The organism is Kribbella sp. NPDC051718 (genome assembly GCF_040681515.1).
Classification (GTDB): Bacteria; Actinomycetota; Actinomycetes; order Propionibacteriales; family Kribbellaceae; genus Kribbella.
Window position 1 is genome coordinate 1 of sequence record NZ_JBFAYZ010000013.1, and the last position, 56,592, is coordinate 56,592.

General features: G+C 67.6%; 53 protein-coding genes, 2 tRNA genes and 2 pseudogenes (1 of these 57 only partly in view). 32 read left to right on the top strand and 25 right to left on the bottom strand.

The window, feature by feature from the left end; all coding sequences use genetic code 11:
• The 4 genes from AB0M15_RS35955 to AB0M15_RS35970 all read left to right on the top strand — a co-directional run.
• Positions 1 to 326, top strand: a 326-nt coding sequence (locus AB0M15_RS35955; protein WP_363829149.1) for an FAD-dependent oxidoreductase, incomplete at its 5' end; no start/stop codon positions are given.
• A 53-nt stretch (positions 327 to 379) separates the two neighbouring features.
• Positions 380 to 709 (top strand): thioredoxin, encoded by a 330-nt coding sequence (gene trxA, locus AB0M15_RS35960; RefSeq protein WP_343967994.1) that lies wholly within the window; start codon positions 380 to 382, stop codon positions 707 to 709.
• A 59-nt stretch (positions 710 to 768) separates the two neighbouring features.
• Positions 769 to 1,896, top strand: a complete 1,128-nt coding sequence (locus tag AB0M15_RS35965) for an N-acetylmuramoyl-L-alanine amidase (RefSeq protein WP_363829154.1) — start codon at positions 769 to 771, stop codon at positions 1,894 to 1,896.
• Positions 1,897 to 1,963: 67 nt separating this feature from the next.
• A complete protein-coding gene (locus AB0M15_RS35970) occupies positions 1,964 to 2,833 on the top strand; it encodes a DUF6528 family protein (RefSeq protein ID WP_363829157.1) in 870 nt (289 codons plus the stop codon).
• On the opposite strand, the gene AB0M15_RS35975 is transcribed toward AB0M15_RS35970, so the two are convergent.
• Positions 2,824 to 4,959 (bottom strand): MMPL family transporter, encoded by a 2,136-nt coding sequence (locus AB0M15_RS35975; RefSeq protein ID WP_363829160.1) that lies wholly within the window; start codon positions 4,957 to 4,959, stop codon positions 2,824 to 2,826. The two genes, AB0M15_RS35970 and AB0M15_RS35975, sit on opposite strands and share 10 nt — an antisense overlap.
• 72 nt (positions 4,960 to 5,031) lie before the next feature.
• On the opposite strand from AB0M15_RS35975, the gene AB0M15_RS35980 reads away from it, so the two are divergent.
• Complete coding sequence (locus AB0M15_RS35980) at positions 5,032 to 5,370, top strand: helix-turn-helix transcriptional regulator (protein ID WP_343967985.1); 339 nt, start codon at positions 5,032 to 5,034, stop codon at positions 5,368 to 5,370.
• Here the strand turns inward: AB0M15_RS35980 and AB0M15_RS35985 are convergent.
• From AB0M15_RS35985 to AB0M15_RS36000, 4 genes are read right to left on the bottom strand one after another with little or no spacing between them, the layout of a single operon-like run.
• A complete protein-coding gene (locus AB0M15_RS35985; protein WP_363829164.1) occupies positions 5,356 to 6,021 on the bottom strand; it encodes a permease prefix domain 1-containing protein in 666 nt (221 codons plus the stop codon). The two genes, AB0M15_RS35980 and AB0M15_RS35985, sit on opposite strands and share 15 nt — an antisense overlap.
• 30 nt (positions 6,022 to 6,051) lie before the next feature.
• Positions 6,052 to 6,432, bottom strand: a complete 381-nt coding sequence (locus tag AB0M15_RS35990) for a DUF2784 domain-containing protein (protein WP_363829167.1) — start codon at positions 6,430 to 6,432, stop codon at positions 6,052 to 6,054.
• Positions 6,429 to 7,082 carry a GNAT family N-acetyltransferase gene (locus tag AB0M15_RS35995; protein ID WP_363829171.1) on the bottom strand — a complete coding sequence of 218 codons (654 nt, stop codon included), beginning with the start codon at positions 7,080 to 7,082 and terminating at the stop codon, positions 6,429 to 6,431. Before AB0M15_RS35995 ends, AB0M15_RS35990 begins: the two co-directional genes overlap by 4 nt.
• Positions 7,083 to 7,098: 16 nt before the next feature.
• Positions 7,099 to 7,275: a hypothetical protein gene (locus AB0M15_RS36000; protein WP_328331468.1), complete on the bottom strand. Its 177-nt coding sequence runs from the start codon at positions 7,273 to 7,275 to the stop codon at positions 7,099 to 7,101.
• A 215-nt stretch (positions 7,276 to 7,490) separates the two neighbouring features.
• On the opposite strand from AB0M15_RS36000, the gene AB0M15_RS36005 reads away from it, so the two are divergent.
• The 6 genes and pseudogenes from AB0M15_RS36005 to AB0M15_RS36030 all read left to right on the top strand — a co-directional run bounded on the left by AB0M15_RS36005 (position 7,491) and on the right by AB0M15_RS36030 (position 12,471).
• Positions 7,491 to 8,801, top strand: a complete 1,311-nt coding sequence (locus AB0M15_RS36005; RefSeq protein ID WP_363829175.1) for a PLP-dependent aminotransferase family protein — start codon at positions 7,491 to 7,493, stop codon at positions 8,799 to 8,801.
• A gap of 107 nt (positions 8,802 to 8,908) precedes the next feature.
• Positions 8,909 to 9,856 carry a D-alanine--D-alanine ligase gene (locus tag AB0M15_RS36010; RefSeq protein ID WP_363829178.1) on the top strand — a complete coding sequence of 316 codons (948 nt, stop codon included), beginning with the start codon at positions 8,909 to 8,911 and terminating at the stop codon, positions 9,854 to 9,856.
• Positions 9,857 to 9,908: 52 nt separating this feature from the next.
• Complete coding sequence (locus tag AB0M15_RS36015) at positions 9,909 to 10,736, top strand: SURF1 family protein (protein ID WP_363829181.1); 828 nt, start codon at positions 9,909 to 9,911, stop codon at positions 10,734 to 10,736.
• On the top strand, positions 10,733 to 11,074 hold the full coding sequence (locus AB0M15_RS36020) for a DUF3817 domain-containing protein (protein WP_363829184.1): 342 nt from the start codon (positions 10,733 to 10,735) through the stop codon (positions 11,072 to 11,074). The genes AB0M15_RS36015 and AB0M15_RS36020 overlap by 4 nt, the downstream gene beginning before the upstream one ends.
• Positions 11,075 to 11,174: 100 nt before the next feature.
• Positions 11,175 to 11,579, top strand: a pseudogene (locus tag AB0M15_RS36025) (class I SAM-dependent methyltransferase); the annotation flags it as partial.
• A gap of 469 nt (positions 11,580 to 12,048) precedes the next feature.
• On the top strand, positions 12,049 to 12,471 hold the full coding sequence (locus AB0M15_RS36030) for a nuclear transport factor 2 family protein (RefSeq protein WP_363829189.1): 423 nt from the start codon (positions 12,049 to 12,051) through the stop codon (positions 12,469 to 12,471).
• 313 nt (positions 12,472 to 12,784) lie between these two features.
• Here AB0M15_RS36030 and AB0M15_RS36035 read toward each other — a convergent pair whose 3' ends face one another.
• The 9 genes from AB0M15_RS36035 to rpmH form a co-directional block, all read right to left on the bottom strand.
• Positions 12,785 to 13,183: a hypothetical protein gene (locus AB0M15_RS36035; protein ID WP_363829194.1), complete on the bottom strand. Its 399-nt coding sequence runs from the start codon at positions 13,181 to 13,183 to the stop codon at positions 12,785 to 12,787.
• A 2,311-nt stretch (positions 13,184 to 15,494) separates the two neighbouring features.
• Positions 15,495 to 16,469, bottom strand: coding sequence for a ParB/RepB/Spo0J family partition protein (locus AB0M15_RS36040; RefSeq protein WP_363829201.1), 975 nt, complete (start codon positions 16,467 to 16,469; stop codon positions 15,495 to 15,497).
• A 273-nt stretch (positions 16,470 to 16,742) separates the two neighbouring features.
• Positions 16,743 to 17,681, bottom strand: a complete 939-nt coding sequence (locus tag AB0M15_RS36045; protein WP_343967958.1) for an AAA family ATPase — start codon at positions 17,679 to 17,681, stop codon at positions 16,743 to 16,745.
• Positions 17,682 to 18,745: 1,064 nt separating this feature from the next.
• Complete coding sequence (gene rsmG / locus AB0M15_RS36050) at positions 18,746 to 19,420, bottom strand: 16S rRNA (guanine(527)-N(7))-methyltransferase RsmG (protein WP_363829211.1); 675 nt, start codon at positions 19,418 to 19,420, stop codon at positions 18,746 to 18,748.
• Positions 19,421 to 19,472: 52 nt separating this feature from the next.
• Positions 19,473 to 19,985 (bottom strand): R3H domain-containing nucleic acid-binding protein, encoded by a 513-nt coding sequence (locus AB0M15_RS36055; RefSeq protein WP_363829909.1) that lies wholly within the window; start codon positions 19,983 to 19,985, stop codon positions 19,473 to 19,475.
• Between the two features lie 116 nt (positions 19,986 to 20,101).
• Positions 20,102 to 21,322: a membrane protein insertase YidC gene (yidC, locus tag AB0M15_RS36060; RefSeq protein WP_363829218.1), complete on the bottom strand. Its 1,221-nt coding sequence runs from the start codon at positions 21,320 to 21,322 to the stop codon at positions 20,102 to 20,104.
• The gene (gene yidD, locus AB0M15_RS36065) at positions 21,323 to 21,634 is read right to left on the bottom strand and encodes a membrane protein insertion efficiency factor YidD (RefSeq protein WP_328331490.1); all 312 of its coding nucleotides are present in this window, start codon (positions 21,632 to 21,634) and stop codon (positions 21,323 to 21,325) included.
• On the bottom strand, positions 21,631 to 21,972 hold the full coding sequence (gene rnpA, locus AB0M15_RS36070) for a ribonuclease P protein component (RefSeq protein ID WP_363829229.1): 342 nt from the start codon (positions 21,970 to 21,972) through the stop codon (positions 21,631 to 21,633). The genes yidD and rnpA overlap by 4 nt, the downstream gene beginning before the upstream one ends.
• A gap of 30 nt (positions 21,973 to 22,002) precedes the next feature.
• Complete coding sequence (gene rpmH / locus AB0M15_RS36075; protein ID WP_083933330.1) at positions 22,003 to 22,140, bottom strand: 50S ribosomal protein L34; 138 nt, start codon at positions 22,138 to 22,140, stop codon at positions 22,003 to 22,005.
• A gap of 698 nt (positions 22,141 to 22,838) precedes the next feature.
• Here rpmH and dnaA point away from each other — a divergent pair.
• The 6 genes and pseudogenes from dnaA to AB0M15_RS36105 form a co-directional block, all read left to right on the top strand.
• Positions 22,839 to 24,473 (top strand): annotated as a pseudogene (gene dnaA, locus AB0M15_RS36080) (chromosomal replication initiator protein DnaA); the annotation flags it as partial.
• Positions 24,474 to 24,984: 511 nt separating this feature from the next.
• Positions 24,985 to 26,130 (top strand): DNA polymerase III subunit beta, encoded by a 1,146-nt coding sequence (dnaN, locus tag AB0M15_RS36085; protein ID WP_328331498.1) that lies wholly within the window; start codon positions 24,985 to 24,987, stop codon positions 26,128 to 26,130.
• A gap of 34 nt (positions 26,131 to 26,164) precedes the next feature.
• Positions 26,165 to 27,085, top strand: a complete 921-nt coding sequence (gene gnd / locus AB0M15_RS36090) for a phosphogluconate dehydrogenase (NAD(+)-dependent, decarboxylating) (RefSeq protein WP_363829235.1) — start codon at positions 26,165 to 26,167, stop codon at positions 27,083 to 27,085.
• A 100-nt stretch (positions 27,086 to 27,185) separates the two neighbouring features.
• Positions 27,186 to 28,328 (top strand): DNA replication/repair protein RecF, encoded by a 1,143-nt coding sequence (gene recF, locus AB0M15_RS36095; protein WP_363829240.1) that lies wholly within the window; start codon positions 27,186 to 27,188, stop codon positions 28,326 to 28,328.
• A complete protein-coding gene (locus tag AB0M15_RS36100) occupies positions 28,321 to 28,875 on the top strand; it encodes a DciA family protein (RefSeq protein ID WP_363829244.1) in 555 nt (184 codons plus the stop codon). Before recF ends, AB0M15_RS36100 begins: the two co-directional genes overlap by 8 nt.
• Before the next feature lie 44 nt (positions 28,876 to 28,919).
• Positions 28,920 to 30,239, top strand: coding sequence for a hypothetical protein (locus AB0M15_RS36105; protein WP_363829247.1), 1,320 nt, complete (start codon positions 28,920 to 28,922; stop codon positions 30,237 to 30,239).
• An 11-nt stretch (positions 30,240 to 30,250) separates the two neighbouring features.
• On the opposite strand, the gene AB0M15_RS36110 is transcribed toward AB0M15_RS36105, so the two are convergent.
• Genes AB0M15_RS36110 through AB0M15_RS36120 form a run of 3 tightly spaced genes read right to left on the bottom strand, consistent with a single transcriptional unit; the run spans position 30,251 to position 32,021 of the window.
• Entirely contained in the window at positions 30,251 to 30,808 is a 558-nt protein-coding gene (locus tag AB0M15_RS36110; protein ID WP_363829250.1) for a hypothetical protein, read from the bottom strand.
• Positions 30,805 to 31,395 (bottom strand): hypothetical protein, encoded by a 591-nt coding sequence (locus AB0M15_RS36115; RefSeq protein ID WP_363829253.1) that lies wholly within the window; start codon positions 31,393 to 31,395, stop codon positions 30,805 to 30,807. Before AB0M15_RS36115 ends, AB0M15_RS36110 begins: the two co-directional genes overlap by 4 nt.
• Entirely contained in the window at positions 31,392 to 32,021 is a 630-nt protein-coding gene (locus AB0M15_RS36120; protein ID WP_363829256.1) for a hypothetical protein, read from the bottom strand. The genes AB0M15_RS36115 and AB0M15_RS36120 overlap by 4 nt, the downstream gene beginning before the upstream one ends.
• 320 nt (positions 32,022 to 32,341) lie before the next feature.
• Here AB0M15_RS36120 and gyrB point away from each other — a divergent pair, with 320 nt between their 5' ends.
• The 6 genes from gyrB to AB0M15_RS36150 all read left to right on the top strand — a co-directional run bounded on the left by gyrB (position 32,342) and on the right by AB0M15_RS36150 (position 38,595).
• On the top strand, positions 32,342 to 34,381 hold the full coding sequence (gyrB, locus tag AB0M15_RS36125; RefSeq protein WP_363829259.1) for a DNA topoisomerase (ATP-hydrolyzing) subunit B: 2,040 nt from the start codon (positions 32,342 to 32,344) through the stop codon (positions 34,379 to 34,381).
• A gap of 81 nt (positions 34,382 to 34,462) precedes the next feature.
• Positions 34,463 to 37,114 carry a DNA gyrase subunit A gene (gyrA, locus tag AB0M15_RS36130; RefSeq protein ID WP_363829262.1) on the top strand — a complete coding sequence of 884 codons (2,652 nt, stop codon included), beginning with the start codon at positions 34,463 to 34,465 and terminating at the stop codon, positions 37,112 to 37,114.
• The gene (locus tag AB0M15_RS36135; RefSeq protein WP_363829270.1) at positions 37,114 to 38,160 is read left to right on the top strand and encodes a DUF3566 domain-containing protein; all 1,047 of its coding nucleotides are present in this window, start codon (positions 37,114 to 37,116) and stop codon (positions 38,158 to 38,160) included. The genes gyrA and AB0M15_RS36135 overlap by 1 nt, the downstream gene beginning before the upstream one ends.
• A gap of 109 nt (positions 38,161 to 38,269) precedes the next feature.
• Positions 38,270 to 38,343: transfer RNA gene (locus AB0M15_RS36140), tRNA-Ile, on the top strand.
• 37 nt (positions 38,344 to 38,380) lie between these two features.
• Positions 38,381 to 38,509 (top strand): DLW-39 family protein, encoded by a 129-nt coding sequence (locus tag AB0M15_RS36145; protein ID WP_343968209.1) that lies wholly within the window; start codon positions 38,381 to 38,383, stop codon positions 38,507 to 38,509.
• 13 nt (positions 38,510 to 38,522) lie between these two features.
• Positions 38,523 to 38,595 (top strand) — tRNA-Ala (locus AB0M15_RS36150).
• A gap of 393 nt (positions 38,596 to 38,988) precedes the next feature.
• Here the strand turns inward: AB0M15_RS36150 and AB0M15_RS36155 are convergent.
• The 3 genes from AB0M15_RS36155 to AB0M15_RS36165 form a co-directional block, all read right to left on the bottom strand.
• On the bottom strand, positions 38,989 to 40,200 hold the full coding sequence (locus AB0M15_RS36155) for a sigma-70 family RNA polymerase sigma factor (RefSeq protein ID WP_363829273.1): 1,212 nt from the start codon (positions 40,198 to 40,200) through the stop codon (positions 38,989 to 38,991).
• The gene (locus tag AB0M15_RS36160) at positions 40,200 to 40,598 is read right to left on the bottom strand and encodes a YciI family protein (RefSeq protein ID WP_363829276.1); all 399 of its coding nucleotides are present in this window, start codon (positions 40,596 to 40,598) and stop codon (positions 40,200 to 40,202) included. The genes AB0M15_RS36155 and AB0M15_RS36160 overlap by 1 nt, the downstream gene beginning before the upstream one ends.
• A gap of 160 nt (positions 40,599 to 40,758) precedes the next feature.
• Positions 40,759 to 41,652 carry an AraC family transcriptional regulator gene (locus tag AB0M15_RS36165; RefSeq protein WP_363829282.1) on the bottom strand — a complete coding sequence of 298 codons (894 nt, stop codon included), beginning with the start codon at positions 41,650 to 41,652 and terminating at the stop codon, positions 40,759 to 40,761.
• 141 nt (positions 41,653 to 41,793) lie between these two features.
• Here AB0M15_RS36165 and AB0M15_RS36170 point away from each other — a divergent pair, with 141 nt between their 5' ends.
• Positions 41,794 to 42,876, top strand: a complete 1,083-nt coding sequence (locus tag AB0M15_RS36170; RefSeq protein ID WP_363829289.1) for an aldo/keto reductase — start codon at positions 41,794 to 41,796, stop codon at positions 42,874 to 42,876.
• On the opposite strand, the gene AB0M15_RS36175 is transcribed toward AB0M15_RS36170, so the two are convergent.
• Positions 42,870 to 43,337, bottom strand: coding sequence for a GNAT family N-acetyltransferase (locus AB0M15_RS36175; RefSeq protein WP_363829913.1), 468 nt, complete (start codon positions 43,335 to 43,337; stop codon positions 42,870 to 42,872). The genes AB0M15_RS36170 and AB0M15_RS36175 overlap by 7 nt on opposite strands.
• A 98-nt stretch (positions 43,338 to 43,435) precedes the next feature.
• Here AB0M15_RS36175 and AB0M15_RS36180 point away from each other — a divergent pair, with 98 nt between their 5' ends.
• Together AB0M15_RS36180 and AB0M15_RS36185 are read left to right on the top strand one after the other, a co-directional pair.
• Complete coding sequence (locus AB0M15_RS36180) at positions 43,436 to 44,158, top strand: G5 domain-containing protein (RefSeq protein ID WP_363829292.1); 723 nt, start codon at positions 43,436 to 43,438, stop codon at positions 44,156 to 44,158.
• Between the two features lie 264 nt (positions 44,159 to 44,422).
• On the top strand, positions 44,423 to 45,064 hold the full coding sequence (locus AB0M15_RS36185; RefSeq protein ID WP_363829295.1) for a VanZ family protein: 642 nt from the start codon (positions 44,423 to 44,425) through the stop codon (positions 45,062 to 45,064).
• Positions 45,065 to 45,218: 154 nt separating this feature from the next.
• Here AB0M15_RS36185 and AB0M15_RS36190 read toward each other — a convergent pair whose 3' ends face one another.
• On the bottom strand, positions 45,219 to 45,830 hold the full coding sequence (locus AB0M15_RS36190; RefSeq protein WP_363829298.1) for a pentapeptide repeat-containing protein: 612 nt from the start codon (positions 45,828 to 45,830) through the stop codon (positions 45,219 to 45,221).
• 75 nt (positions 45,831 to 45,905) lie between these two features.
• Here AB0M15_RS36190 and AB0M15_RS36195 point away from each other — a divergent pair, with 75 nt between their 5' ends.
• Both AB0M15_RS36195 and AB0M15_RS36200 read left to right on the top strand, forming a co-directional pair.
• Positions 45,906 to 46,817, top strand: coding sequence for an NAD-dependent epimerase/dehydratase family protein (locus AB0M15_RS36195; protein WP_363829301.1), 912 nt, complete (start codon positions 45,906 to 45,908; stop codon positions 46,815 to 46,817).
• Between the two features lie 4 nt (positions 46,818 to 46,821).
• Positions 46,822 to 47,580 carry a protein phosphatase 2C domain-containing protein gene (locus AB0M15_RS36200; protein ID WP_363829304.1) on the top strand — a complete coding sequence of 253 codons (759 nt, stop codon included), beginning with the start codon at positions 46,822 to 46,824 and terminating at the stop codon, positions 47,578 to 47,580.
• Here the strand turns inward: AB0M15_RS36200 and AB0M15_RS36205 are convergent.
• The 3 genes from AB0M15_RS36205 to AB0M15_RS36215 form a co-directional block, all read right to left on the bottom strand.
• Positions 47,563 to 48,486, bottom strand: a complete 924-nt coding sequence (locus AB0M15_RS36205; RefSeq protein ID WP_363829309.1) for a DUF4328 domain-containing protein — start codon at positions 48,484 to 48,486, stop codon at positions 47,563 to 47,565. The two genes, AB0M15_RS36200 and AB0M15_RS36205, sit on opposite strands and share 18 nt — an antisense overlap.
• A 79-nt stretch (positions 48,487 to 48,565) precedes the next feature.
• The gene (locus AB0M15_RS36210; RefSeq protein ID WP_363829315.1) at positions 48,566 to 50,107 is read right to left on the bottom strand and encodes a glycerol-3-phosphate dehydrogenase/oxidase; all 1,542 of its coding nucleotides are present in this window, start codon (positions 50,105 to 50,107) and stop codon (positions 48,566 to 48,568) included.
• Positions 50,104 to 50,736: a helix-turn-helix domain-containing protein gene (locus AB0M15_RS36215; protein ID WP_363829917.1), complete on the bottom strand. Its 633-nt coding sequence runs from the start codon at positions 50,734 to 50,736 to the stop codon at positions 50,104 to 50,106. Before AB0M15_RS36215 ends, AB0M15_RS36210 begins: the two co-directional genes overlap by 4 nt.
• A 95-nt stretch (positions 50,737 to 50,831) precedes the next feature.
• Here AB0M15_RS36215 and AB0M15_RS36220 point away from each other — a divergent pair, with 95 nt between their 5' ends.
• The 4 genes from AB0M15_RS36220 to AB0M15_RS36235 form a co-directional block, all read left to right on the top strand.
• On the top strand, positions 50,832 to 52,574 hold the full coding sequence (locus AB0M15_RS36220; RefSeq protein ID WP_363829318.1) for an FAD-binding oxidoreductase: 1,743 nt from the start codon (positions 50,832 to 50,834) through the stop codon (positions 52,572 to 52,574).
• Between the two features lie 98 nt (positions 52,575 to 52,672).
• Entirely contained in the window at positions 52,673 to 54,871 is a 2,199-nt protein-coding gene (locus tag AB0M15_RS36225) for a discoidin domain-containing protein (RefSeq protein ID WP_363829321.1), read from the top strand.
• Positions 54,872 to 54,912: 41 nt separating this feature from the next.
• Positions 54,913 to 55,632 carry an SDR family oxidoreductase gene (locus AB0M15_RS36230; protein WP_363829324.1) on the top strand — a complete coding sequence of 240 codons (720 nt, stop codon included), beginning with the start codon at positions 54,913 to 54,915 and terminating at the stop codon, positions 55,630 to 55,632.
• A protein-coding gene (locus AB0M15_RS36235; RefSeq protein ID WP_363829329.1) for an S-adenosylmethionine:tRNA ribosyltransferase-isomerase crosses the window boundary here: on the top strand, positions 55,629 to 56,592 show its 5' portion. It continues 68 nt past the right edge of the window; the window shows 964 of its 1,032 coding nt (coding positions 1-964); it begins with the start codon at positions 55,629 to 55,631; its stop codon lies off the right edge, out of view. Before AB0M15_RS36230 ends, AB0M15_RS36235 begins: the two co-directional genes overlap by 4 nt.

A 56,592-nucleotide genomic window follows, 5' to 3' on the forward strand; every position in this document is an offset into this window, starting at 1 on the left:
GCATCGTGCTGCGTGACACCGTCAACGGTGACACCCGCGAGCTGCCGGTGACCGGACTGTTCATCGCGATCGGCCACGACCCGCGCTCGGAACTGCTCAAGGGCCAGGTCCACCTGGACGAGGACGGCTACGTGCTGGTCCAGCCCGACAGCACCCGGACCAACCTGCCCGGCGTGTTCGCCGCCGGCGACCTGGTCGACCACACCTACCGCCAAGCCATCACCGCCGCCGGCACCGGCTGTTCCGCAGCCCTGGACGCCGAGCGCTTCCTGGCCACGCTGGAGTTCGAGGCGGCCGCGTCGGCCGCTGAGGCCGTCACCGTCTGACTCCGAACCACCCTCTCGCTACCTCGAGCAGCAAACCCCTTAAGGAGATCGCCATGGGCGACAAGATGAACGCAGTCACGGACGCCGAGTTCGACGCGACCGTACTGAAGAGCGACAAGCCGGTACTGGTGGACTTCTGGGCCGAGTGGTGCGGACCGTGTCGTCAGGTCTCGCCGATCCTGGAGGAGCTGGCCGGCGAGCACAGCGACAAGGTGACCTTCCTCAAGATGAACGTCGACGAGAACCCGGTCACCCCGAGTACTTACCGCGTCACCGGCATCCCTACCATCAATGTCTACGTGAACGGTGAACTGGCCAAGTCCATCGTGGGCGCGAAGCCGAAGGCTGCGCTGCTCCGGGAGCTTGCTGACTTCACCGGCTGAGACACTGCTTTAGGCGCCCCCGTGAGGGGACGTTTTCCGCCGCATGGCAAGGAGCATTGATGGCAGCCTCCCAAGGCATCTACCGAATCGGCGACAGTGGTGAAGCCGTCGCCGAGATCATCGGAAAGCTGCAGCGGCTGGGGCTGCTGCAGCCGGGCGACCACTACGTCTACGACGAAGCGACCGCTCATGCCGTGCGGGGGTTCCAGCAGCAACGTGGGCTGATGATCGACGGCATCGTCGGCCCGCAGACGTACCGTGCGATCGACGACGCCCGTTGGCGGCTGGGTGACCGGCTGCTGACGTACGTCGTCTCGCACCCGCTCACCGGCGACGACGTCCAGGCCCTGCAGGCGAAACTGCAGGAGCTGGGCTTCGCCGTCGCCCGGGTGGACGGCATCTTCGCCGCGGACACACAGCGCGCGGTGACCGAGTTCCAGCGCAACATGGGCCTGCCGGCCGACGGCACGTGCGGCCCCTCGACGTTCAAGGCGCTGCAGCGGATCCGCCCGATGGCGACCGGCGGCCGGCCTGACGCTCTGCGCGCATCGGAGGCCGTTCGCGCGGCCGGCCCGCGCTTGTCGGGCAAGACGGTCGTGATCGACCCGGGCCACGGTGGCTTCGACTACGGCTGGGAGGGCTTCGGGCTGCGCGAGTCCGACGTCGCGTACGACCTGGCTTCCCGGATCGAGGGCCGGCTGGGCGCTACCGGCGTACGGGCCTATCTTTCGCGGGGTCGCGATCAGGGGCCGGATGAGCTGGCCCGGGCTGCCTTCGCCAACGAGACGGACGCGAATCTGTGCGTCTCGCTGCACACCGACGGGTCGATGAACCCCGAGGCGCAAGGCATCGCGACGTACTACTACGGCAGCGACCTACACGGCGCCTCTTCCAGCGTTGGCGAGCAGTTCGCCGGCTTGGTGCAGCGCGAGATCGTGGCGCGGACCGATCTGCTGAACTGCCGGACGCACCAGAAGACCTGGGACCTGCTGCGCCGGACCAAGATGCCCGCTGTGCGACTCGAGATCGGGTACGTGACGAACCCGCACGACTCGTCACGGCTGGCGGACCCGGCCTTCCGGGACGTGATCGCCGAGGCGATCGTGGTCGCGATCCAGCGCGTCTACCTGCCGCCGGAGCAGGACGCGTCGACCGGCATGCTGCACTTCGGTCAACTCACCGTCTGATCCCGCAGGTTTCTGACGTCTCCACTACCGTTGTTGGTAGGAAACCAACCTGGGGTGGTGGAGAACTGTGGTCCGGATTCTCGGCGCGGTCGGCCTGCTGGCGGCTCTCTTGGTACCACTCCAACCGGCGGCGCAGGCTCAGGCCACCCGAGCCCCGACCGCTGAGGCCGGCCGCTTGGTCGCGGTGACCGACCAGCAGTCCGAGAACGGCCCGGATGCTCGGATCCGGTTGCTGGATCCGGCGGTCTACAACTGGAACACCGCCGCGGCTCTGAAGTGGTCCTGGTCGCCGACCACCTCCAACGGCTTCAGCGGACTTACCACCGCCTGGGGCCTCCCCTCAGACGTGAAACTGCGGATGGACCGCGCCGGCGCGTACGTAGCCGTCGTCTCCGACTCCCGAGGACTAGCGGGCCTGATCACCTATCCCGGCGGCCAACGCATCTGGGCCCTCAACGTCGGCTCCGCGAACAACCCGCACAGCGTCGAGCTCCTGCCCGACGCACATGGCGTGACCTGGGATCCGACTCAGCAGGTCCTGTGGGTGCTTGGCGGCAATCGCCTGGCAGCGTTGAAGATCAAGGGCACCGCCGCGGCTCCGGTACTGGAGGAGTCGAAGGTGGTGACGCTGCCGACAGGCGGCGGCCACGACCTGACCCCGGTACTGGAGAACCACGACCTGCTCTGGGTCTCGACCGGCTCGAAGGTCTACCAGGTCAGCAAGTCGGCCGGCGCGATCGTCTCCACCGAGAACGTCGGCGGCATCAAGAGCGCGAACAGCATGCCCAACGCCCAGCAGGTCCGCACCACTCCGAAGGCCGGCTGCTACACGTCCTGGTGCACGGACACGGTGCAGTTCGCAGTACCGGCCGCGACGCGGACCTTGACCGGTGCACAGATCTACAAGGCCCGCGTCTGGAGCTCCCGCTACGAGTGAACGAGCTCAGCCGGTACTACGTCCGCCGTCTCCTCCCGTTCAAGCGCGATCACCGGGAGCAGCCGGTCCAACCAGCGAGGCAGCCACCATGCGCGCGCCCCCATCAGGCGTAGTACCGCCGGAACGATCACGCACCGGATCAGCAACGCGTCGAGCAGCACGGCGACCGCCAGCCCGAGGCCGAACTGGTTCAGCATCCGATCCGGGCTGAGCAGGAACGCGCCGAAGACAACGATCATGATCGCCGCGGCCGCCGTGATCACACTGCCCGTGTTGGCAAGGCCCTCCCGCACCGCCTCCATGGCATCACCAGTCCGCCGCCACTCTTCGTGGATCCGCGAGACCAGGAACACCTCGTAGTCCATCGACAGCCCGAACACGATCGCGAAGATCATCACCGGCACGAACGCCTCGATCGGCCCTTGCTGCGCACCGAACCAGCCATGCTGGAAGACCAGCGTGATGACGCCCAGCGAAGCCCCGATGCTGAGCAGATTGAGCAGCGCCGCCTTGAGCGGGATCAGCAGCGAGCGGAAGACCGCCATCAGCAGCAGCGCGGACAAACCGACCACGACGAGTACGAAGATCGGCAGCCGCTTGCTCACCGCACTGGCGAAGTCGTCCGCGGCGGCCGTCGATCCACCGATCAGATAGGTCGCCTTCGTCTGGTCGGCGAGCGACGGCAGAGTCTTGTCGCGCAGTCGCTGGACGAGGTCGCTCGTCTCCTTGTCCTGCGGCCCCGAGGTGGGAAAGGCGAGCATCGTCGCGACCTTGCCGTCGGCCAGCAGTTGCGGCGGCGTGACCCCGGCGATGCCTGGATCCTTTGCCAGCAAGGTGTTGAGCTCCTTGGCCGCGTCCGGGGTGCCCTGCGACATGACGATCAGTGGACCGTTGAAGCCGGGGCCGAATCCGTCGGCCAGCAGGTCGTACGCCTTGCGGCTGGTCTTGGCCGGAGCGTCCGTACTCGCGTCCGCGAACCCGAGTCGCAGGTCGAGGGCCGGCAGGCAGAGTGCGACGAGCGCGACCGTCCCGAGCACAAGCGGTACCCACGGTCCGCGCTGGACCGCCGTCGCCAACTTGCGCCAGCCGTCGCCCGGGTGGCGGCGCGACTTGGCCGCGTGCTTGCGGATGCTGCGCTCGATCCGCTTGCCGAACAGGGTGAGCAACGCGGGCAGCAGGCTCACGGCCGCGAGCATCGTCATCAGCACGGTGACCGTGACGCCGAGTGCGAGCCCTTGCAGCGAGCCGAGTCCGAGCGCCAGCAGGCCGAGAAGGGCGATCACCACGGTGCAGCCGGCGAAGAGTACCGAGCGGCCGGCGGTGTCGAGCGCGATCCGCCCGGCCTTCGCCCGGTCGGCGCCCTTGAGCAGCTCACCGCGGTACCGGGAGAAGATCAGCAGCGCGTAGTCGATGCCGACGCCGAATCCGACCAGCATCATCACGGGCGCCGTGTAGCTGGGGATGGTGAACACGTGCGAGGCGATCACGAGGAGGCCGAGGGTGCCGCCGACCGCGAAGACGGCGGTCAGGAGCGGAAGGCTCGCGGCGAGCAGGGAGCCGAAGAGGAAGACCAGAATCACCAACGCAGCAAGGATTCCGGCGCCTTCAGAGGCTCCGCCCGCACTCTCCTCGGCGCTGCGGACCAGGTCACCACCGAGCTCGACCTGCAGGCCGTCGGAGGCGATTCCCTGCGCCTTGTGGATGATCGTCCGCACGTCCTCGGCCGGCATGTCCGCCGCCGCGACGTCGAGATCGACCGTCGCGTAGGCCGTCTTGCCGTCGGTCGACAGAGAGCCTTTCGCGGTGAAGGGATCGGCGACGGTCGCGACGTGCGGCAACTCGCCGACCTTGGCCAGCATCCCGGCGATCCGGGTCTTGGTCGACGAGGTGGCCAGGCCGCTTTCGTCGTACAGGACGATCTGGACCGAGTCGGTCGCGCCCTGCGGCTGGTGCTCGCGGAAGATGTCGATCACCCGCTGGGAGTCCGTCCCCGGTAGCGAGTTGGTGTTCTTGTACGCGCTCCCGATCAGCGTCGCCCCTGCCGTCACCACGATCAACGCGACCAGCCACAACGTCACGGCCAGCCCCGCCCGCCGCATCGCCCACCCCGCCAACCGCTGGATCATCGTTTCTCCCTACATGTAGCGCGTCTACTTATGTGGTCTCGACGGTAGCACCTCTATGAGTAGACTGCCTACATGAAGGCGGATGCGCTCCGAGGACATCTGGACCCGATGATCCTGGCCGTGGTCGAGTCAGAGCCCCTGCACGGCTACGCGATCATGGAAGCCCTGCTCGAGCGCAGCGGCGGCGAACTGGATCTGCCGACCGGGACGCTCTACCCGGCGCTCAGACGGCTGGAGCGGGCCGGCTACCTGGCCAGCGAGTGGAGCACGGTGGGCGGCCGCAAGCGGCGGACGTACCAGCTCACCTCGGCCGGTCAGAAGATGCTCGCCACCGGCAAGACCGAGTGGGAGACGTTCCGCGCCGTCGTCGAGGGCGTACTCCGGCCCAAGGGCGCGTCAGGCCAGGCGTAGACAGCGATGCGCCGCCCGGCTGACCAGCAGCAGCGGCGCGACCACGAACGCGAAGACGACCAGCAGTCCGGTCGCGTCGGTGCCGTTCGCGAGCGAGCTGGCCGTGCTGAGCAGGAGCGCGATGATGCTCACGGCGGCACAACTCGCCAACGCGAACCGGGCCGTGGCCTTGGTCGCGTGCTCACGGACCGCCGGGTAGCGCAGCCCGACGCCGGTCGCGATCAGGATGACGAAGCCGCCCGCGATCGACAGCCCACCGGCCAGCATCACCAGCTGGTTGAGGAACTGCACGACCGCGTTGTCCACGTCAGGGTGCTGGTTCCACGCCCAGAGGCCCTCCTGCCAGACGATCGGCTGGGCGATCATCACCAGCAGGAGCAGTACCGCCGTCCGCCGCCCTTGGGCGATCCCGAGCTCGGAGCGATATCCCGGCACCACCTCGGCCAGGTCCCCGAAGTCCGCCACGGCCTGCTGCGCAGCCTCCTGCGGGTCAAGTCCGTCGGCTTCGTAGGCCTCGGTGGCGTCGACGAGGCTGTCCCGCGCCTCCGCCATCAGGTCGGCCTTACGCCGGCGCGGCCCACGCAGCGCGCGACTCAGACCGGCCAGGTACGTCTCGACCGGGTCCTGGACGACGGTTCCGTGACTGGACACAGCTACCAGTATGGGGACGAACGGGGTGAATCACGTCCGGGTCTCCACTGAGCGAGCCCTGGTTCGCCGGCTGACGAAGTACAGGCCGACGTAGGAGATGACGAGCAGCGCGAAGCCGACCTTCTCCGCGACCCAGGTGTAGCCGGCCGGATAGACGGTGCCGTCGATGTAGTGCTGGATGAAACCGCCGGTGTACGGCTGCTCGCCGCCCTCGCGCCGCCAGTGCTTCTCGAGCGCGGTGATCGGGCAGCCGAAATCGAGGATCACGATCGCCAGGTTCCAGACGCCGACGAACAGATGTGCCCAGATCACCCGCCGCCACTTCCACGCCAGGAAGCCGCCGATCAGGAAGAACACCAGCAGGGCGCCGTGCACGATCGCGACCAGGTCGGCCAGCACCCGGTAGATCATGACGGCTTGCGGGTCAGGGTGTCGCGCACCGCGGCCGGCGCCGGCCGGGCGGGCTCGGGGCGGATCGCGCCCATCAGGCGTTCGACCGCGGCCTCCATCTCGCTGCGCCAGGTGATGACCGAGCGGAGATCGAGCCGGAGCCGAGGGTTGCGTGGGTGTTCCCGCACTACTCCGAACCCGACCGCCTGAAGGAAGTCGGTCGGCCAGACGCAGCCGGGGCCGTGCCATTGGGAGTCGCCGAATGCCTCGACCGCCCGGAAGCCGCGCTTGAGGACGTCCTTGGCGACGGCCTGGATGAGGACCTTGCCGAGTCCCATGCCCAGGTACCGGGGCAGGATGCGGCCGGTTGCCAGTACTACGGCGTCCGGGCTCGGTGGAGCGGTGGGGAAGGCCTGAATGCGGGGCAGGTACGCCGCCGGCGCGTAGAGGGCGAATCCGGCGGGGGCGTCGTCGACGTACAGGACGACTCCGGCCGTACCCCAGTCCAGCAGGAGCTGGGAGAGCCAGGCTTCCTTCTCGAGTTGGGTGTCACCGGTGCGGCTCGCCTGACGCGCGGCGACCGGGTCGAGCTCCCAGAAGACACAGGAACGGCATGGCACCGGTAGCTCGTCGAGGTTGGCGAGCGTGAGCGGTTCCAGCCGGCGTGCCATCAGAGCATCCAGTCGGTCACCGGGCAGCCGGCGCCGGGGTCCTGGCGTCGGGGGTCTCCGCGGCCTCCGGAGCGACATATCGCTGTTGCACCTTGGCCGCCGGTTGCCGTCTGAACAGCTCGCCCGCGAACCCGGCGAGGACGCCGAACAGTAGTCCGCCGAGCGCCAGTCCGATCGCCTTGCCCATGCTCATCCGATCCCGCCTTCCGCAGCACTCCAGGTCGTGCTCCAGGGCCAGTGGCCATCTCAACCACCAGTCGGCACCATGGTCGAACCTGCCCCTATAAGGCATGGTAGTGAGAGGTAGCGCCGATCGGCAGTCCGGGCACGCGAACACGCTCGGCTACTTCGGCGTAGCCTGGTGCCTTCCCCGGCATGCCCCTCGTCGCCTGTTCTTGGAGCCGCTCCGTGAGTGCTGACCTGCCTGATGTCCGGCAGACCCGTCTCGACAACTACGTCGACCGGTACGCAGCACGGACCAAGGGTATGACCGCATCGGAGATCCGGGCGCTGTTCTCGGTCGCGAGCCGCCCGGAGGTGGTCTCCCTGGCGGGCGGAATGCCCAATATTGCAGGGCTTCCGCTCGATGTGGTCGGCAGCGCGGTCCGCGATCTGGTGGTCGACAACGGCGCCGTCGCGATGCAGTACGGCTCCGGCCAGGGCGACCCAACCCTGCGCGACCAGATCTGCGACGTGATGCGGCTGGAGGGCATCGACGCGCATCCGGACGACATCGTGGTCACTGTGGGTAGCCAGCAGGCGGTCGATCTGGTCACCCGCGTGTTCTGTGATCCTGGTGACGTCGTGATCTGCGAGGCCCCGTCGTACGTCGGTGCGCTCGGTGTTTTCCGGGCGTACCAGTGTGAGGTCGTTCACGTTGCGATGGACGACGACGGTGTGGTGCCGGAGGCGCTGGAGCAGGCGATCGCCGCGGTCCGGGCGGCCGGCAAGAAGATCAAGTTCTTCTACACGATCCCGAACTTCCACAACCCGGCCGGGATCTCGCTGTCCGACGAGCGCCGGCGGCGGGTGCTGGAGATCTGCCAGCGGGCCGACCTGCTGATCCTCGAGGACAACCCGTACGGCTTGCTCGGGTTCGACGGTGAGCCGCAGCGCGCGTTGCGGGCCGACGATCGCGAAGGGGTCATCTATCTGGGCTCCTTCTCCAAGACGTTCGCCCCGGGCTTCCGGGTGGGCTGGGCGGTGGCGCCGCATGCGGTGCGGGAGAAACTCGTGCTGGCGCAGGAGTCGGCGACGCTGTGTCCGCCGGTCTTCAGTCAGCTCGCGATCTCGTCGTACCTGATGCGGCACGACTGGCTCGGCCAGGTGAAGCAGTTCCGGGAGATGTACCGCGAGCGCCGGGACGCGATGCTCGCGGCCCTCGCCGACAAGATGCCTGCGGCAACGACCTGGACCCGGCCCGGTGGTGGGTTCTACGTCTGGCTGACACTGCCCGACGGCCTCGACTCGAAGGCGATGCTGCCGCGCGCTGTCACCGCCCGGGTCGCGTACGTCCCCGGCACCGCCTTCTTCGCCGACGGTTTCGGCTCCCAGTGCATGCGGCTGTCGTACTGCCACCCGACGCCCGAGCGGATCACCGAAGGGGTCGCCCGGCTCGCCGCGGTGATCAACGAGGAGCTCGAGCTGCGGCAGACGTTCGGTCCGCTGAAGCCCGGCGCGGGCCGGGACTACGACGCGCCAGGGCCAGAGCTTAGTTAAGGATTTGCTGGGGACTGGTCATGGACGACCGGTCGTGGCGGTACCGTTCAAATGGGCCTCGGGACCGGCGCCCGCCGGAGTCGCCCACTAGCGATCGGGAAGTTTCTATGAGTGATCTGGGTCGAGTGCTGGTACTGGCCGGCGGACTGTCGCACGAACGGGATGTCTCCCTGCGCTCCGGCCGACGCGTGGCCGACGCCCTGCGCAGTGTCGGGGTCGAGGTCGAGCAACGCGACGTCGACGCCAGCCTGGTGGAGCGCCTGCGCAACGATCCGCCCGATGCGGTCTTCCCGGTCCTGCATGGGGTGACGGGTGAGGACGGCGCGCTTCGCCAGGTCCTCGATCTGTATCGGGTGCCCTATGTGGGCGCTGATGCTGAAGCCTGCCGGACCGCTTTCGACAAGCCGGTGGCCGCGACGATGGTGACCTCGGCTGGGCTGCACACGCCGGCCTCCGTCGTGCTGGGTCATGACACTTTCCGCGAGCTGGGCGCTGCCGCGCTGATGGAGGCGGTGATCGGTCAGATCGGGCTGCCGCTGGTGGTGAAGCCTGCTCGTGGCGGGTCGGCGCTCGGCGCTTCGATCGTGCGGGCGGCGGACGAGCTGCCGTCGGCGATGGTGAACTGCTACGCGTACGGGCCGGTCGCGCTGATCGAGCGGTATGTGGACGGCGTCGAGGTTGCTGTGACCGTGGTGGATACGGGCGATGGTCCGCGGGCGTTGCCTGCTGTGGAGATTCGGCCGGATTCTGGGTTCTACGACTACGAGGCTCGGTATACGGCTGGCGCGACGCAGTTCGTCGTACCGGCTCGGCTGGAAGCGTCGGTGGCTGCTGCCTGTGCTGCGGCCGCGGTGACGGCCCATACGGCGTTGGGTTTGCGGGATCTGTCTCGCTCGGACCTGGTGGTCGACGCTGACGGTGTGCCGTGGTTCCTCGAGGTGAACGTGGCGCCGGGGATGACCGAGACGTCGCTGGTGCCGTTGGCCGCAGAGGCTGCCGGTATCGAGCTCGGGGTGCTGTGTCGCGATCTGCTGGCCGCGGCCGCTGCTCGTTGAGTCTCCTCTGATGTCCGTCGCGCCTCCAACTCCGCCTCTGGCTCCTTCACCGTTGGCGCGACCCTTGTGGCGAACGGTCTTCACCCCACGCTGGATCGCCCTGCTGTTACTCGCGCTGGCGATCGCTTCTGTGATGTCGGTACTCGGCGTTTGGCAGCTGGACGTCTATCACTCGAAGACGGCGGCAGCGACCGCGAAGCGGGCCGAGGGTGCGCCGGTACCACTGAACACGCTCTTCTCGATCGACCAAGGCCTGACCTCGAAGGCTGTCGGGCGGAAGGTGACCGTCACCGGGACCTGGGGTCCGGCTGCTGACCAGCTGTACATCTCGGATCGCCGGCTGGGTGACCAGAACGGCTTCTGGGTCATCTCACCCGTCATGCTGGATTCCACTGGGAGCGCCGACGGCTCGACCGGTGCCGTGATGGTCGTTCGTGGCTGGGTGCCAACCGTTGCAGACCCCGCGGTGAAACCCCTGACCGGCCGCGTCGAGCTGACCGGCGCCGTAGCCCAGTCCGAGGCCCAGGACGCTTCAGGTGACGCCGCGAAGGGCCGCACCCTTCAGTCGCTGAGGATCCCCACCATCGTGGACCTGGTCGACTACCGCATCTACGACGCCTTCGTGGTCCTCTCCTCCGTCGACAAGCCAACCGCGTCGTCGGCCACTGCTCTGGCACCCGCGATCGTCCCCGCCCCGTCCCCACCGACCGACCACGCCGGTCTCCGCAACGTCGCCTACGCCTTCCAGTGGTGGATCTTCGCCGCCTTCACCCTGTGGATGTGGGGCCGAATGGTCCTCGATGCCCACCGCTCCGATGATGCCGATGACTCGGACCAGGCGGACGGCGAGCTGGAGCCAAGCGGTACCGTTTCAGCGTGACCTCCCCCGCAGACCCCGCCACGTCCGCCCTGTCCCCGGCAGTGAAGAGCGCGCTCACCCGCTACCGCGTGATCGCCTACATCGTCGGCGTCATGCTGCTAGTCCTGGTCTTCGTCGCCATGCCGCTCAAGTACCTCGGCGACAACCCCTCAGCGATGAACGTGGTCGGCCCCCTGCACGGCTTCCTCTACGTGGTCTACCTCCTCGGCGCCTTCGACCTCGCCCGCCGAGTCCGCTGGAGCCTCCCCCGCCTCATCCTGGTAGCCCTGGCCGGCACCATCCCCTTCCTCTCCTTCTACGCCGAACGCAAAGTCACCCACGAACTAACCCGCCCCTGACCCACCCCCTCAGCGCGGCGCTTGGGCCGGGGTTGTCCTCGGCTCATCCTCAGCGGTAATTGCAGTGCGGCGTCTTCAGCTCTGACCTAGCTTCAGCCGCATGACCGCTACCCTCGAGCAACTCACCGAAGCCAACCGCGCCAGCTGGAACCAGATCGCCCCCGCCCGCCACGGCGAACCCGCCGAGTTCTTCCGCGCAGGCGGCCTGGCCCTCGAAGACTTCGAGCTGGCCCTCGCGGGCGACGTCCGCGGCCAACGCATCCTCCAGCTCGCCTGCTCCTGCGGCGACCAAGTCCTCTCCTGGTCCGCCCTCGGCGCAACCGCCATCGGCGTAGACATCTCCGAGGTCGCCCTGGCCATCGCCCGGCAGAAGTCCACCGACACAGGCATCCCAGCCGACTTCCGCCGCGCGGACATGTACGACCTGCCATCCGACCTGGTCGACCTGGATCTCATCTACTTCAGCTGGGGCGCCATCTGCTGGGCCCCCGACCTCACCCGCCTGGCCGACATCCTCGCCACCCGCCTCCGCCCCGGCGGCTCGCTTTTGCTCGCCGAACACCACCCACTCTGGGAAGTCCTGGCAGTCCGCGGCGACAACCACCTCGCAGTCACCGGCGACTACTTCGGCCGTACCACTCCCCGCGCCGAAACCGACGACGCCAAACTCCCCGCCGGCGCCCGCGGCACCACCGCCCCGCCACCCTTCAACGCTTTCGTCTGGCCCACCAGCGACGTAGTCACGGCCCTCCTCAACGCCGGCTCCACCTGGACACCTTCACCGAGTCCCCGGCCCCCGACATCTACACCGGCCTGGGCCCCACGGCCGCCCAGCTCCCGGCCTACTACGTCATCAAAGCCACCAAACCCCGATGTTTCACATGAAACATTCCGGCCGATACGTCGCCAAGTAGCTATGTCGACAAATCCCGCCAACCCCTCTCAGACCACTCACCCGAACCAGAGGACGCAAAATGACCGACCGCGAAGCCATCGAAGCGCTGATTCTGACCTACGCCGCATTGGTCGACGCCGGCGACTTCGAAGGCGTAGGAGCCCTTCTCTCGCAAGCCACCTACGCCGGCGCCACCACTGTCACCGGCCAGGAAGCCATCACCGAGAACTTCCACAACACCGTCATCCTTCACCCCGATGGCACCCCACGAACCAGACACATCGTCACCAACTTCCACATCAAGATCGACGAGGACGCAGGCACGGCCACGTCTCGCAGTACCTTCACCACCTATCAAGCCCTCCGCAACTTCCCCCTCCAACCGATCGCCGTAGGCCACTACGACGACACCTTCACCCGCACCGAGACCACCTGGCACTTCACCACCCGCCAGGTGACAGTCGACCTCGCCGGCAACCTCACCCGCCACATCCGATCTTGAAGCGCGCCCCGCTCGAGCTAATTCGTGAGCGTTCCACGTGAAACACAGGAGCCAGGCTGTGCCGGCAGCTGGCTTCGACTGAAAGAGCTTTGGGCACCCGTGTCGAAACAGCGAGGGGCGGTTCGTAGACAGAGTGAGAGGCCGGTGACGGACCGGTCCGAGGCGAGGAGATACTCCGATGGAGAACGTGGCCCGGCAACTCAAGGATCTGTTCGTACCGATTCACGAGGTCGCCTACATGGCCGACGAGCCCAACGAGGAACTCCAGGCCCTCGGCTACGAGGGGTACTGGCCGCTGTACTTCGCCTCCCGGTCAGCGCCGCTCGGCCGCGTACCGGCCGAGGTCGTCGACGCCCTGTTCTACAACTTCGTACCAGGCGAGGTCGCCGCCTGCATCCCCAGCGTCTGGGACGTCGCCACCCCCGAAGCCGTCCTCGCCGCCCGCCAGCGCGGCTGCGTCAAAGCGCTCCGCAACATCCTCGGCGACCTGGCAGACAGCCCCGTCATCGCCCGCGCCGCCGACCTCTTCACAAAGGCCGCGTTCAGCGCACCAGTCGAGGGCAGGATGCTCTTCGCCGGCCTCCGCTCCCTCCCCGTCCCCGAAGAGCCCCTCGCCAAGCTCTGGCACGCAGCCACCCTCCTCCGCGAACACCGAGGCGACGGCCACACCGCCGCCTTGGTAACCCACGGCATCAGCGGCCAGGAATCCCACGTCCTCCTAGCCCTCTTCTGGGACATGAAGCCCCCGAGAGTTCGGCCGCCTAGACCCCCTCACAGACGACCAGCTGGAAGACGTAATCAGCGGCCTCCGCGACCGCGGCCTGGTAGCCGACGACAACACCTTCACCCCAGCCGGCCGCAAACTCAGAACCACCATCGAAGACCTCACCGACACCCTGGCCGCCCCCGCCTACACCTGCCTAACCCCCCAAGAGATCAACCAACTCATCACCGACCTAACCCCCCTCCTCAAAAAGATCAACGCCGCCAACCCCTTCTAACCCCGCTGCCTCCGACACAGCACGCAGAGGCCTGACGCCTCCCGGAGGTGATCGACAGGGCGACCGAACCGACGCCGACGGTCACCCTCACCACGGTCAGACCCCCGCTCGTACAGCACTCCCGACCCTGCTGCGTTCGGCACATCAACGACGGCCTCGCACCTCCGGTACAGCAACACGCGGCCCCACCAACGTCGGGTTCCCGGACGACAGCCCGCGTCGGTACGACTCCATCCAGCGGTCATGGCGACAACCCACCACAGCACGAAGGCGACCAACCCGACACCCGCTCGAAGCTCCTCCGACCACCCGGCCGTGCCACCGCCCCTCCCACATTCACAACTAGCCCTGGCCCCACCTCCACTCGCCGCACCTCCCCTCGACGCGCAGCTCCAGTCGACGCAGCTTCCGACACCGCTCCAGTGGGAGGCGCTCCACTCGCGCCGCTCGACGCCTCGGCTTGGCGCGACTCCGCTCCGGCCTGACCCGCTTGGGGTTGACCCCGCGATTCCCATCGGCCCCCGCCTCGCGTCGGCTCCTCCGCGTATGAGCTCGTCGACGCCTTGGCGGTGTGCAATCCGCGACCGCTCCTCGCCTGCCAGTCGAGCTACCAACTGCCGACGCCCTGGCAGGCTCGCTCCGCCGGCATCGTATTGGTCGCCACCGCGGCTCGCTTTGGGCTGACCCGATTCGCGTTGGCTCTGCCTCGTATCGGATCCACTTCCTACCAGGTCTGCTCGAGGCGTCGATGGCGTCGCGGATGTACTGGGCGAAGAGCTTGCGGATCTTGACGCCCTCGGCAGCAACGCGGCTTGCCAACCACATCGGCTGCCGGTCGAGCCGATGCTGGGCCGGTGGGCGCGGTTCGAACGGCCCGCCCCAGCGATCCGCGAGGTGAGGCGTCCAGATCCAGGTCGTAGCTGCCGCTGCTGTGGCCGGCTCGGTCAGCGTCCCGTTGGTCGCATCCACAGCTCCGATGGGGCTGACCCGATTCGAGTTGGCTCTGCCTTGCGTCCGCCCCACTTCGTACCAGCTCTGCTCGATGCCCTGCTGGCAGGGCAGTTCAGCGACCAACCTCCCCCGCCGGTCGGTCTGCCGGTGCATGGCAGCTCGGCCAGCGTCGCGTTACCCGCAACCGCAGCCCCATTTCGGGCTGGCCGCTTGGACTGACCCGAATCGCATCGGCTCTGCCTTGTACCTGCCCCACTTCGTATCAGGTCTGCTCGACGCCTTGGCCGCAGCGCAGCTCGGCGACCGCCACCTGCCGGTCGAACTACCGGCCGACGACGCCGTGGGCGGCTCGGTCAGCATCGCGTGTGTCGCGGTCACGATGCCGCATCGGGGGCGGGAGTTCGTCGGCGGTGATCTTTGTGCGGCCGTCCTGCGCAACAGTTGGCCGAGGGCGTTGCCCCGAACCCGTGATCGTGGTCTGGGCTTGGGAGCACGAGTGTCGGGCAGCAGGCGGGTGGCGAGGGACAGTCCTACTCGTCGGCTCGAAGGAGCTGTTGCTGCTCGGCCTCCAACTGGGTCTTCGTCCAACCCGCACACCGTCAAACCCGGTTTTTACCTCACCCGGTCCTTGCCCCACCCAGTCCTTACCCCCGTCCCTGCCCACCGGACTCTTCCTCCACCGGACTCTTCCTCCACCGGACCCTTCCTCCACCGGATCCTGCCCCCAGCCGGTCCATCCCACCGGGGGCGCTTCTCCCACCGGGGGCGCTTCTCCCACCGCGTCCTTCCCCAAGGGTCCTTCTCCTACTGAGGTTCTTCCCCCACCGGACCCGCCTGGTGCGGCGGAGGTCTGGCGGCGGCAGGTCCCCCAACCCGATCCATCCCACTGGGTAGATCCCCAGCCGGTTCATCTCGTGGTGGTTGGCGGAGCGGTGCGGTGCCGGAGCGGTATTCGGCGTCTGTGGGGTGGTGGGTAGCAGGACGCCCTGTGGGATCGGGTGGGATCGCACAGGACGTGGGGGTGGGGCTCGAGGTGGGTGCCGCGCTGACGTAGGGGCGCGGCTGTCCGGGTTAGGGCTCGGGGGTTTCGGTGGGGTCCGTGGACGTCTTGTTGGGGTCCATCAGGGTGACTATTCGTTCTAGGTCGTCGATGGTGGCGAATTCGACGGTGATGCGGCCCTTGGTTTTGCCTAGGTCTACTTTTACTCGGGTTTCGAAGCGGTCGGAGAGGCGGTCGGCCAGGTCGACCAGGCGGGGGGCTACGGGCTTGTTGCGCCGGCGAGCCGGGGTCGGGTCGTCGGCGGACATGTCGCCCATCGCGACGATCTCTTCGACGGTGCGGACCGACATGCCTTCGGCGACGATGCGTTGAGCTAGGCGTTCGATGGCGTCGCCGCTAGGGAGACCTAGGAGAGCGCGGGCGTGGCCCGCCGACAGGACGCCGGCGGCTACTCGCCGCTGGACCGAAGCCGGGAGCTTCAGCAGGCGCAGGGTGTTGGAGATCTGCGGACGGGAGCGGCCGATCCGGCTGGCCAGGACTTCCTGGGTGCAGTCGAAGTCGTCGAGCATCTGCTGGTACGCCGCGGCTTCTTCCAGCGGGTTCAGCTGGCTGCGGTGCAGGTTCTCCAGCAGCGCGTCGCGGAGCATGACGTCGTCGGACGTGTCCCGGACGATCGCGGGGATCGTGGTGAGGCCGGCCAGCTGGGTCGCGCGCCAGCGGCGTTCACCCATCACGAGTTCGTACGTCGTATCGGTCAGCCGCCGGACGACGATCGGCTGCAGCAGGCCGATCTCCTTGACCGAGTGCACGAGCTCCGCCATCGCGTCCTCGTCGAAGACGCTGCGGGGCTGCTTCGGGTTCGGGGTGATCTTCTCGACGTCGATCTCGGCGAACTCCGCGCCGGGGACGGCAGCGAGCTCGGGGCCGGCCTGGACCGGCGGCGCTCCCGGAATCGAGCTGGACTTGCTGCCCAGGGTGCTGGTTGTGCCGGGAGCAGGGGTGCTGGGAATCAGCGCACCGAGTCCGCGTCCGAGTCGGGTGTTCATCGCTGCTCCCTCGAGTTCAACTGCTTCGGATCGATCAAGTGTCGTCGACAGCAACTGCGCCACGGTAGCTGGTCTCAGGTGACGGCCGGAGAGCCGGTCCCCCCTCCTGTGGAGAACTCCCTCACCAGCAAGCCGTTTCACGTGGAACACCAGCTGCGCCTGCGGTCCGGTTTCACGTGGAACGCTAGCTATCCATGGCTGTTTCACGTGAAACGCCGGTGCTACAACGAACGGCTCGCCAGCAGTGCCGGCGAGCCGTTGGTTCGGTTCGGGTCAGGAGGCGTTGTTGCGCATCGCGATCTCTCGCGATGCCTCCAGGTAGGACAGTGCACCGGCCGAGGCCGGGTCGTACGCGAGCACCGTCTGGCCATGGCTCGGCGCTTCCGAGATCCGGACCGAGCGCGGCACCGCGGTGCGCAGTACCGAGTCCTGGAAGTGATTGCGCACCTCGGTCGCCACCTCGCCGGCCAGCTTGGTGCGGGCGTCGTACATGGTGAGCAGAATTGTCGACACATCGAGAGTTGGATTCAGGTGCGACTTCACCATGTCGATGTGGCGGAGCAACTGGGACAGACCCTCGAGCGCGTAGTACTCGCTCTGGATCGGGACCAGTACCTCGCGGGCCGCGGTCAGCGCGTTCACGGTCAGCAGGCCGAGGGACGGCGGGCAGTCGATGAAGACGTAGTCGTACCTCTCGCCCGCGGCCTCGGTCTCGGCCAGGTGCTGGTCGAGCGCCTTCTTCAGCCGGCTCTCCCGAGCGACGATGCTGACGAGTTCGATCTCGGCGCCGGCCAGGTCGATCGTGGCCGGGACAACCACGATGCCGGGGTGCTCGGCGCAGGGTGCGAGCAGCTTGCTCAGCGGCTCCCCCTCGATGACGGCCTCGTAGACACCAGGGGTGCCTTCCGAGTGCTCGATGCCGAGCGCCGTCGAGGCGTTGCCCTGGGGGTCGAGGTCGATCACCAGGATGCGCGCGCCGTACAGCGCGAGGCCGGCGGCGACGTTGACGGTTGTTGTGGTCTTGCCGACGCCACCCTTTTGGTTGGCGACCACGAAGACCCGGGTCTCTGCGGGCAGCGGGAACTCGCGGCCCATCGTGCGTCCTTCATTCACCAGCAGGGTCCGTTCGGTGGCGGCGGCGATCGGAGTTTCGAGAAGTCGTCGCTGAAGCTCGTCCGAGGTGGCCCGCGCGGCGATCTGTGCGGCAGTCATAGCGCCCATTCCGATAGGTGCGGTACTTGGCCCGAAGAGGATGTCGGTGGGGGTCGGAGCGGCTCTGCCCCCAGGTTTATCCACAGCCCTCTGTGGATGAGTTCCCGCGTGAGGAGGCGTTTCCAGGGGGTAGTCATCCACAGGCCGGGGCGATTCGGGGAACTCTTCCTCAGTCCCCTCGGCGGCGGTCGTTTCGGGCGAAACGGCCTTTGGAGTTTCACGTGAAACGGCTTCTGATGGCGTCGCCTCCGGCTCGTCACCGAGCCCGATCGAAGCGGCCGCCTGAAGCGCTGACTGCCCTTCCGGGGTTCCGTCAAAGTCTCGCTCGGCCGACCCGTCCAACTCAACCCGTCCAGCAGAATCGAGGGTCGATTCCGGTCGCGTCGGCGGAGTAAACACCGGAGCCGCCGGCAACCCACGCGCCGGCGCCGCGGTATCAGGCGACGCATCCGCAGGTGCGGCGTCCGCAGGTGCGGCATTGGTGGGCGCAGCGTCGAGGGGCGCAGCATCCGCAGCAGGTACGGAGTCGGTGGATGCGGCGTTGCTGGCTGCGGCGTAGCTGGCTGCGGCGTAGCCAGCCTCGGCCTCTGGCAGAGCGGCGTCGCCAGGTGCAGCTGAGGGCGCAGCGGAGAGCTGGGTGGCTTGCTCGTCCGAATGGACGGCTGCCGCGTCGGCTCGCGCCGTCTGTGGCTCGGCTGCGGGTGCCGGGGCTTGCGCGTCGGTCATGGGGGCGCTGGCAGCGACAGTCGGGAGTGAGTCGGGCGCAGGGGCCTCGGGCGCGGACAGGTCAGACGTGGGAGCTTCGGACCTGGACTCGTCCGACGTCGAGTCGTCGGACGTCGAATCGTCGGACTTCAGGTCGCTGGACGTCAGGTCGCTGGACCGGAGGTCGCTGGACCGCGGGCCATTGGAGCTGGAGTCGTTGGACCGGGAGTCGTCGGGCCCGAGGGCGGGGTCGAGTTGGGGGGTGGTGGGGTGGTCGGCGGGCCAGCCGATTCCTTGGGAGTGCCGGGGTTCACCGGTGCTCTTCTCAGGCCATCCGAGGGCACGACTCACGAACCCGATCACCTCCCGCGTCTCCTGTGCTGCGAACCCCGCGCAGCACGTCCGGCCACAATACTCACGACTGTCGTCGGCTGGGCCAGTTCATCGACACCGAGTTGGTGGACGTGCCATTCTTCGGCGCCCAGAGCCTCGAGTTCGGCTTCGGAAGCGGCTAGTTCCTCCTCTGCGGAGGCGCCCTTCATTGCCAGCATCAAGCCGCCCTCGGCAGTCAGCGGCAGGCACCAACCGGCCAGCTTGCCGAGCGGAGCAACCGCGCGCGATGCCACCACGTCGTACGGCGCCTGGCCGCGGGCGGCGCCCTCCGCACCGGAGCGAGTGCCGGGAATCAGGTCCTCGGCACGAGCACGGACCACGACCGCGTTGGTGCAGCCGAGGAGATCCACCGCTTCTTCCAAGAACGTGGTGCGCCGGAGCAGCGGCTCGACGAGCGACACCTGGAGGTCAGGACGAACGAGGGCGAGCACGATCCCCGGCAGGCCGGCCCCGGTGCCGATGTCGGCGACCGTGGACTCCTCCGGGATCAAGCGCTCCAGCACCGCACAGTTCAGCAGATGCCGATCCCACAGCTTCGGCACCTCGCGCGGACCGATCAGTCCGCGCAGTGTTCCTTCGGTCGCCAGCAGCTCGGCGTACGCCGCAAGCCGCTCCGCCGCTCGTGGGTACAGCTTCTCCACGAGCGGCGGTGTTTCACGTGAAACGTCGTCCGTCACGAGCAGAACACGGCGATCACGCGGGCTGGACGACGACCCGGCGACGCGGCTCCTCGCCCTCGGACTCGCTGGTCAGGCCGGCGGCGGCCACGACGTCGTGAACGACCTTGCGCTCGAACGGCGTCATCGGGGCGAGCTTGACCGCCTCGCCCGAGGCCTTCACCTCGTCGACGGCCTTCCGCCCGACCTCTTCCAGTTCGGTCTTCCGGTTGGCCCGGTAGTTCGACACGTCCAGCATCAGCCGCGACCGCTCACCGGTCTCCCGGTAGACGGCCAGCCGGGTCAGCTCCTGGAGCGCCTCGAGCACCTTGCCGTTCTCGCCGACCAGGTTGCTCAGGTCGGCGCCGACGATCGAGACCGCCGCGCGGTCGCCGTCGATGTCCATATCAATGTCGCCATCGAGATCGGCGATGTCCAGCAGCTCTTCCAGGTAGTCGGCCGCGATGTCGCTCTCGGCCTCCAGTGCCTTCAGCCGGTCACTCGCCTGGTCTGCCGGCGCGGACTTCTCCGCCGCCTCGGTGTTCTGCATGCCGTCGCTCACGGCCACTCCTTCACGTTTCGAGATCCGCCCCACGGGGATCCAGGTCGTACACAGCAGAGAGAAAAACGGGGTGCCGGGTCAGCCGGCCGTTCGGACGACGAGCGTCAGGAACGGCCGCCGGAGCCACCACCGGGCTTCTTCTGCGCGGCCTTCTTCTGGGCGGCCTGACGTGCGGCGCGGGACTTCGCGGCCGGCTGTCGCTTCGCTCCCGAGGTCTGTCCGGACGTCTGCTTCGCCGCGGCCTTCTTCACCGGCTGCTGCCCGTTGCTCGACGCCTTCGGGGTGTCCTGCACCTTGGGCGTGTCCTGCACCGCGGACTCACCGGCCGCCGGGGCGACGGTCTTCCGGGTGCTGCGGGACTGACGCTTCGGCTGCTGCCGGTTCGCCGGGCGACGGTCGGTCGCGACCGAGCCATCCTCAGCGGCGCCGCCCAGGCCCTCATCGGCCGGCCGGCCTGCGCGCAGGTTGTGCTCGCGCTTACGGGCCTCCATCGCGTCGAAGGCCGGCGTGCCCGGAGCGGGGTTGCGGCGGATCACGTAGAACTGCTGGCCCATCGTCCACAGGTTCGAGACGAACCAGTAGATGAGCACACCGATCGGGAAGTTGAAGCCACCGATCAGGAAGAAGACCGGGAAGACGTACAGCATGATCTTCTGCATCTGCGCCGCCTGGCCCTCGAGGGCCTCCTTCGGCATGTTCTTGCGCATCAGCTGCAGCTGGGTGGTGAACATCGTCGCGGTCATCAGGATGATCAGCACGATGGCGACCACCTTGACGTTGCCGGCGCCCTCGCCGTTCGCCTTCAGGAAGGTCTGCGAGATCTCCGCGCCGAAGATCTTCGCGTGCTGCAGCGAGTTGACGTGATCCTTCATGATCTCGCTGTGCCACTTGCCCTTCGACGCGTAGTCGAGGACCCGGAACAGCGCCAGGAAGATCGGCGACTGCAGCAGCAGCGGCAGACACGAGGAGAACGGGTTGGTCCCGGTCTCCTTGTACAGCTTCATCATTTCCTGACCGAGCTTCTCCCGGTCGTGGCCGTACTTCTTCTGCAGCTCCTTCATCTTCGGCTGCAGCAGCTGCATGTTCCGGCTGGAGCGGATCTGCCGCACGAACAGCGGGATCAGCAGCGTCCGGATGACGATGGTCAGGCCGGCGATGGACAGCGCCCAGGCCCAGCCACTGTTCGGATCGAACACCTGTGACAGCAGCCAGTGCCATCCCACCAGCAGCGCCGACACCGCCCAGTACAGCGGCGTCATCACGGCGTTGAAAATGTCTACGATCCCGTCCCACAACGCGAGTTCGGGGATGGCCAGAAGAGTCACTCAAGCACCTCGCTGCACAGGCCCACCGTCGGTAGACGGCTCGGGCTGGTTGGCGGAGACTGCATCTCCGCGCTGGTCGACATCTGTGGGTGGAACGGGGTCGTAGCCGCCGGGGTTCCACGGGTGGCAGCGGGCGAGTCTCCTCGCCGCCAGCCAGCTACCGCGCACCGCGCCGTGGCGTTCGACCGCTTCCAGGGCGTAAGCAGAACAACTGGGGTAGAACCGGCACACCTGCCCGTACATCGGGCTGACGAACTTCCGGTACAACTTCAGAAAACCGATGATCCCGTACTTGACGGGCGCGATCTTCATCGCAGGACCCGGGACAGCGCGGCCTGTACGTCGGCCGTCAGCTCCTCGAACGACGAAGAGCCCGACGGCGGCAGCGCCCGGACAACGGTCAGGCTGCCGGCCGGCAGGCCGGGGAGCTGCGCCGCCATCACAGCGCGCAGACGGCGGTGGACGCGGTTCCGCAGAACCGCATTGCCCACCGCCTTGTTCACCACGAATCCGACACGAGCAGGCTCGGCCGCCGGATCGGTCGCCGGCAACAGATGGACCACCACGGCACGCCGACCGGCGCGGCGTCCGGTTCGGACGGCGCGACGGAAGTCGTCGGACCGGCGTAACCGGTTCGACGCGGGTAACACGAGGTGGTCACCGTCGCCAGCTCAACGGCGTCAGGCCGCGAGGCGCTGGCGACCCTTCGCACGACGCGTTGCGAGGATGGCGCGACCCGCACGGGTGCGCATCCGAAGACGGAAGCCGTGCTTCTTGTGCCGACGCCGGTTGTTCGGCTGGAACGTCCGCTTGCTCACTGGAATGACTCCGGTTACTCGAGATCACATTTGTCGACAAATCCACTGATAGATCTGTCCCTGGTGCAGGTCCTGGCCCACCGCTCGAGAACCTTCAAGAGAAGGACGGTCCCGTAGGGAGCGCAGCACGAAACGGCCGGTTCAATACCGACTGATCCACGGTACGTGGCGGCCTGTGGACAGGTCAAACCAGCCGTCCCCATACTTTTCCACAGGCCTGTGGATGGAACCGCCTGTCAGAGGTCGGTCACTGGCAGGTCACCACCGCTACCGACGGCGACAGTCCGGCTCGACAGCGAACACGATTACGCTCCGACGTCTACCCGACACGCCGCAGGTTGCCCCCAATTTACGCCCCATAGCCTGTGGATGACGGCTTGAAGCGGCATAGCCGGACTTGTTAGCGTCAGCCCCTCACACCAGAGGTCCCACACCCCGAGACCGGTAACCAACTGGCTCCACGCTTCGTTCACAACTGTGGACAACGATGTGGACAATGAGGAAAACCGGCTGAGGAGAAAGCAACTGCTACGTGCGGCCGACCGGCGGCACGGGTGGGGTGCCGGGTCGAATGGTCGCGTTGCACCGGGGACCAGCCCGGGAGCGCCGGCCACCGCAGCGAAGGATTCGGGGAGCAACGCGTGGTCGAGGACCAGTCCGCCAGTGCGGAAAGCAAGGCGGAAGTGAATGATCTGGACGTTGCCTGGACCAGGGTCCTCGCCGGACTGCCACCGAACCAGCGCGCCTGGCTGACGAATTCCCGGCCGGTGACGCTGCACGAGAGCACCGCGATCGTCGCGGTTCCGGACGATTTCACCCGGGGTCAGCTGGAGACGAGGCTGCGACCCGACCTGGAGCGCATCCTCACCGAGAGCTTCGGCCGCGACATCCGGATCGCCGTCACGGTCGACCCGTCGCTCGATCCCGAGCTTCGCGAGCCGGCGCCGGCTCCGCAGCCCGTAGTACGGGAGCAGGCGCCGGTTTATCAGTCGCCGATCAACCAGCCGCCGAACCGACCGCTGACCCAGCCGTTCGGTCAGCGGGTCGAGCAGCCGTACGAGCAGCCGCAGCACCAACCGATGCAGCAGCCGGTACCACCGGCGCAGCACCCGATGCATCAACCGCAGCATCAGCAGGCTGAGCAGCTAGCTCCTGCGCCGGCGCTGCAGAAGCCGACGCATCTTCAACAGCAGCCCGAGCCGATCCAGCAGATCCAGCCGCCGCCCCCGCCGCTTTCGGTGGCGCCGCCGCCGAACGGCTCGGCACAGTTCCAGCCGCCCACCGACTCGCAAGGTGAGGCGCGGCTCAACCCGAAGTACACGTTCGAGACCTTCGTGATCGGTAGCTCGAACCGGTTCGCCCACGCGGCAGCTGTCGCCGTCGCCGAGGCGCCGGGCAAGGCGTACAACCCGCAGCTCATTTACGGGGACTCTGGGCTAGGAAAAACGCACCTTCTGCACGCGATCGGGCACTACGTCCGCAGTCTCTACACCGGCGCGCGGGTCAGGTACGTCTCCAGCGAAGAGTTCACCAACGACTTCATCAACGCGATCCGCGACGACAAGGCGGCCCAGTTCCAGCGCCGCTACCGCGACGTCGACGTGCTGCTGATCGACGACATCCAGTTCCTGGAAGGCAAGATCCAGACCCAGGAAGAGTTCTTCCACACGTTCAACACCCTGCACAACGCGAACAAGCAGATCGTGATCAGCTCCGACCGGGCGCCGAAACGGCTCGAGGCGCTGGAGGACCGGCTGCGGAACCGGTTCGAGTGGGGTCTGATCACCGACATCCAGCCGCCCGACCTGGAGACCCGGATCGCGATCCTGCGCAAGAAGGCCGCCACCGAGCGGCTGACCGCGCCGCCCGAGGTGCTCGAGTTCATCGCGAGCAAGGTGCAGACCAACATCCGTGAGCTCGAGGGCGCGCTGATCCGGGTGACCGCGTTCGCCAGCCTCAACCGGCAGCCGGTCGATCTGTCCCTGGCCGAGATCGTGCTGAAGGACCTGATCCCCGAAGGCAGCAAGCCCGAGGTGACGGCCAGCATGATCATGGGCCAGACCGCCTCGTACTTCGGATTGTCGATCGACGACCTCTGCGGTTCGAGCCGCAGCCGGGTACTCGTGACGGCCAGGCAGATCGCGATGTACCTGTGCCGCGAACTGACCGACCTCTCGCTGCCGAAGATCGGTCAGCAGTTCGGTGGCCGCGACCACACGACCGTCATGCACGCCGAGCGGAAGATCCGCCAGCTGATGTCGGAACGGCGCAGTGTCTTCAACCAGGTGACCGAGTTGACCAACCGGATCAAGCATCAGGCCAAGCAGCAATGAGGTGCCGTGTGACCGGGTCGAAAAGCGTGTACGCCGAGCGCTACGACGCGGTCACACGAACCACACAGGCTGGGGACAGTCCTGTGGATAACTGTGGGTATCTCGGTGGACACAGCGGTCTCACCTGTGGATTGGGTGTGTGCAGAGAATCCGTCGTACCCAGGCATCCAGAGAACACCCCCAATCCGTCCACAGCCCACCCACAGGGCAAAACCGGGTCTGACCTGCGAACTCGCCCCTTTTCCACAAGATCCACAGGTGCGAAGAACACTATGGAATCCCTAATGAGGCTCCAGACAGAAAAAGTTTCTGGCCGGCCTTCCTGGGGAAAACTCGGATTTCGCACCTGCCAGAGCGCCTCCCGGACCGGCCTGTCAGGCTGTCCCCACGAGCACCTGGATGCTCTTGACGCGACCCGCCCGAACCGCCACGTCAAGCCCGGTTGGCGCACATCACATCTGTCCGTGGCAGGATCTGCCTGGCACACAGCCGAAACAGGAGGCACCCAGCGGTGAAGTTTCGCGTCGAGCGCGACGTACTGGCCGAGTCGGTGGCCTGGGCCGCGCGCAGTTTGCCCAGTCGTCCGAGCGTTCCGATCCTTGCCGGACTGTTGGTCGAGGCCGAGGAAGGCCAGATCACTCTGTCCGGCTTCGACTACGAGACCTCCGTCCGCGTGACCGTTCCGGCTCAGGTGGCCGATACCGGCAAGTGCCTGATCTCCGGCCGGCTGGTCGCCGACATCTCGAAAAGTCTCCCGAACCAGCCCGTGGACATCTCGGTGGACGGCGCGAAGGCGCAAGTCACCTGTGGCACGTCGCGGTTCACGCTCCAAACGCTTCCCACAGAGGAATATCCGGCTTTGCCAGATCTTCCGGCGGCCTCCGGTACCGTCCGCAGCGACGTTTTCGCTCAGGCGGTCGCGCAGGTTGTCACCGCGGCCGGTCGTGAGGACACCTTGCCGGTGCTCACCGGCGTACGGGTCGAGATCGAGGGGTCGACGATCTCGTTGCTGGCCACCGACCGGTACCGGTTGGCGATCCGCGAGCTCGAATGGAACCCGCAGAGCCCAGATGCCTCTGCTGCAGCCCTTATCCCGGCCCGCGTGCTTTCGGAAACCGCGAAGGCGATGACCGGAACCGACATCATCGTCTCCCTGGCAGCCCCGGGCAGCGGCGAAGGCATCGTCGGATTCGAGGGCGAGGTCTCCGGCGGCAACCGGCGCGCGACCACCCGGTTGCTCGACGGCGAGTTCCCGAAGGTCCGCGGCATCATCCCGACCGACGCGGCGATCGCGACCCGGGTCCGGATCGACACCGCGACCCTGGTCGAGGCGGTCAAGCGAGTCGCGCTGGTGGCTGAGCGCAACGCGCCGGTCCGGCTGACATTCTCCGACGACACCGTGACCCTGGACGCCGGCAGCGGCGACGAAGCTCAGGCGTCGGAGTCGATCGAGGCCCGCGTGGTTGGCGAGCCGGTTACCGTGGGATTCAACCCGACGTACCTGCTCGACGGTCTGAACGCGATCGGCACCCCGGTCGCGCACCTGGCCTTCACGCAGGCGACGAAGCCGGCCGAACTGACCGGCGTGAAGGATTTCGACGGCGACCCGATCAGCGAGTTCCGGTACGTGCTGATGCCGGTTCGCCTGAACAGCTGATCAGCGAAACGCCAACAGAACAAGGGGATTCACGATGGAGCTCGGCCTTGTCGGTCTCGGCAAGATGGGCGGCAACATGCGCGAGCGGATTCGCGGCGCAGGCCTGACCGTCGTCGGTTTCGATCACAACCAAGCCATCTCCGATGCGACAGACCTGGCCGACATGGTCGGCAAGCTGACCGCGACCGACCAGCCGAAGGTGGTCTGGGTGATGGTGCCGGTCCAGGCCATCGACCCGGTACTGACCGAGCTGGCCGAACTGCTCTCCGAAGGCGACATCGTGATCGACGGCGGCAACAGCCGCTGGACCGATGACATCCGGCGCGCCGAACTGCTGTCCCACAAGGGCATCAAGTTCGTCGACTGCGGGGTGTCCGGTGGCGTCTGGGGTCTGGAGAACGGCTACGCGCTGATGTGCGGTGGCGACACCGACACCGTCACCACGCTGATGCCGATCTTCACCGCCCTGAAGCCCGAAGGCGAGTTCGGTTTCGTGCACGCCGGCAAGGTCGGCGCCGGCCACTTCGCCAAGATGGTCCACAACGGCATCGAGTACGCGATCATGCAGGCGTACGCCGAGGGCTTCGAGCTGCTCGAGGCCGCGGAGATCGTCGAGAACGTGCCCGAGGCGTTCGACTCCTGGCGCGAGGGCACGGTGATCCGGTCCTGGCTGCTCGACCTGATGGTCAATGCGCTCAAGGAAGACACCCACCTGGACAAGATCCGCGGCTACGCGGACGACTCGGGCGAGGGTCGCTGGACCGTCGAGGCCGCGATCGACCACGCCGTACCGGTGCCGGCGATCGCCGCGTCGCTGTTCGCGCGGTTCGCGTCCCGCCAGGACGACTCCCCCGCGATGAAGGCGATCGCCGCGATGCGCAACCAGTTCGGTGGCCACGCGGTCAAGGGCGCGGCGGCCGACCCGTCGTACGCCACCCCGCCGATCCAGCACTGAGCACCGAGTCCGGGTCGCCGCTACATCCGGCGGCCCGGACTCTGTACGATCGGCGACTCGGGGCCACCGCCCTCAGGATCCGCCCAGCAGAGGAATTCAGGTGTTTGTCACCGCGCTCGGACTGATTGACTTCCGGTCGTACCAGCAGGCGGAGGTCCAGCTCGAAGCCGGCGTGACCGCCTTCGTCGGCCCGAACGGCCAGGGCAAGACCAACCTGGTGGAGGCGATCCACTACACCGCGACCCTCGGTTCCCACCGGGTCGCCAGCGACGCGCCGCTGGTCCGGGCCGGCGCTCCGCGCGCGATCGTGCGGACCGAGATCCGCTCCGACCACGAACGCGACCTGGTCGTCGAGCTGGAAATCAATCCTGGGAGGGCAAACCGGGCCCGGATCAACCGGTCGCCGGTGCCCCGGCCGCGCGAAGTGCTCGGATTGCTCCGTACGGTGCTTTTTGCGCCCGAGGACCTCGCGCTGGTGAAGGGCGATCCATCCGAGCGGCGCCATTTCCTGGACGAGCTGCTCACCCTGCGGTCACCCCGATTCGCCGGCGTCCGGCAGGACTACGACCGGATCCTCAAGCAGCGGAACTCGTTGCTGAAGAGCGCCGCGGTGGCCAGACGCCAGAATCGTTCTGGTGGAGCAATCGAGGGCCAACTGCGCACTCTCGATGTCTGGGATTCGCACCTGATCACCACCGGATCCGAGCTCCTGGCGGCGCGGCTAGACCTGCTGGAATCCCTTCGCCCGTTGGTTTCTGGCTCGTACGACGCTGTTGCCCGGGGCAAGGGTGATGCCCGGCTGGAGTACAAGTCGTCGGTACCGTTGGAGCCCGGTGTGGCCAGTCGGGAGCAACTCGCCGAGGTGTTGCAGAACGCAGTACGGGACCGGCGGAACGACGAGCTCGAACGTGGTGTTTCGCTGGTCGGACCGCATCGTGACGACGTGGTGCTGGGGCTCGGGGACTTGCCTGCGAAGGGGTATGCGAGTCACGGTGAGTCCTGGTCGTTCGCGCTCGCGTTGCGGCTGGCGTCGTACGAGTTGCTGAGGTCGGACGGGGGTGAGCCGGTGCTGATTCTGGACGACGTGTTCGCCGAGCTCGACACCAGCCGGCGCGACCGGCTGGCCGAACTCGTCGCGCCCGCTGAACAGGTCCTCGTCACCGCGGCCGTCGGTGCCGACGTACCGGCGGAGCTGAGCGGTGCCCGGTTCGAGGTCGGCGGGGGCTCGGTCAGTCGTGTCTGAAGGCCCGAATTCCTCTGAGAGCGGCTTCGAGAGCGAGCCGGTCGAGGAGGTCGAGCACGACAAACGAGGCCTCGAGCTGGCGAAGGCGCTGGCCGGCCGGCTCAAAGGGGCGGGCCCGATCCAGCCTGTCAAGAAGACCCGCCGTCGTCGCCCGACCGGCAACCAGGTCAGCGGCTCCCGGCCCGACGACCGCGATCCGCAGTCGCTCACCAACACCCTCGGCCGGCTGATGCGCGACCAGGGCTGGGAGGTCGACGTCGCGGTGCACGGCGTGATGGCCCGCTGGCCGTCCATCGTCGGCCCGGAGATGGCCTCGCACTGCCAGCCGGAGAGCTACACGGACACCGAGCTCACCGTTCGTACCGACTCCACTGCCTGGGCTACACAGGTACGCCTGCTCGCCCCCGATCTCGTCCGCCGCCTCAACGCCGAACTGGGCGATGGCACCGTCACCCGGGTCAAGGTCGAAGGCCCCAACGCCCCCAGCTGGCGCAAGGGTCCGCGCACTGTCCGTGGCGGCCGCGGACCGCGCGATACCTATGGCTGATCGGCTGCTGTAGAGACCCACCCGATCACCTAGGATCAGGCGCGATGCGCGCGATCGTTGACGGTTTTCGAGAGCTGATCCACCTGGTCGGAGATACCTTCCGGTTGTGGTGGCGCAACCTGTTGCCGCTGACGACCTGGTTCCTCGCCGGGTACGTCGGCTTCCGCACCTCGATCCAGGGCGCGCTCTGGCTGGACGAGCATCAGCATTCGAGTCTCGCGGTCGGGCTGTTCTCGACCGGTGTGCTGATCCAGATCGCCGCCACGGTCGGCATGATCCGGACCTGCGCGACCTCGCTCTACCGTTGGCGCGACGCGGCCAGCGACAAGGCCGAGGAGACCTCGGACCCAACCCAGCAAGGGCTGATGGAGCTGCTCGCCATCACTCTGTTGCCCTTGGTCGCGGTCTGGTCCGCCTGGGGATTCCTGGACGACCAGCTCAAGACGCTGTCGGTCACCAGCATCGTCCAGCGCGGCCTCGGCGGCGGGGCGAACTTCTTCGATGTGTACAACGGCGCCTGGCGCTCCTTCCTGCCGGCTCTGGTGATCCTGCTCGTACTCCGCCGCGTGCTCGAGGCGGTCGACAACCGCTGGCCGAGCCGGCCGGTCAAGTTCGCGCAGGTCTGGGCCGAGGCGTTCTTCGTCCTGCTCACCGTCGTGGTGACGCCGCACGCGGTCGGCGACTTCAAGGACTGGGTCAAGGACCGGGACTTCTGGTACATCGCCACCGGCTGGTGGGACGGGCTGAAGGACTTCTTCGCCGGGATCCACATCCCGATCCCGGCCGGCATCGAGTTCCTCTGGGGCTTCTTCTGGGACAGCCTCTGGCCGCTGTTCACCTCCGGCGTCGCCGAGCCGTTGACCTGGCTCGCGATCACCACCGTCGTCTTCGGGCACCGCGTGCTGACCAGCAGCGGGGTGTTCCGCGGAACCCGGATCGAGCGTCGCTTCGGCGGCCAGCTGGCCGCGGCGGAAGAGGCGCCGCAGCCCAGTCGCCTGGTCGCTCTCACCAATCAGGCGCCGAACTTGCTACTCGGTGGACTGCGGGAGAAGTTCTACCCGGCGCTGACGGCATTCCGGCTGCTGGTCCGGGTCGGACCGGTCTTCCTCGGGGTGGTCTGCATGGTCTACACCGTGTGGCTGCTCGCCGACGACTGGGCGTTCGCAGCCGTCGTACGGATGCTCGGTGTGCACGGTCTCGAGTGGGGCGAGATGAACAACGAGATCGCCCAGGTGGTCACCGACGTCGTCTTCCAGACACTGCGAATCGCCTTGCTGGCGGCGGCTTTCGACCTTTGTATCTCGGTCGGCGCCGAGCGTCGCGGTGAAGCGGCGGCCGCGAAAGAAGAACCGGCGAACGCCTGAGGAACGACGGATCAGCGGGTCAGCAGCACCCGGCGGTAGTCGGACTGGTTCTCGATCTGGATCCCGCTCAGATGCGGCACCGCCGACTTCGGTACGACGTAGACCTGAGCGAGCTGACCTGTCTTGTTCCGCACGAACGGGTGGTCGTCGTCGCTGCATCTGGTCGGCAGTGCGAAGTCGAAGGCGTCCTGGCTCGGCCACAGGTTGCCCCGGTCGTCGCGCAGTTTCGCGGTGCAGAAGAACCCACCGGCGCCCAGCTTCACGCCGTCCAGCGGCGTGATCGCAATCGTGGCGAGGATGATCACCGAGCCGGCCGGCTGGTCGAGCGAGATGGTCTTCTTCTCGGTGTCGACCAGCTGGGTGTACTCCTCCAGCGACTCCAGCTTCCACTGCACCTGCTCGATCGTCACCGGACCCTGCTGGACCACCTCGGTCACGGCACCGTTCTTGTAGATCGTCTCGGTGTCGCCGAGATACGGCCGCAGCAGCATGAACGCGCTGGTCGCGGCCAGGGCGACCAGCAGCGAGATCTGGACGGTCAGCCGGACCGTGCGCTGGGACAGCTTCATGAGGCGACTCGCGTGACGCTCTTGGGGATCAGGTACTCCGCCGCTGCGGCGTCGATCAGCCGCTGAGCGACCTGTTGGTCCGGGATGCCGAGATCGATCGCGACGTCCTGAGCCAGAACGGTGATCACCTGGGACGTCCTGATCTGCAAGGTCAGCTCGGTGACGTCGGCCGGGTTCACCTCGAAGACGATCGCGCCGACCACACCGAAACCGGGTTCGGCAAAGTCGAGCGCGGTGCCGTAGGTCCCGGAGATCGGCCGGTAGACGGTGCCCTTGTCCGTCGTCAGTCTGAGGTCCGTACTCGGCGTCGGCGCGGTCCCCCGCACGGTGTCGTACTCGACCGCCAGGAAGATCCCGCTCGACTCGATCGCCTTGCTGCTGTCATCGGGCAGGTAGGCGCGCGCGAACTTCAGCCGGTCGACCGTCACGGACGATTCACCGAATGGGATCGCCTGACCGATGGTGCCGTTCTTGACCACCCGGCTGCTGTCGTCGAACACGTGCTCCGGATCCGCCAGCCGGGTCAGCCCGCCGAGCAGCACGAACAGGATGCCGACGAGCACGGTCGCCGGCCGATACAGCTTCATCCGTCGGTCTCCGTCGTGATCTTCGTCGGTACCCGGACCACAGCCTGCGCTGTGGCACCACCCCAGAACTTGGCGTCGGACAGACCGAGCACCTCGTCGCCACCCGCGTACTCCTCGGCCAGCACGCCGATCTCGACCTCGTCGGTGCTGTACCTGGGTGAGACCTCGAACGTCGCGATGCAGTTCTCGGCCGGCAGTCCGTAGACCAGCACATAGCCGATCACGCCCTTGCAGCTCCCGTTCTTGGGCTTGATCGGATCCTTGCCCGGCAGAACCCAGCGCAACAGGTCGCCCTCCTGGAACGAGGCGCTGACGTGCGTCTCCTCGTCGATGTTCTTCAGTTGCAGCTCGACCTCGAGCCGGGCCTTGGCCGGCTCGTACTCCGTCTTCGGCGTCCTGATGATGGTGGCGTTGGTGATCCCGATCTCGAACCGGCCGGCCTTCAACGTGGTGGGTGCCTCGAGGGTGTCGACGCTGCGGCCCTGGTGTTCCTTCCAGCCGCCGGTGAAGAAGATGACGACGGCGAGGACCAGCACCAGACCGACGGCGATCAGCCATTTCCGGCGGTGCCGGTGGATCACCCGGTCGGCGATCATGGCGTCGATGACGTCGTCGAGACTTTCCACGGCAGCGATCTTAGGGGGCATCGGGGGCGGTGGTCGCTCAGTCAGCAGGTCTCGGTTCCCAGACAGTCAGGGGCGATCCGGTCAGAAGCCACTGAGCGCCGTGAGCGCTTTCGGAGCCCCCTCCCCGCGTGGGGGGACATGGCGAGGAGTCCGAAAAGACGCCCTGTCCACAGTTTTAGCCGTCCGGTGGCAGGTTCTGCTTCGGTCGACGGGTAAGATGGAGCTGTTGAGAAAGCCACCCCACTGATGAACACAGTAGGGGCGGCTTCTACTGTGCATCGATGCCCCGCGCACGCGGGGTCCGAGGAGGACAACAGCCGGTGACCGACGAGCCGACCGAGATCGACGAAACAACGTCCGCCGACAGCACCGGTATCGAAGAAGCACCACTGACCGCGATCACCCGAAGTGCGGTAGAGCGCGAATACGACGCCAGTGCCATCCAGGTCCTCGAAGGCCTCGATGCGGTCCGCAAGCGCCCCGGCATGTACATCGGGTCCACCGGTGAGCGCGGTCTGCACCACCTAGTTTACGAGGTGGTGGACAACGCGGTCGACGAGGCGCTGGCCGGCTTCTGCGACAAGATCGTCATCACCCTGCTGCCCGACGGTGGCGTCCGCGTGGTCGACAACGGCCGTGGCATCCCGGTCGACATCGTCGAGTCCGAGGGCAAGCCGGCCGTCACGGTCGTACTGACCGTCCTGCACGCCGGCGGCAAGTTCGGCGGCGGTGGGTACAAGGTCTCCGGTGGTCTGCACGGTGTCGGTGTCTCGGTCGTGAACGCGTTGTCTTCCAGGCTCCGGGTGGACGTGCACAAGAACGACAAGGTCTACATGCAGTCCTTCACGATCGGCGTGCCGGACGAGGACCTGAAAGAGATCGGCACCACGGACACCACCGGCACGACGATCACCTTCTGGCCGAGCCCGGACGTCTTCGAGACGACGGTCTACTCGTACGAGACGCTGGCCACCCGCTTCCGTGAGTACGCCTTCCTGAACAAGGGCCTCGAGCTCGTCATCCGCGACGAGCGCCCGGACCACACCGAGGACGGCAACCCGACCGAGCAGTCCTTCAAGTACGACGACGGCCTGGTCGACTACGTGAAGTACCTGACCGGGATCCGCGAGACCGTGCACCGCGAGGTGATCGCGTTCGAGGCGGCCACCGGCGAGGACTCGCTCAGCCTCGAGGTCGCGATGCAGTGGAGCGGCTCCTTCCAGGAGTCCGTGCACACCTTCGCGAACGCGATCAACACGCACGAGGGCGGCACCCACGAAGAAGGCTTCCGCGCGGCGCTCACCTCACTGGTCAACTCGTTCGGCGAGGACCAGGGCATGATCAAGAAGAAGGAGGACAGGCTCACCGGTGACGACATCCGGGAGGGCCTGACCGCGATCATCTCGGTCAAGCTGGCGGAGCCGCAGTTCGAGGGCCAGACCAAGACCAAGCTCGGCAACACCGAGGTCAAGGGTTTCGTCCAGCGGGTCGTGAACGACCGGCTGGGCGCGTGGTTCGAGCAGAACCCGCAGGAGGGCAAGGAGATCATCCGCAAGGCCACCGCGGCCGCGAGTGCCCGGATCGCCGCCCGCAAGGCGCGCGACCTGGCCCGCAACCGCAAGGGCCTGCTGGGTGGCGGCGGGCTGCCGGGCAAGCTGTCCGACTGCCAGTCGACCAACCCGGAGGAGTGCGAGGTCTACATCGTCGAGGGTGACTCGGCCGGTGGCTCCGCGAAGGGTGGCCGCGATCCGAAGTACCAGGCGATCCTGCCGATCCGGGGCAAGATCCTGAACGTCGAGAAGGCGCGGATCGACCGGGTCCTGCAGAACAACGAGGTGCTCGCGATCATCTCGGCGCTCGGCACCGGGATCCACGAGGACTTCGACGAGGAGAAGCTCCGGTACCACAAGATCGTGATCATGGCCGACGCCGACGTCGACGGCCAGCACATCCGGACGCTGCTGCTCACCCTGCTGTTCCGGTTCATGCGGCCGCTGATCGAGCGCGGTCACGTGTACGCCGCGCAGCCGCCGCTGTACAAGATCCGCTGGAGCGGTCAGCCGCACGAGCTGGCCTACACCGAGCGGGAGAAGGACGGCCTGCTGGAGGCCGGTGTCGAGGCCGGCAAGAAACTGCCGAAGGACAACGCGATCCAGCGCTACAAGGGTCTGGGCGAGATGAACGCGCAGGAGCTGTGGGAGACCACGATGGACCCGGCCAACCGGGTGCTGCTGCAGATCACCCTGGACGACGCCGCCCGCGCCGACGAGACGTTCGCGACGCTGATGGGCGACGACATCGAGGCCCGCCGCAACTTCATCCAGCGCAACGCCAAGGACGTCCGGTTCCTTGACATCTGAGGGCTGCCCGGGCCGTGCCCGGGCACTCCTCGCGCAGCGCCGACCTCACCGACGTACTGACACGAACGGGACGAGCACCAGATGACCGAGACCCCCATTTCTCCGGGACACGACCGGATCGAGCCCCTCGATCTGCAGACGGAGATGCAGCAGTCGTACCTGGACTACGCGATGGCCGTCATCGTCGGCCGGGCCCTGCCCGAGGTCCGCGACGGCCTCAAGCCGGTGCACCGCCGGATCCTCTACGCGATGTACGACGGTGGCTACCGTCCTGACCGCGGCTTCTCCAAGTGCTCCCGCGTCGTCGGTGACGTGATGGGTCAGTACCACCCGCACGGCGACTCGGCGATCTACGACACCCTGGTCCGGCTGGCGCAGCCGTGGGTGATGCGGGCGCCGATGATCCAGGGCCAGGGCAACTTCGGTTCGCCGGGTAACGACCCGGCCGCCGCGATGCGGTACACCGAGTGTCGGCTGGCCCCGCTGGCGATGGAGATGGTGCGCGACATCGACCAGGAGACGGTCGACTTCCGCCCCAACTACGACGGCCGCTCGCAGGAGCCGGTGATCCTGCCCAGCCGGTTCCCGAACCTGCTGGTGAACGGATCGGCCGGTATCGCCGTCGGCATGGCGACGATGATCCCGCCGCACAACCTGCGCGAGGTCGCCGGCGCGGCCCAGTGGTGCCTCGAGCACCCAGAGGCCACCCAGGAAGAGGTCCTGGCGGCGTGCATGGAGAACATCAAGGGCCCGGACTTCCCGAACGGCGCCCTGATCGTCGGTTACAAGGGCATCGACGACGCGTACCGCACCGGTCGTGGCTCGGTCACGATGCGCGCGGTCGTGGACGTCGAGGAGGACGCCAAGGGCCGGACCAGCCTGGTCGTCAGCCAGTTGCCGTACATGGTCAACCCGGACAACCTGGCGCAGAAGATCGCCGAGCTGGTCAACACCGGCAAGATGACCGGCATCGCCGACATCCGCGACGACACCTCGTCGCGGACCGGCCAGCGCCTGGTGATCGTGCTCAAGCGTGACGCCCAGCCCCGGGTGGTACTGAACAACCTCTACAAGCACACGCAGCTGCAGGACACCTTCGGCTGCAACATGCTCGCGCTGGTCGACGGCGTGCCGCGCACGCTCAGCCTGGACCTGTTCATCACGCACTGGATCGACCACCAGATCGAGGTCATCCAGCGGCGGACCCGGTACCGCCTGCGCGAGGCCGAGAAGCAGGCGCACATCTACCGCGGACTGGTGAAGGCGCTCGACGCGCTGGACGAGGTGATCGCGCTGATCCGCCGCAGCCCGGACGTCGAGGAGGCCCGCACCGGCCTGATGTCGCTGCTGGAGATCGACGAGGTCCAGGCCCAGGCGATCCTGGACATGCAGCTGCGCCGGCTGGCCGCCCTGGAGCGGCAGAAGATCGTCGACCGGCTGAACGAGCTCGAGGTCGTCATCGCCGACCTCGAGGACATCCTGGCCGACCCGGTCCGGCAGCGGCACATCGTCCGCGACGAGCTGGCCGAGATCGTCGAGCGGTACGGCGACGAGCGGCGGACCGAGATCATCGCGGCCGACGGCGACCTGTCCGTGCAGGACCTGGTGCCGGACGAGGAGGTCGTCGTCACGATCACCCGTGGCGGCTACGCGAAGCGCACCAAGACCGACCTGTACCGCACCCAGAACCGCGGCGGTAAGGGCGTCCGGGGCGCGACGATGCGGGCCGAGGACGAGATCGGCCACTTCTTCGCCACCACGAACCACCACTGGATGCTGTTCTTCACCACCAAGGGCCGGGTCTACCGGGCCAAGGTGTGGCAGCTGCCCGAGTCCGCGCGCGACGCCAAGGGCTCGCACGTGGCCGGCCTGCTGTCGTTCCAGCCGGACGAGGAGATCGCCCAGGTCCTGACGCTGCGCGACTACGGGCAGGAGCCGTACCTGCTGCTCGCCACCAAGCGCGGCCTGGTGAAGAAGACGGCGCTGACCGACTACGACTCGGCCCGGCAGAGCGGCATCATCGCGGTCAACTTCCGCGACGAGGACGACGAGCTGATCGGCGCCGAGCTGGCGTCGGCCGAGGACGACCTGATGCTGGTCTCCAAGAAGGGCCAGTCGATCCGCTTCACCGCGAACGACGAGCAGCTGCGGCCGATGGGCCGGGCCACCTCGGGTGTGACCGGGATGAAGTTCCGCAACGGCGATGAGTTGCTGTCGATGGCGGTCATCCGGGCCGGCTCGGAGGAGGACACCCAGTTCGTCTTCACCGTGACCGATGCCGGTTACGCCAAGCGCAGCCGGGTATCGGAGTACCGGCAGCAAGGTCGCGGCGGTCTGGGCATCAAGGCGGTGAAGTTGAACGACGAGCGTGGTTCGCTGGTGGGTGCGCTGATCGTGGTCGACAGCGACCAGGTGCTGGCGATCAAGAACAGCGGCCAGGTCGTCCGCAGCCGGGTGGACAGCGTTCCGGTCAAGGGCCGCGACACGATGGGCGTGAAGTTCGCCGGCGTCGGCGAGTCCGACGCGGTGGTCGCGATCGCGCGTAACACCGACCTCACGGTCAGTGACGACGAGGCAGAGGACGTCGAAGGCAGCGAAGAAGTTGCCCAGGATGTGGACGGTTCGACAACCGAATCCCCCTCCCAGAGCGTCAGCACTGATGACCAGCATTCGACGGACGTCGACGGCGCGGCTACGGTCGAAGACGACGAAGCCGGCCAGGAGGGTACCTGATGACCAACCGCGCGAGGCCGACCTGGCCTGATGGAGCGGACAGCCCCAATCCCCAGCGACCGCAGAACGGCGCCGGGAAGGGACAGTCCACCCCACCTGCCACTCCGGCCTCCAACGGTCGTAGCAGTTCGACCGGCAACGGCCAGACCAGATCCGGTACTGCGAACGGCCAGCGGCCCGGCGATGCGCGCCAGCCGCGGCCGGGTGGACCGTCGGCGACGCCGTCGAGCGCCGGTACGCCGTCACGGCCGCCGCAGCAGCCTCCGGTGAGGCCGGCCGCAACGCCGTCGAACGCAGGGGCTGGGACCGCGCGGCCAGGCGCCGTTTCGGGTCGGCCGGCGGCGACGCCGTTCCCGGCCAACCCGAGTACGCCTGGGCGGCCGGAGCCGCGGTTGCCCAGTTCGGGCAAGTTGGGGGATGGGGGCGGGTCGGCGTACGGGCAGACCGGGAAGCTGGCGACGCCCACGCATACTCCGACGGAAAGCTTCAGCGACAAGCTGAACGCGGCGAAGCAGGCAGTGCTCGGCCGGGCCAGCGCGCTGAAGGACTCCGCGACCTCGGTGACCTCTGGGGCGCTGGGGACGCAGACCGCGGAGCCGAAGGCGAAGATCGAGCAGCGCGAGGACTTCACGCCGGCCGTCGAGGCCGCGCCGAAGACCTCGGGCCGGCCGCAGACCCGGAAGGCACGGCTGCGGCTGACCCGGCTCGACCCGTGGTCGGTGATGAAGACCGCGTTCCTGCTCTCGATCGCGTTCGGCATCGTCACCTGGGTGGCCGTCTTCATCATCTGGTCGGCGATCGGTGCGGCCGGTGTGTTCGACAACATCAACAACACGGTCCGCGAGGTCCTGGGCAACCAGGAAGGCGCCGATCCGTTCCAGATCGAGGACTACATCAACACCGGCAAGGTGATGGGATTCACCACCCTGCTGGCCTGCGCCGATGTGCTGATCATCACGGCGCTGGCGACCCTCGGATCGTTCCTCTACAACATCGCGGCCACCCTGCTGGGCGGCCTCGAGGTGACGCTCGCGTCGGAGGACTGAGGCCTGACTTCTGGATTCGGCCGGGCCGTGCTGCGGTCCGGCCGAATCCAATTTGGGAGGCGGGCACCGGGTGCGGTAATCTCTCCCAGGTTCGTAACCCGCAGTTCGCGGGCCTATAGCTCAGTTGGTTAGAGCGCTGCCCTGATAAGGCAGAGGTCACAGGTTCAAATCCTGTTAGGCCCACCCCTGATCGACATCGATCCAAGGAGAATCCCCGGTGCTGAAGAAGATTCTGGTGGTACTACTGGCCAGCGTCGGTGGATACTTCGTCTACAAGAAGACCCAGCAGGCCCGCGCCGAGCAGGACCTCTGGGCCGAGGCCGTCGACCCGGTCACCCCGGGCCGCTGATTCTCACCCCCACGGGGGCGTAGCTCAACTGGCAGAGCACTGCCTTTGCAAGGCAGGGGTTAGGGGTTCGAGTCCCCTCGTCTCCACCCCAAAGGCCGGTTCCCCCCAAGGAACCGGCTTTCTGCTTTGTACGCCGAGAAGAACACCCACGCACCCGCCGCCGCTCGCTCCTTCGTCGCTCCCCGCTCTGGGCGCTCCCACCCACCCTTTTCAAATACCGCTCCTCCGTCGCACGAGTACTGCCCGGGTTCGCGTAGATGCCCCGGAGTGCTCCACCACCGAGCGGAACCGTCTCCCCACGACCAACCCGGCGCTAGCGGGAGTACATACGTCGCGGACTCGCGTCGCAGCATCCCCTTCGGAGGTCGGCCTCGGCAGACTTGCCCGGTGCAGGTCTGGAGCAGCAGCTGGGGGCCGGAGAGGTCTGGCTGAGGGAGTCCTACCTCCCCAGCGCGCCCGTTATTTGCTTGGAGAGTGGGTCAGAGGGCGGCGGCTTTGCGGAGGAGTACTGCGCGTTCTTGGGGGTTGGTGCAGAGGCGGGCGGCTAGTTCTAGTTCGGTGCGGGCTTCGGGGTGGCGGCCTAGGCGGGTTAGTAGTTCGCCTCGGACTGTGGGGAGGAGGTGTGAGCCGGGGAGGCGGTTCGAGGTGACGAGGGTGTCTACCAGGGTGAGGGCTTGGGCGGGGCCTGACGCCATCGCTACGGCTACGGCTCGGTTGAGGTCGACGATGGGGGAAGGGGCGACTCGGCCTAGAGCCTCGTAAAGGAGGACTATTCGGTCCCAGTCGGTGGCTTCTACCGATGGGGCTGAGGCGTGGGTGGCGGCGATGGCGGCTTGGAGGCCGTAGGGGCCTAGGCCGCGGGGTGAGGCCTTGGCAAGGGCGGCTAGGCCGCGGCGGACGGCCGAGAGGTCCCAGCGTCTGCGGTCTTGGTCCTCTAGGAGGATGGGTGAGCCGTCGGGGGCGGTTCGGGCTGGGAAGCGGGCGGCGGTTAGTTCGCAGAGGGCTAGCAGGCCGTGTACTTCCGGCTCGTCCGGTTGCAGGGCGGCCAGGGTGCGGGCGAGGCGGATCGCCTCGTATGCGACGTCGGGTCGCATCAGCCGGTCGCCCGATGTGGCTGTCGAGCCCTCGGTGAAGATCAGGTAGATGGCGCTGAGTACGCCGCCCAACCGTTCCCGGCGCTCATCGGCCGGGGGGAGCTCGAACGGTACGCCGGCCGCGGCGATCGTCTTCTTCGCGCGGGTGATCCGGGCCTGCACGGTCGGTACGGAGACCAGGAACGCGCGGGCGATCTGTTCGGTGGTCAGGCCGCCGACCACGCGCAGGGTCAACGCGACGCGAGCTTCAGGCGAAAGTACCGGATGGCAGCTGATGAACATCAGCGACAGGATGTCGTCGTCGATCCGGTCGGGGTCGATCTCTTCGTCGACCACCGGGTCGGGCGCCAGTTGGGCGTAGCGGTCCTTGAGGGCGGCCCGGCGGCGGATCGCGTCGATCGCCCGGCGCCGGGCCGTGGCCATCAGCCAGCCGGCCGGACTGGCCGGCGGGTTGACCGGCCACGACACCAGCGCCTCGGCCACCGCCTCCTGGGCGGCGTCCTCGGCCAGCCCGAAATCGCCGGTGAACCGGGTCAGCGCGGCGACGATCCGCGCTGACTCGATCCGCCAGACAGCCCCGACCTCGGCAGGATCCATCAGTGCTGGCCGGTGCTCTCGACGGACTCCTCGAGGCCCGGGGGCAGTTCGTCGTCCCCGGCCACTCGCCGGACCTCGATCTTGCTGCCGGTGGAGGCCGGTACCCGCTTGGCCCACTCGACCGCCTCCTGCTTCGAAGCGACATCGAGCAGGAAGTAGCCGCCGAACAGCTCCTTGGTCTCGCCGTACGGTCCGTCCGTGACCACCGGGGTCTCGCCGCTGAAGTCGACCACGACACTCTCCTCCGGAAGGTCGAGCCCTTCGGCGGCGAGCAGTACGCCGGCCTTCTCGAGGTCCTCGATGAACTGACGCGTCGTGGTCATCAGCTCTTCGATGTCGGCCATCATGGCCGCGTTCGACTCGTCGGTGCCTCGCATGATCAGCATGTACTTCGACATCGTGTTCTCCCTGTCCAGCGGGGCCGCCTCTCGGCCCTCGCACCCCCAGGTCGAACGGCCGACCCGGCGATCGACACCGCCCGAAGAATCTTTTCGCCGCGACACCCCGCTGCCTGGAAACCCTAGCCCCGCCGAGGACCCAGCAAGCCCGCAAAGGTTCTTAAGGGAGGTGGGCGGTGGCGGTGCGGAGGCGTGCTGCGTCTTGGCCTGGTGGGGTGCCGAAGAGGCGGCGGTATTCGCGGTTGAACTGGGAAGGGCTGTCGTAGCCGACCAGGTGGCCGATGCCGGCGATGTCGCTGGGGTGGGAGGCGAGGAGGGAGCGGGCTTCCTGGAGGCGGATGCGTTTCTGGAACTGCAGGGGGCTCAGGGCCGTGATGGCGCGGAAGTGGCGGTGGAAGGCGGCTGGGCTCATGCCGGCCAGGCTGGCGAGGTCGGCGATGCGCATGGGTTCGGCGTAGTTGTCGCGGATCCAGCGGATGGCTCGGCTGATGTGGGTGAGGCTGCTGTCGGCCAGGCCGATCTGGCGGATCACGTCGGCGTACGGGCCGGTGAGTAGGCGCCAGAGGATCTCCCGCTCGATCATCGGGGCCAGTACGGGGATGTCGGCCGGGGAGTCGAGCAGCCGGAGCAGGCGGGCCGCTGCGTCGAGGAGTTCCGGGGAGGCGGGGCCGGTGGCCATCGCGGGGCCGCTGGGCGTAGTACGGGGTCTTGCTGACTCCAGGAGTAGTGGGGCGATGGTGGCGGGGCGTAGTACCAGGCCGAGGCCGAGTGAGGGCAGCTCTGGTGACGCCTCGATGAAGTGGCCAGTCACCGGGAGGTCGGCGGTGACGATGAGGACATCGCCCGCCCGGTACTCGTAGACCTTGTCGCCCAGCAGGAGCTGCTTGGCGCCCTGAGCCATCACGACCAGGAGCGGTTCGGTGAGCGAGTACTCCGGGTCCGACGACTCCATCCTGGCCAGCAGCAGACCGTCGATCGGCGTCCGCATGTCCGCCCTCGTATGAGCGCTGATGCGATCGCGGATCTCGGCGAGGAGCAGGTCTGGATCAGTCACGATCCCATCAGAGCACACGAAAGCCCGATCCCAGCGCCGATGATCGGAATAGGCAACAGTCAGCGAGGAACGGTCTACCGTCGAACAAGCCTCAGGAGCTTCGATAGAGAGGTCACCTTCGAAGCAACTAGGAGCATGATCATGCAACTCGACCACTATGTAACCCTCGGCCGTTCCGGCCTCCGCGTCAGCCCGTTCGCCCTCGGCGCGATGACCTTCGGCGAGGACCCGGGCGGCGCCGGGACCACCGTCGAGGAGTCCGAGAAGATCCTCGCGACCTACCTCGACCTCGGCGGCAACTTCATCGACACCGCGAACTTCTACACCAACGGCCACTCGGAGAAGACCCTCGGCGACTACTTCGCCGCCCAGCCCGGCCGCCGCGAGCACGTAGTACTGGCGTCGAAGTTCTTCGGCAACATGTTCCCCGGCGACCCGAACGGCGGTGGCGCCGGCCGGACGTCGATCCGCGCGCAGCTCGACGAGTCACTGCGCCGCCTGCAGACCGACTACCTCGACGTGTACTACCTCCACAACTGGGATCGCCACACGCCGATCGAGGAGACGCTGAGCACGCTCGACGACCTCGTCCGGGCCGGCAAGATCCGCTACATCGGCTTCTCCAACACGCCCGCCTGGTTCACCGCGCAGGCGCAAACGACGGCCCTGCTGAAGAACTGGACGCCGCTGATCGTCCTCCAGGTCGAGTACTCCCTGCTGGCCCGCACCGTCGAGGGTGAGCTCGCTCCGTTCGCGCTCGACCAGGGCATCGCGCTGACGCCGTACAGCCCGCTGAGCCACGGCTTCCTGTCTGGCAAGTACCGCCGCGGTACCGAGGTCACCGACTCGGCCCGTACTGCGTACGTCGGCAGCCCCACCGAAGCCCAGTACGTCGTCATCGACGCAGTCGCCGAGATCGCCGACGAACTCGGAACCACCTCGGCAGCCGTCGCGCTGGCCTGGTTGCGAGCGAGGCAAGGCACCGTCGTACCGATCGTAGGAGCCCGCCGAGTGGAGCACCTCGAGAACAACCTCGCCGCCCTCGCGGTCACCCTGACGCCCGAGCACCTCAGCACCCTGGACGAGGTCTCTGCCCCGACGCTCAACTACCCCGCACCGATGCACGGAGCGCCGCGCGCGATGCTGCAGTTCGCCGGCGCCACGGTCGATGGGGAGCCATCGACCGTCTACCCGCCGCTGCTGCAGAGCGACGTCCGCTACTGAGGTTCAGCCGAGAAGACCCGGAAGCCGCGGCTCTGATAGTTGCCGAGGGCATGGGCGTGATCGTCGGAGGAGGTCTGCAGCCAGACCCGCTTGGTCGGCCGCCCGAGTCGCCACGCCAGCTCCGTCGCCGAGGTCAGGAACGCGGCACCGAGTCCTCTCCCCTGGTACGCCGGAACGAGCCCGAACACCACGATGCCGACCTCACCGTCGACGCTGACCTCCAGTTCGAGGAGGCCCGCCGTCTCCCCCTGTACCCGGACAAGCCAGCTCCGGATCGCGGGGTGGGACAGCTCGGCAACCCACTCCGCATCGCTCCACTCCAGCCGCCCGTGCGCCTTCAACGGCTCCCAGATCCGCACGTAGGTCGACCGAACGACAGCCGCCTCCTCCGGACCCACCTCGATCAACTCGATGGCAACGTCCGACAGTTCCCCCGGCACCAACTGGTCGGGGGACGTCATCTCCAAGCGCGTGATGATTTCGGTAACTCCGAGGTCTGGTCGCGGACGGGGTCCGGGGCGATCGTGAGGAGATGAAAACTGAAGTGTGGATGTGAAGTATGTGGGGGGCAAGAGCTAAGCGCTCAGCGGGGGGACTGCTGATCGCACTGTGTCTGGCACTGACCGGCTGCGGCGCCGAACTGGCCCAGCCCAAGATGGCGGGTCGAGCCACCGGTACTACGGAGCCGTACGCCGCTCCGGCACCGACCGGACCGCCGACCGTTGCATCCAGCGAGCCGCCGTCCAGCGAGCCGTCGACCGCGCCACCGATCTCGTCGCCACCGCCGTCGCGCACTCCAACGCCGACGGTCGCACCCTCGACCTCGGTGGCACCACCGCCGAAGTTGGCCCAGCCGGTGCCGGTCGTGGTGACGAAGAGCGTCGTCGTGGTCAAGTCGGTGGCGTTCAAGAAGAAGAACGTGCGTGACCCGGACCGGCCGGAGGGTGAGAAGGCGGTCACCACGCGTGGGGTCAAGGGCAAGAAGGAGCTGACCTACGCGGTGACCTACACCGACGGTCGCGAGACCGGTCGGCGACTGGTCCGCGAGGTGGTCACCGTGCGACCGGTCACCCAGATCACCTCGATCGGCACGAAGCAGGAGTCGAGCGGAGGCGGCTGCGACCCCAACTACACCGGCTGCGTCCCGATCGCCAGCGACGTCGACTGCGCAGGTGGCAGCGGCAACGGCCCGGCGTACGTCGCCGGCCCCGTCGAGGTGATCGGCTCAGACATCTACCGCCTCGACGCGGACCACGACGGCATCGGCTGCGAGGACGGCTGACCGAATCTGTTGCCTCCGGCTACTAAATTTGTTGCCGGATGCAATCGATAGAGAGGTGCCGTGACAGTTCTTGTACGGATTGTCACGGGGAACTCACTGTTTGTTTGCGGGTGCGTGCAGATGTCCTGAGTGACCTAGCGGTCGGTGGAGTGGACGCCGGAGTCTCTGTGGAGGAAGAGACATCGGGAAAACCACTGACGACGTGATCGCGCGGACACCTACCGGGAACTGCGTGGGCCGGTCGACTACGGAGGTTCCGGACGCGTGCTCGAGACCTATCGCGGTATTCCGCACCTGCTGGACACCTGGGTCGTGCTGACCGGGATGGCGATTCCGATCGCCATCTCGTCGGTCCGCCGGCCCGGTGAGCTCGTCCCCAGGGGCGCGGCGCTGCTGATGCCGGCTGCCTTCGCGCTGATCCTCGCGGCCACGCTCAGCCCGACCAGCCACCGATTACCCGGGATCGGTACCTGCGGTACGCACCTGACCACCACCGGCGGGCTCACCTCGCTGCAAGGCCTGCTCAACGTCTTGCTGTTCATCCCGGCGGCGGCGCTGCTGACGCTGGCGAGCGGCCGGCCCGCGGACGGGATCGCGGCGGGGATCGGGATGTCCGCGGCGGTCGAGGCGATCCAGGCGCTGATCCCGCCGCTCGGCCGTTCGTGTCAGCTGCACGACCTGATCGCGAACACGCTCGGCGCCTTCGCCGGCGTCGGCCTCGCCGCCGGCCTGCAGGTCGCGTTGCGGGCAGCCACCCGCCCGATCACGCTGACGAACCCCGGGTACGTCGTCGAGCACGGCGCGATGCTCGTCAGACGCCCAGCAGCCCGCCACCGTCGAGCCGAACTGGCCCCAGCGCTGGCTCCGTCGCTGGCCAAGGCCCGACCGGTCGCCCGGGCACGGTGAGCGGCCCACCGTCCGGCCGCCCCGCCCGGCCGAGCCGATCGTCGGCCCGGGGCGCTGGGAGCCGGATAGTTATCCACAGGTTGTGGGTAAACCGGGGGATGACGGGTCATAACCCTGGAGATATCCACAGGCTGCGAGTCTGGTACGCCTCGGGTCAGGGGCGGACCTCGAGGCCGAGTGAGGTGGTGATGACGATCGCCTGGGGCAGGTCCACGATCGCGTCCTTGAGCGTCACGGTCAGCGGATCGAGCGTCGAGAGGTCGGATCCGCGCAGGTCCGCACCGGTGAAATCGGCTCGCTGCATCGAGGCGCCGGAGAGGTCCACATTTCGCAGTACCGCCTTGCCCGCCCGCAGACCGGTGAGATCGGCCTCGCGCAGCTTCGTCCCGCTGAGCTCGACCCCGGTCAGGTTCGCGCCGGGCAGGCCGACGAAGGACCAGTCGCCGCCCTCGACCTTCATCAGGTTATAAGTGCAGTCGTCGAACATGCTGCCCATCAACTTGCACCTCGTGAAGGTGCTGTCGAAGAACGAGCACCGGACGAACGTGCAGTTCACGAACGCCGCCTCCTGGTGCACCGACGCGTTGAACCGGACCCCGCGGAACACGCACTCCTCGAAGACCCCGCGATGGTTGTTCACCTCGGTCAGGTCGGAGTCGATGAACAGCACCCGGCTGTACGTCTGCCCGGATGGATCGGCGTCGTCCCAGTCGCGGATCGTCGACTCTGTCTTGGGCGCCGAACGGCCACCCATGCGCTCTGCCATGACACTCCCCTTGGTTTCCCAGCAGTTTGCCTTGGACCACCGACAAAGTTCAGACCAGCCAGGAGGATGGACGATGTGAGCGGATCAGAGCGAGTGATGGTGTTCGGCGCCGGCGGCTTTCTCGGCGGCGCGATCTGCCGGCTGCTGGCGGAGCGCGGGATCGAGCATCGCGGGTTCACCCGGTCGACCGGGGATCCGCATCGGCGCTTCGACCTGGCCAGCGGGCACTGCTACGCGCTGGACACCCAGCTGGGCGCCTACAAGCCGACGGTGATCGTCAACGCCGCGGCCGCCACCCATGGCGATGTCCTCGAGCTCACCCGGGGCAACGTCGTCGCGGTTCAGTCGTTGCTCTCGTCGATGAACGGGCACGCGAGCAATGCGCGCTTCATCCAGATCGGTTCGGCCGCGGAGTACGGCGGTGCGCCGCGCGGTACGAGCCAGGACGAGCAGGCCGAGCTCCGGCCGGGAGCGGCGTACGGGTTCACGAAGCTGGCCGGTTCCGAGCTGGTACTGCGCGCGCAGCGCAACGGTGCCGACGCCGTCGTGTTGCGGTCGTTCAACATCACCGGGCCGGGATCGCCACCGAGCACGCTCTTCGGCCGGGTGCTCCGGCAGCTCGGTGCGACCGACACGATCCAGCTGGGGTCACTCGAGGCGTGGCGGGACTACGTCGACGTACGGGATGTGGCCGAGGCTGTGCTGGCGGTCGCGACGGCGGAGGGCAAGCTGCCGCCGGTACTCAACGTCGGCTCCGGCAAGGCGACGCTGGCCCGCGACGCGATCAACAAGCTGATCGAGGTCAGCGGCACCAGGACGAAGATCGTCGAGGGTGAGGCGCACGCCGGCCACGCGGGCTCCCCCGCCGACGCGGTCGCCTGGCAGCAGGCGGACACCACGCTGATCAGCAAACACCTCGGCTGGTCCAGCAAGATCCCCCTCGACCAGTCCCTCACCGACACCTGGACCGCCCGCCCCCGAGAATGAGGTTGTGGATATCTGGTCGGTTTGTGAGCCGGCGCCGGATCGGGAGGGGCCCAACGAGGATCTGGTGATCAGTGGGCCGGACTTCGTGGTGGTGCTTGACGGGGCGACCGCGCCGAAGGGGATCGAGTCGGGTTGTGTGCATTCGGTGGCCTGGCTGGTCGCTCGGTTGGGGACTCAGTTGGCGCTCCCGCTGCTTGGGCGGTCCCAGGCGCCGCTCGCCGATCTGCTTGCGGACGCGATCAACGCAGTACGGGCTGAGCATGCGGACAGCTGCGATCTGACCAACCCCGACAGCCCGTCGTCGACGGTCGCGATGGTGCGGGTGGGCGACGAGCAGGTCGAGCACCTCGTGCTGGCCGATTCGCCGATCGTGCTGCGTGCCCCCGATCGGCGCGTGACGGTATTCGCGGACAACCGGGTCGATCTGCTGCCGGAGTACACGTTCGAGGCCGTACGCCGGTTGCGCAATCAGCCGGGTGGTTTCTGGGTCGCCAGCACCGAACCCAAAGCGGCGTACGAAGCAGTCGCCGGTACTACGGAGCGCGCGGCGGTCGAGCTGATCGCCCTCCTCACGGACGGCGCCTCCCGCTACTCCGAGCGCTACGGCCACCCCTGGGAAGACCTCGTCGACACCCTTGCGACAGCCGGCCCACAAGCCCTGATCGACAAGGTCAGGCGCTACGACGAGGATGCGCCCGCCGGCAGCTTCCGTGGGAAGCGGCGCGACGACGCAACCGCAGTACTACTACGGCTGCCATCGTGATGGCGCGTAGGAGGGGAAGTCTGGCGGGCGGGGAGCGTATTGCGGGGGGCCGGGTGGTGCGTCGGTGAAGGGTGGAGCCATCCGCTCGTCCTGCCAGGCGTTGGTGCGGAACATCAGGCGGACGATCGCCAGCCCGGCGACGGCGAGCAGCACCGCGGCGACGGTGAAGGCGATGTTCACGCCGAGGGCCGTCCGGACCATGAAGCTCTGCAGGTCGTAGATGTCCACATAGTCACCGGTCGCGTCGGCGACCTCCTTGCGGTGGACCAGCCGCACCACCCAGACGATGAAGCTGACCAGCGCGAAGCCGCTCCCGCCGACGATGATCAGCCAGAACGTCGTCCACGCGGCCCACCAGCCGTAGAGCAACCCCCGCGACGACTTGGCCGCACCAGGCTGAGTCGGCGGCTCGCTGGCGCGGATCACGTCCTCGACCACCTGCAGCGGATACCAGAACTGGACGATCGGACAGACCCAGCTACCGATCACCCAACCTTGCTCGCGCCGATGCACGCCGTCGCCCAGCCGCTTGGCACCTTGATAGGTGACACCTGCCGACGGCGCGAAGACCTCAGTGTTCTCGCGCGCCTTCCACAGCCAGATCACGAAGAAGACGCCGGTCGCCGGCACCAGCAGGCTGACGAGGTCGAGCAGCGGACCGGCGTTGCCGATCGACTCCACCCCGCGTGAGAGCTCGTCCTCGGAGAGCAGTCCGTAGACCAGCCGCTTCACGTCGTCGTACGAACGCCACATCAGCACGGCCTGGAGGATGGTGACGAGCGTGGTCAGCACCATCAGGACGAGGAAGACCACCGTGATCTGCCGCAGCGGCTTGTACGTCCGCGCCGGCGGCCCCATGTACGGCGATGGGTGATAGCCGGGCGGCCCCGGATACGGCTGACTCACCGACCTCACCTCCCCACAGACAAGTTAACCCGCTCGCGGGATCGCAGAGGAGTTGTCCACAGGTCAAAAGAGGCAAACCTCAGACTGCGGCGAACGCCTCTCGCGCCGCCGGCAGCGCCAGCGCCCGATCCGTCGCCGACAACCCGATCCGGGTCCGCCGATCGAGCAGGTCGTCCTCGGTCAGCGCTCCTTCATGCCGTACTGCGAAGCGCAGCTCCGCATGCGTCGTCGCCAACCCCGGCGCGATCGGCGCGAGCAGCTCCCGCTCGACCGCGATCACGTCCGTCGCCTCCACGCCGTACCGATCGACGAAGCGCGAAGGTGCTCGCACCGCCGCCAGTTGCACCCGACTCGCAGCGCCTACGAGCGGAATCCGATGCGTCAGACACGGCCGCCGCACCTCGACCCCAGACTGATCGAGCGCGGTGTCGAGCGTGTCCTGCGCCATCCGCCGGTACGTCGTGAGCTTGCCGCCCACGATCGTCACCACCCCGTCGGGACTCGTGATCACCGCGTGCCGCCGCGAGATGTCCGCAGTCTTGTCCAGCCCCTTGTGATGGCCGGTGTCGAGCAGCGGCCGCAGACCCGCGTAGCTGCCGAGCAGGTCGTCACGCGTCAGCGGCACCCGCACCGCCGCGCTGATCGTCGACAGCAAGAAGTCGATCTCGGCCTCCGTTGCACGTGGAACATCGCTGACCGGGCCCGGCGCCTCCTCATCGGTCAGCCCGACGTAGACGCGGCCATCGGGCGCCGGGATCGCCATCACCACCCGGCGCAACTCCCCCGGCACCGGTACGGTCAGTACTGCGGACAGCCCGCCGAACGCCGATTGCGGCAGCACCAGATGCGTCCCCCGGCTCGGCCGGAGTTTGATGCCTGAGGCAACTTGATCGGCCCAGATACCGGTCGCGTTGACGACGATCCCGGCGTCGAGGTCGATCCGCCGGCCGGACAGCTGATCCACCAGGACCGCACCACGCCCGGTCACCTGCTCGGCGGCGCAGTGGGTGATGATGCGAGCCCCGTACGACGCTGCGGTACGCGCGATGGAGACGACCAGCCGTGCGTCGTCGTAGAGCTGACCGTCCCAGGTGAGGAAGCCGCCGCGGAGGCCCTGCGGGCGGACGGTCGGTGCGTACCGTAGTACCTCCGCGGAACTCACCCGGCGGGAGTGCGGCAGGTAGTCGTCGCTGGTGCGGGCGAAGGTGCGGAGCACGTCGCCGCCGAGGAATGCGCTGCGCAGCAAGGCCGCCTGGGCGAACCGCGCCTCGGGAAACCAGGGTGCGACCTGCGGCACCGGATGGACGAGATGAGGTGCGGTCGTCTTCATCAGGATGCCGCGCTCGACGGCGCTCTCGTATGCGATGCCGACGTGCCCGGACGCGAGGTAGCGCAGGCCGCCGTGGACGAGCTTCGAGCTCCAGCGGCTGGTCCCGAAGGCGAGGTCGTGCTTCTCGACCAGCGCGACGGTCAGACCGCGGGCCGCCGCGTCGAGTGCGACGCCTGTGCCGGTGACACCGCCGCCGATGACGAGGACGTCGACCCGGCCGGTCGTGTCGAGCCACTCGAGCTCACGAGTCCGCCGGGCCGCGTTGAGGCTCGCGTTGCCGACCGCGATCATGGCGTCAGGTACCTGGTGAGCATCACCCGCAGCTCCTCGTCCAGCGCGGGGTACTCCTTCGGCTCGGCGAGCACCGGTCCGGAGACCGCGGAGGCGAGCGAGACGAGGATGATCTGCCGGGACAGCCAGTCGGAGTCGCCGTCACGGATCGAACCGTCGGCCTGACCGGACTCGATACCGGCCTTCACCAGCGCGAGGTGCGCGACGGTGCTGCTGCCGCGGCGCTCCAGCAGGTACGGCGTGAGGAACTCGGGGTCGAGCTCGATGATCTTGCGCATCAGCGGGTGGGTGCGGGTCTTCGCGACCACCTCGACCACGCCCTCGACCAGGCGGGCGCGGCCGTCGACGGCGTCGGGCTGGAAGGCGGAGACGAGCGCGGTCGTCCACTCGCGGGTCATCAGCGCGGCGACCACCGCCTGTACGTTCGGCCAGCGGCGGTACAGGGTGGCGCGGGAGACCTCCGCGTGGCGGGCGATGTCGGCCATCGTCATCCGGCGCATGCCGATCGCGAGCAGCAACTCGTACGCCGCGTCCAGGATCCGCTCCTCGCCGATCGCGTTCGCCGGGGTTGGGCGCGACGATCCGGTCGAGCTGGAGGAGGTATCGGTTTCGCTGCTACGCTGAGACATCACACGTCAGAGTGTATCAGCGACTTCGCCGACTGCAAGAGGTGTCCGGTCCCTCGGCGACGCTACCTCCGAACACCACAGATGGGGAGCCCACCATGACCGAGTCCGACCTCCCGGTGGCCAACCTCACCCCCGGCCGCTGGGGCGACCCCACCCAAGCCGTCGAGCTGCCCGCCGCAGCGCTGGAGGCGCTCAAACACCTAGGAGTCCGCCGCCCAACGCCTGCCAAGCCGGGTGGCGGTATCGAGAGCACCCCGAGTGGGCAGGGTGGGCAGGGCGAGGTGAGCGGGTCGGACGAGGCGGGCGACGAGGGCGAGCTGGACGGGGCGCGTGGGACGAGCGTGCTGAGCGCCGCCGATCTCGGCGGGATCGCCGCGGGTGCAGCTGCCGTGCCGTCCGCCGTGGGCGGAGGGCGGGAGTTTGGTGGGGATGAGGTTGGGGTCTTGGTGGAGGTCCTTGGGGCGGAGCATGTGGTGACTGACTTCGAGAGTCGGTGGGCGCACACGCGGGGGTATTCGACGCCTGATCTTTTGCGGCATCGGAGGGGTGACACCAGCGATATGCCGGCTGCGGTTGTCTATCCGGGATCGCATGAGGACGTGCAGGCGCTCCTGAGCGTTTGCTCCGAGCGGGGCATTGCGGTGGTTCCGTATGCGGGTGGGACCTCGGTGGTGGGTGGGTTGGCCCCGCAGGGGGTTGTGTTCGTGGCGGTTGATTTGCGGCGGCTCGACCGGTTGGTGGAGATCGACGAGGTTTCTCGGACGGCCACGATCGAAGCGGGGGTTAGGGGGACGGCGGCTGAGGGGTTGCTGGCGGAGCGGGGGTATACGTTGGGGCATTTTCCGCAGTCGTACGAGGGCGCGAGTATCGGTGGGTATGCGGCGACGCGGTCCAGTGGGCAGGCGTCGGCGGGGTATGGGCGGTTCGATCAGATGGTGGTCGGGCTGACGGTGGCTACGCCGCGCGGGATGATCGAGTTGGGGCGGGCCCCGATGTCGGCGGCCGGGCCGGATCTGCGGCAGCTGTTCCTCGGGTCGGAAGGGGCGCTGGGCATCATCACCAGCGTTGTGGTGCGGATTCGGCCTCGCCCGACCGAGCGCTCCTTCGAGGGCTGGCGGTTCGACAACTTCGACACAGGACTCGCTGCGATTCGGCGGCTGGCGCAGGACGGGCCGTTGCCGACTGTGCTGCGGCTGTCGGACGAGGCCGAAACGGCGATCAATCTGGCCGACCCCAACGTGCTCGGCGGTGGATCCGGCGGAGTGCTTGCGATCGTCGGCTTCGAGGGCGCCCGTACGCCGCTACGCCGCGCCGAACTCGCCGAGGTGCTAACGGCCGCCGGCGGCGAGTACCTCGGCGAAGGACCCGGTGACACCTGGCGCCAAGGCCGGTACCGGGCTCCGTATCTCCGCGATCCCCTCCTCGACGAAGGCGCGCTGGTCGAGACGCTCGAGACAGCCGGCTTCTGGTCGACCCTCCCGGCGTTGAAGGCCGGCGTCACGGAAGCCCTGGTCAACGACCTGACCAGCCAAGGCACTCCGCCGATCGTGCTCTGCCACGTCTCGCACGTCTACGAGACCGGCGCCTCGCTGTACTTCACCGTCATCTCCGCCCAGACCGACGACGCGGTCGCGCAGTGGCGGCAGGCGAAGACCGCGGCCAACCAGGCGATCGCCAAGGCCGGCGGCACCATCACCCATCACCACGGCGTCGGCACCGACCATCGCGAGGCCTACTCGGCCGAGGTGGGCCCACTGGCCGTCGAGGCGCTCCAGGCGGTCAAGCGGATCCTGGACCCGAACGGCATCCTCAACCCCGGCATCCTGCTCAAGTGTTGAAAACTTGCATGCAGTAGTTGAACTATTGCGTTGACTTAGCTCCTTCCTTAAGGTGTGGCGCACCCTGCCCTCCGTCCGCCCCCAGGAAGGCGCATCTGATGCCCCCACGCCCAAAACCCACCCGCCTGGCCGTTCTGGCAGTCGCCGCCGGAGCTGTCGTCGCCGGCGCAGGACTCTCTGCGATCCCCGTCCAAGCCGCCCCGGCCGCGATCCAGGCGGTCGGCGCTTCCCTCCCGTTCACCATCCTCGAAGCGGAGAGCTCGGCGACGAACGGCAGCAAGATCGGCCCGAGCTACAGCCATGGCACGCTCGCCGCCGAGGCCTCCAACCGCCAGGCCGTCACCCTCAACGGCGGCCAGTACGTCGAGTTCACCGCCCCCGGCACCACCAACGCGATCAACGTCGCGTACTCGATCCCGGACGGCCGGGCCGGCACCCTGTCGGTCTACGTCAACGGCCAGAAGCTGTCTCAGCAGCTGCAGGTGACCTCGAAGTACAGCTATGTCGACACCGGCTGGATCGTCGGGTCGCGGATTCACAAGCTGTACGACCACGCGCGGCTGCAACTCGGCCAGACCGTCAACGCCGGCGCCAAGATCAAGCTGCAGGTGGACGGTGAGAACACCGCCGGCCCGTACACGATCGACGACGTCGAGTTCGAGAACGTGGCCGGTCCCGCCGGTCAGCCTGGTGGCTCGATCTCGATCACCGACCGCGGCGCGGACCCGAACGGCAACAACGACTCCACCGGCGCGATCCAAAATGCCATCGACAGTGCCCGCGGTTCTGGTGGAACCGTGTGGATCCCGGCGGGCCGGTTCAAGGTCGGCGGCACGATCAACCCCGACGGCGTGACGATCCGCGGCGCCGGGCGCTGGCACTCGACCCTGCTCAGTAGTCACCTGATCGACCGCCCGAACGGCGGCGGCAACGTGAAGCTCTTCGACTTCGCGGTGATCGGCGAGGTGACGGAGCGGCACGACGAGTCGCCGGACAACTTCGTCAACGGCCAGCTCGGCCCGAACTCGATCGTCTCCGGGCTCTGGCTGCAGCACCTCAAGGTCGGGATGTGGCTGACCGGCAACAACGACAACCTGGTGGTCGAGAACAACCGGTTCTACGACATGACCGCGGACGGCCTGAACCTGAACGGCACCGCGTACAACGTGCAGGTGCGGAACAACTTCCTCCGCAACCAGGGCGACGACGCGCTGGCGATGTGGTCGCTGCACGCGGCGAACCGGAACAGTACCTTCGCCAACAACACGATCGTGCAGCCGAACCTGGCGAACGGCATCGCGATCTACGGCGGTACCGATCTGACCGTGCGGGACAACCTGATCTCCGACACCAACGCGCTCGGCGGCGGGATCGCGATCTCGAACCAGTCGTTCGGCTCGCCGTTCTACCCGCTGGCCGGGACGATCACGGTGTCCGGCAACACCCTGGTCCGGACCGGCGCGATGAACCCGAACTGGGGTCAGAACCACCCGCACGGCGCGATCCGGGTCGATGCGTACGACACCCAGATCAACGCCCAGGTGCGCTTCACCAACAACCGCTTGGTGGCCAGCCCGTGGTCGGCGTACCAGTTCGTCGACGGTGGTGGCGCCGGACGAGCGGTGCAAAACGTCACTGTGGACGGCGGCTCGATCGAAGGCGCCGGTACTTTCGCCTTCCAGGCCGAGACGACCGGCTCGGCGTCGATCAGCAATGTCGCGGCCAGCGGTATCGGCCGGGCCGGCGTCTACAACTGCGCCTACCCGGGTGGCTCGTTCGCGCTGAACCGTGGTTCCGGCAACAGCGGCTGGGACTCGACCTGGAGCGGCTGCAACTGGGTCGAACCGGGCAGCGGCGGCGGTACGGACCCGGGGCAGCCGACCGGCAACCTCGCGGCGGGCAAGTCGGTGACAGCGACCAGCACCAACCAGAACTACGTCGCGAGCAACTCCGTCGACGGCAACTCGGGCAGCTACTGGGAGAGCGCCAACAACAGCTGGCCGCAGTCGTTGACCGTGGACCTCGGCAGCAACCAGAACATCAAGCGGCTGGTACTGAAGCTCCCACCCAGTTGGGGCACCCGGACCCAAACCATCGCGGTACTGGGCAGCACCAACAACTCCTCCTACGACCAACTCGCCGCAGCGGCCGGCCGGACCTTCGACCCGGCCGTCGGCAACGCGGCGACGATCACTCTGCCGGCCACGGTGAACACGCGCTGGGTGCGGCTCACCATCACCGGCAACAACGGCTGGCCGGCCGGTCAGCTCTCGGAGTACGAGATCTACGGGCAGTAGTGCTTGACCTCAAGCGAGCTTGAGGTATGAGGGTGGCGGGCATGACGAACGAATCCCTGACCCGTCCCGTTGCTCTCATCACCGGCGCCAGCGCGGGGCTCGGCCTCGCGCTGGCGACCGGCCTGGCCGAGCGTGGCTGGGCCCTGATCATCAATGCCCGGGGCACCGACGCGCTCAAGAACGCGGCCGACGCACTGGCCGCCAAGACCGACGTCGTGCCGCTGGCCGGCGACGTCACCGACGCCGAGCATCGGGCCGACCTGGTCGACGCGGTCGGTGAACTCGGCCGGCTCGATCTCCTGATCAACAACGCGAGCTACCTCGGCGCGAGTCCGCTGCAGCGGTTGGCGGGCACCGACCTCGACGAGTTGCGGCGCGTATACGAGGTCGACGTGATCGCGCCAGTCGCGTTGAGCCAGGCGTTGCTGCCGGAGCTGGCCGCTTCCGCCGGGATCGTGATCAACATCAGCTCTGATGCCGCGGTCGAGGCCTACGAAGGGTGGGGTGGCTACGGGTCGGCCAAGGCGGCGCTGGATCACGCGAGCGCGGTACTGGCCGCAGAACATCCGGGGCTGGCTGTGTACGCGGTGGATCCGGGTGATCTGCGCACGGCGATGCACCAGGCGGCCTTTCCTGGGGAGGACATTTCCGATCGGGCCGAGCCTGCGAGCGTCGTACCGGCGTTTCTGCAGTTGCTGGACAGCCGGCCGGCGAGTGGTCGGTACCGGGCTGCTGAGTTCGCTCCGGCGGTGACGTCGTGAAAGTCCATCCACAGACGAGATTCACGTTGCCGGACGAGCTGAACGCGGTCGAGCCGCCGGAGGCGCGCGGGCTCGCCAGGGATCAGGTGAAGCTGTTGGTCGCGGAGGGGTCGACCGTCACGCACACGAGGTTCGACCGGATCGGCGAGCACCTGCGACCGGGCGATCTGTTGCTGGTCAACACGTCGGGGACCTTGGGTGCCGCGGTCGACGGCACCTGGATCACCGGCTCGGGTGTCGCTCCTGTGGTTGTGCACTTCTCGACCGCGCTGGACGACGGCACCTGGGTGGTCGAGCTGCGCAACGGCGGCCTGCCGATGTTCGGTGGCGCGGCTGGCGATCGGGTCGAGCTGCCTGAGGGAGTACTGACGCTGCTGGAGCCCTATGAGCCAAGCAGTCTGCGGTTGTGGAAGGCCAAGCCGCCAGTGGCGGACGTGGTCAACTACCTGTGGCGGAACGGACGGCCGATCACCTACAAGTACGTCGGCAAGCAGTGGCCGCTCGCGCTCTACCAGACGGTGTTCGCGAACCAGCCTGGCTCGGCGGAGATGCCTAGTGCGGGCAGGCCGTTCAGTTTCGAGCTGGTGAGTCAGTTGGCGGCTGCCGGAGTACTGATCGCTCCGATCCTGCTGCACTGCGGAGTGTCGTCGCTGGAGAGTCACGAGCCGCCGCTACCCGAGCGGTACGAAGTAACTGAGCACACTGCGAGCCTGGTGAATTGGGTGAAGGCCAATGGTGGCCGGGTGATCGCAGTCGGCACTACAGCGGTCCGTGCGATCGAGTCGGCGGCACAGGCTGACTGTGTGGGCGCAGCGAAGGGCTGGACCGACCTGGTGCTCGGGCCCGATCACCCGGCGACGGTGGTCGATGGGCTGATCACCGGCATGCATGCGCCGGAGGCCTCACACCTACTGCTGCTGGAATCGGTGGTCGGGGGCGACGTCGTCCAGCGTGCTTACG

What these genes read in the sequence shown, in the direction of transcription:
- AB0M15_RS35995 (WP_363829171.1), bottom strand. Translation starts at nt 7,082, where the DNA reads ATGGCACGCCGGCTGGAACCGCTCACGCTCGCCAACCTCGACGAGCTA.
- AB0M15_RS36210 (WP_363829315.1), bottom strand. Translation starts at nt 50,107, where the DNA reads ATGATCGCGGTCGGCAACGCGAGCCTCAACGCGGCCCGGCGGACTCGT.
- AB0M15_RS36175 (WP_363829913.1), bottom strand. Translation starts at nt 43,337, where the DNA reads ATGACGTCCCCCGACCAGTTGGTGCCGGGGGAACTGTCGGACGTTGCC.
- AB0M15_RS36160 (WP_363829276.1), bottom strand. Translation starts at nt 40,598, where the DNA reads ATGTCGAAGTACATGCTGATCATGCGAGGCACCGACGAGTCGAACGCG.
- AB0M15_RS36170 (WP_363829289.1), top strand. Translation starts at nt 41,794, where the DNA reads ATGCAACTCGACCACTATGTAACCCTCGGCCGTTCCGGCCTCCGCGTC.
- AB0M15_RS36155 (WP_363829273.1), bottom strand. Translation starts at nt 40,200, where the DNA reads ATGGATCCTGCCGAGGTCGGGGCTGTCTGGCGGATCGAGTCAGCGCGG.
- gyrA (WP_363829262.1), top strand. Translation starts at nt 34,463, where the DNA reads ATGACCGAGACCCCCATTTCTCCGGGACACGACCGGATCGAGCCCCTC.
- AB0M15_RS36180 (WP_363829292.1), top strand. Translation starts at nt 43,436, where the DNA reads ATGTGGGGGGCAAGAGCTAAGCGCTCAGCGGGGGGACTGCTGATCGCA.
- AB0M15_RS36030 (WP_363829189.1), top strand. Translation starts at nt 12,049, where the DNA reads ATGACCGACCGCGAAGCCATCGAAGCGCTGATTCTGACCTACGCCGCA.
- AB0M15_RS36220 (WP_363829318.1), top strand. Translation starts at nt 50,832, where the DNA reads ATGACCGAGTCCGACCTCCCGGTGGCCAACCTCACCCCCGGCCGCTGG.
- AB0M15_RS36115 (WP_363829253.1), bottom strand. Translation starts at nt 31,395, where the DNA reads ATGAAGCTGTATCGGCCGGCGACCGTGCTCGTCGGCATCCTGTTCGTG.
- AB0M15_RS36135 (WP_363829270.1), top strand. Translation starts at nt 37,114, where the DNA reads ATGACCAACCGCGCGAGGCCGACCTGGCCTGATGGAGCGGACAGCCCC.
- AB0M15_RS36215 (WP_363829917.1), bottom strand. Translation starts at nt 50,736, where the DNA reads ATGTCTCAGCGTAGCAGCGAAACCGATACCTCCTCCAGCTCGACCGGA.
- AB0M15_RS36105 (WP_363829247.1), top strand. Translation starts at nt 28,920, where the DNA reads ATGCGCGCGATCGTTGACGGTTTTCGAGAGCTGATCCACCTGGTCGGA.
- gnd (WP_363829235.1), top strand. Translation starts at nt 26,165, where the DNA reads ATGGAGCTCGGCCTTGTCGGTCTCGGCAAGATGGGCGGCAACATGCGC.
- AB0M15_RS35980 (WP_343967985.1), top strand. Translation starts at nt 5,032, where the DNA reads ATGAAGGCGGATGCGCTCCGAGGACATCTGGACCCGATGATCCTGGCC.
- AB0M15_RS36000 (WP_328331468.1), bottom strand. Translation starts at nt 7,275, where the DNA reads ATGAGCATGGGCAAGGCGATCGGACTGGCGCTCGGCGGACTACTGTTC.
- AB0M15_RS36040 (WP_363829201.1), bottom strand. Translation starts at nt 16,469, where the DNA reads ATGAACACCCGACTCGGACGCGGACTCGGTGCGCTGATTCCCAGCACC.
- AB0M15_RS36110 (WP_363829250.1), bottom strand. Translation starts at nt 30,808, where the DNA reads ATGAAGCTGTCCCAGCGCACGGTCCGGCTGACCGTCCAGATCTCGCTG.
- AB0M15_RS35975 (WP_363829160.1), bottom strand. Translation starts at nt 4,959, where the DNA reads ATGATCCAGCGGTTGGCGGGGTGGGCGATGCGGCGGGCGGGGCTGGCC.
- AB0M15_RS36055 (WP_363829909.1), bottom strand. Translation starts at nt 19,985, where the DNA reads ATGCAGAACACCGAGGCGGCGGAGAAGTCCGCGCCGGCAGACCAGGCG.
- trxA (WP_343967994.1), top strand. Translation starts at nt 380, where the DNA reads ATGGGCGACAAGATGAACGCAGTCACGGACGCCGAGTTCGACGCGACC.
- AB0M15_RS36010 (WP_363829178.1), top strand. Translation starts at nt 8,909, where the DNA reads ATGAGTGATCTGGGTCGAGTGCTGGTACTGGCCGGCGGACTGTCGCAC.
- AB0M15_RS36190 (WP_363829298.1), bottom strand. Translation starts at nt 45,830, where the DNA reads ATGGCAGAGCGCATGGGTGGCCGTTCGGCGCCCAAGACAGAGTCGACG.
- AB0M15_RS35965 (WP_363829154.1), top strand. Translation starts at nt 769, where the DNA reads ATGGCAGCCTCCCAAGGCATCTACCGAATCGGCGACAGTGGTGAAGCC.
- AB0M15_RS36225 (WP_363829321.1), top strand. Translation starts at nt 52,673, where the DNA reads ATGCCCCCACGCCCAAAACCCACCCGCCTGGCCGTTCTGGCAGTCGCC.
- AB0M15_RS36045 (WP_343967958.1), bottom strand. Translation starts at nt 17,681, where the DNA reads ATGACTGCCGCACAGATCGCCGCGCGGGCCACCTCGGACGAGCTTCAG.
- yidD (WP_328331490.1), bottom strand. Translation starts at nt 21,634, where the DNA reads ATGAAGATCGCGCCCGTCAAGTACGGGATCATCGGTTTTCTGAAGTTG.
- AB0M15_RS36230 (WP_363829324.1), top strand. Translation starts at nt 54,913, where the DNA reads ATGACGAACGAATCCCTGACCCGTCCCGTTGCTCTCATCACCGGCGCC.
- AB0M15_RS35990 (WP_363829167.1), bottom strand. Translation starts at nt 6,432, where the DNA reads ATGATCTACCGGGTGCTGGCCGACCTGGTCGCGATCGTGCACGGCGCC.